Genomic DNA, 55,695 nt, shown 5'->3' with positions numbered 1-55,695 from the left:
TTGGCCGGGATGCCGTAATGCGAGGCCCAGGTATGCGAGCCGATTTCAACCAGCGGGGAGCGGCTGAGCTCGCGCACCATGTCCCATGTCGCGAACCGATCGCGGGGCGTCATCAGACCGCCGAAGTTAACTTTTTGATTTGCCGGCGTATCCACCCAACTGCCCACCGGCGCCCACAGCGCAGGAACGTTCCAGGCCTGAAGCAGGGGCCAGACCCGGGTGTAAAAACTGCTGTAGCCGTCGTCGAAGCTGAGCAAAACGGCTTTCGGCGGCAGCGCTTTTTTTCCTTCATGCGCATCCACAATGTCCTGCACGCTGATGGCGTGATAGCCGTTGTGCAAAAGCCAGCTTATCTGCTCGTTTAACGCGCTGGTGCGAACGGAGAGGTAGCGCTGATCGGCAGCATCATCTTCGACGTCGTGGTAGGCCAGGACCAGAAACTGATTCTCCGGCCAGGGTTTGCTGGCCTCCAGCTGCGGCCTCTCTTCAGGAGCCATAAAGGAGAGCGGCTGCGCGCAGAGACTCGCGCTGAGGCAGAGCCAGCCGATGACGATCAGGCTTACAGAAAAACGTGTATTCAGCATATTCATCCTTAAAAGCGTAAAGTCGCATCTAACGTGACGGAGAGATTGCTCTCGCGTTTGCCGTCGTAAGGGCGTTTATCCCAGTTCAGCATCACGCCAGTATCGACAACGTTGTTCCACTGAATGCGTTGCCCGTAACCCAGCAGGGTAATGGCGCCAGGCGACTGATTTTTCTGCCAGTAGCTGCCGCCGCCTGCCACGAACTGCTGGCTCCAGAGGGTGTCGTAGTGGCGGTACATCTCATGGTCAACGGACAGGGCTGCCGTCACGGACAGATCCCGTGCCGGGTTGTAATAGAGCGTATTCCGCAGGCTGTTTTTACTGGCGGCGATCCCCGGTTCGAGATCCAGCGTCAGGGTCGGGGTCTGCCAGAGACGCTCTTTCCCAGAGAGGGTGTATTCCTGACGGCGGTTGTGGTCTGAGAAGCGGCTGACGGCGGCGTTGAACTGGTATTCACGTCGCTCGTTTTGATACCAGCGCACCCCACCTTCACCCCGGTTGGCGCTGATCCCATTGCGTAATGCCCGTAAGGGTGTCGCGCGTGATGAGCGCTCGAGGCTACCGCTGACCTGCCAGTTATCACTCAGGCTGTAGGTTGTTGAGAGCCGTGCGCCCGGCCTGTTTGTGCCGTGATAGCGGTTGCTGGAGAGCTCGGCTTCGAGCGTGAGGTCACGTGGGCGCCACTCAACGCCGCCCAACAGGTGGCGGCTGATGCCTTTACCTTCGTCGAAATTCCCCTGTGCATAGCGGGCGCCAGCAAATAGCCGCCAGTTATCCGCCACGGGTGGGCCATAGAGCGTGGCGTCCCAGCTCATGTCGTGGCTACCGCTGACGGGGTTATCTGAGTGCAATCCTTTACCCGCGTTCAGACGCAGCTCTGACATATGGTGGACCGCTTTGAGCCTGTCCAGGCGACGGGCGCTGCGATCGGCGGGGGCGCGAGCAATTACGTCATCAGCCAGTAAATCCATCTGGCGCCACTCCTGAAGGTCCATTGCGACGTAAGCCTGCTGTTTTTCAAGCTCCAGATTCGTGGGTTCGAGCGCCTCTGCTCGTTTAAGCTTTTGCTCGGCCGCGCGCGGCAGGCCCCTGGCCTGAAGCAGGGCGGCATAATCAATCTGTAATCCCTGATTTCCCGGCGCCGTTGACGCCAGACGATACGACAGCTTTTCGGCTTCCGGCAGGGCGTTGGTCGCCAGCAAATAGTTAAGTTTGAGTGACTGTCCGGTGAGCCACCGATCGTTCGGCTGAGCGGTCGGGGATCCGAAATCGTAGCGGGTCCAGGGAACGCTGCGGGTCTCGCGCTCAACGTAGCGGCGGGCGGCCTGATACTGCCCCGTATCCAGCCAGGCATAGAAAAGCGCATGCTCCTCATCCTGCGGATCGGAGGCGTAGTGTGGATAGCGTTGTACAAGCGAGAAGGCGGCGACGGTGTTTTTCTCCTGCAAATATGCAGAGATCACCCAGCCGATGGCCCAGTCCGGCACCGGATGCTGTGCGGTCGTCAGCGCCTCATATTCGCTAATAACCTGCCGGTAATCACCCTGCGCATACAGCGCGCCAAGCCGATCGATACGGGCAAGGATGATGTCTTCAGCCGCCTGCGGTTCGTTTTGCCAGCGGGAAAGCAGGACGTGATAGCGATCTAATGCGTTTTGTGCCAGCCGCAGCCGCTCTTTCTCCGTTCTGCCAGGCACATCCGCCAGGCGTACCTTTTCAGCCGCGGCGTTACGCTCAAGGCGGCGACGCTCCGCGGGGGACATCGCTGCGCTTTGCGACAGCCAGAGTGCGGGTGTGCTTACCCGGTTATCCGTTAATGCATCGATCGTCTCGCGAAGAAGGGCGTTATTCCCTGGTGCGGCGTTCAGCGCGCGCATGTCCGCCAGCAGCCGGTCCCCGTTTTTTCCCTGGCGCATCCAGACATAGGAGAGCGTCTCAAGGTGCGCGGGAGAAGGATCGTCCTTAACCAGCTGCCGGGCTTCCGAAAGCGCGAGGCGATCTCTGCGGGCATCGGCCAGGGTCTTAACATAGCCGATGCGGTAATCGTCGTTATCCGGCGCAAGGCTGAGCGCCTCTTTCCACAGCGATAAGGCGGATGGCCAGGCTTTTTGGTTTCTTCTGGACTGGGCGACAGCAGCGATGGCGCGAGCGGGAAGCGGCATATAAATACCATAACGCTGCCAGACTCGAATAACCTCATCATCGCGTCCTGCCCAGGAGGCTACCTGTAACCAGTCCGCAACCTGTCCAGGTGTTAAAGCATGCTGTTGCTCATAGCGCTGTAGGTAATCAAGAAACAGAGCATAATTACCGTTACGTGCCTGTTGTATCTGATGCTCATAAACGGATTCATCAGCCTGAACCAGAACAGGAAAGAGTAAAAGCAGGAGCAATAATATTGTGGTGCGATAAAAGAATAACGTAGTGAAGCTAAGCGATCTTTCCATATCTATTTGCCATTTGTTTATCGTGAATCCATTGCATAACACGGCCGCCTTTTAACTCTGCGTTAAAGGGCATAAAGGAGAACATTAAATCTGAATGATGCTACGTTATGGGGTACTTACTTAAAGGTAATTATGCGCCCTCATCTCAGTGGTCTGATTGGGCTTAATGTACACCCGATGTGTTGGGGGATAAATAAGTTGAAAAGCGGCTGGGAGGTTTTGAGATAATTCTGGAAGAAGTAAGTTTTTTAGATAATTCAGTGCAGGATTGTTCTTTTTAAATGATTGATATTAAATGTTTTTTCTTTTGCTGTTTACAGTTTTTTTATATTTGAAATGAAGTTCTTCTGAGTTAATTAAAGTACTTTCCGGTGCATGTTTGGGAAGTTTCATGACAAAAATTCTTAATGTTCAGAGAAGTGACTTTTCTGAAATTCTTTTTTATTTATAATTAACGCCAGGCATTGAGTGATAGTCTACAAAAAGTCTAGCTCACCAATGTCATATTGAGGGATGATCAAAGCCAGAAAACATTTGCCGTTAATGTAAAGCGCTATAAACGAAAGCGTCCTTGTTTCTTAAGAGGCGGGCTTGCTTTAATCTAAAAGGGATGATTAGTGGCGACTTCAATAGTGTTAGTGACTCAGGATTGTTTCCTTGTCAGGGGGATGCGGCTATTTTTCCCGGATATAATTTGCCTCTGTTCGATAGACAGAAACATATTTGATACCGACGCAAATGAATATACTGTACTGATTGATAGCCGTACGCCGCTCCGTTTATATGATTACCTGATACGCCATCCGGCCAGAACGAGAAAAACCATCTGCTGCGTTATGCTGGATATGCGCCCTCGAGAGGAGGATCTGCACAGTATGAAGCTGTTTATGAACACGTCGCTTACGCCTCCGGATATGGCGTCGTTATTCAATCTGGTGCTTGATATGAAAGGCTGGCGTCTGACAACCAAATGGCTGCTTAACTTACGGCTGAGTAGACATGAAGCGATAATGCTCCGGTTGCTGAAGGCAGGGAGGTCAATGGAAGAGATTGCAGATAAGCTGAATATGTCGGTTAAAAGCCTCTATCGCAAGCGAACGGCGCTATCGGAGCGGTTAGGGGCAGGGAACTTCAACGAGGCGTGTTTGTTTATCTTCAAAAACAAACTGCTGGACGCGGCTGGGAACGATCCCTAGCTTCGTCAGAAGCCAAAAGCACAAACCCGCCACGAGGGCGGGTTCTTTTAATGGAAATAATTCAGAACGACCAGCGCAGATTGGCGTTAACAGAGTTGACGCGGGTATCCGCACCATATTGTCCCTGATAACCCACATCCAGCGTCGCAGCACGCGACAGCTGTACGCTCACGCCGATATCACCCACCATTACGTCCTCATCCACGGCTTGCCCCTGAGTAATGAACGCGTCGCTGCCCGCAAACGCCATGCGCGAAGAGGTATTTTTATCGCCATAAGCGTGCTGCCATCCCAGCGAACCGTAGAGGTTAACGTTCTTCGGCAGCTCGGTCACACCGCGCACCCCGAGTGTGGAATAGAAGGTGTTCATCGTTTCGTTACGGACGCTCAGCGCAGCGGCACCGCCGTCTTCCCTGAAGCTGTCGGTATGCAGCCGGATGTACGATAAATTGACGAACGGCTCAATATTCCTGTCTGGCTGGCCGAAACGGTAGCCCGCTTCGGTAAACGCCAGCAGCGAGTTAGCGTCGTAATCTGACTTCAGCCGATCCGAGAAGCCGCTGAAATCAACATTGCGCTCGCCCTCGATCTTGTGCCAGGTGTAACCCAGCGCGCCGCGAAGGGAGAACGCATCCTGTTGACCCGCCGCATACAGGCCAAGGTGATAGTTGTCGGTATCCGTTGAGGAGCGACGGCTGTCGACGTCGTAATCACCCCGGCTGTAGCCGAAGTAGCCGCCGACACGCACGTTATGGTCCGCCAGCTTGCGATCTGCCCCCAGCAGGAAGCCGGTGGTGTTGCCGTCCAGCTTGCCCACGTTACCGTCGCCGCTGTTTCGGCTCCAGGAGCTGAAGGTCTGGCCCCAGACGCCATTGTTTTGCGGCTCCGACTGCTGCACCAGCGACATGGCTAACGGTGGGATCGGCAGGCTGTCGTTATCAAACGCGCGCTGCATACGCTGGTTTAACACGTTAAACACCTGCGTGCTTCCAGCGATCAGGTTGGACTGCATTGATGGATAAACTTCACCAGACAGCTGGTTGAACGCCTCGCGCGCTTCCGGCGCGCTCAGCAGCAACAGCGAGTTATACAGCGCCAGCGACGGGCCACTTTGCGTCAGAGTGGAGAGCGCGCCAGCGGTATTCCACTGGTTGCTGCTTTGGGCCACGGTCTGGAAAATGCCCGGCTTGCCGCTGCCCGGGTTTTCTCCACCCGGGTTCTCACCACCCGGGTTTTCACCGCCAGGATTCTCACCGCCCGGGTTTTCACCTCCGGGGTTTTCACCGCCCGGGTTCTCGCCTCCGGGATTTTCACCGCCCGGGTTCTCGCCCCCAGGATTTTCACCTCCGGTCTCTTTCTGCGCGATGGTCAGATCGACGGCGTTGGTGCTTTGCTCAAGCGCCACGTCCAGGAAGGCGGATTTGGAAATCGCTCCGGCGAACTCACCGTCAATTCCCCCGTCGGAGGTCAAAATGCGGTAGCTTTGGCCCGTTTTATAGCTGGTTTGCGGATCCAGCGCGGTGACCTGTACCTTAGCCCGATCGCTGATGGTGGTTTTGCCCGATACCAGTAGCTGGTCGCTGCTGCCATCGCCCGCGATATCCACGTCATAGAAGGATTCGCCGATAAAGTTCAGATAGCGTTTCAGCGTCAACGTACCGATATTGCCGTCGCCAGGCGAGATATGCCCGCCAGACAGGATCTCGGTCTGGCCCAGCGTGCCGTTGCCGCCCAGCGTGCCGCCGGACTTGATTGACGCGGCGCTGCTGTAACCGACCCCGTCGCTGACGTCTGAACCCGCCGTCGCGTTGAGGATTAGCGTACCGCCGTTCTCGGCGCTAAGGGTCTGAACATCAAAAATATCGTCTTCTGGCTGGGTATTAATATTGCTGGCAATGATAACTTTACCGCCCCGCGCGGTTACGTTCGCCTTGAGTGCGGAAAGATCGCCGTTCAGCGTCGTTTGCCCGGAGGTGTTGATCACATCACCTTCACCGCTCATCGTGTTGCTGAAGATGTAATTTCCGTCGGTATGGTTGAAGTAGACATAGCTGCCGAACAGTCCGCCACGCAGGCTGATTGCCGTCTTCGCATCGAGGGTACCTGCGCCGCCCGCCGTGCCAGGCGTTGGCTCAGTTAAACCCGTGCCGGTGTCCATATTGCCGCGGCTGCCGATGATGAGCGCACCCCGGTTCGAGCCGGAACCCGATGTCCCCACGATCAGCGCATTGCTGCCAGCGGAAAATGAACCGCCGTCAATCACAGACAGCACGCCATTGCCGTAATCGCCCACGCTCACGCTGCTGCCGCTGGTAAAGCGCGAGTCCTTGCCCGCAATAACCAACTCGGCGGTTTTCCCTGCGCCGGAGACGCCCGCCACCTGCACGCCGCCAACGTTAACCGCTCCGCCGTTCAGTACGTCCAGGTCGCCATAAAGCGTCAACGTACGGCCAACGTTCCACTGTGAGCCACTCCCCGTGACGGTGGCTTTCGGGCTCAGCGTGTCGGTTTCACCCGGCCCGGTACCATTCCCGATGCGTGCATCGTAAGCGGTATTGAGCGCAGCGCCGTCTTCAATCGCAAGCGTGGAGCGTGCGCCCAGATCGGTGCCTACGCTCAGAAAATTACTGGTCACACGAGAGCCAGCACCCGTGGCGATAAGGTGGCTGTCGTAGCCGCGGGTGGTGCCGACAACAATCTCCTTTGCACTCGCCAGCGCGCCCTCTTCGACTCGCAGGGTGCCGAGGCCAAGATTCAGGTCGCCGCGCAGGACGTACCGATCGTTCACCGCGTTAAGCTCAGCGTCTGGCCCACGGACCGTGACCACGCTTTCATAAATTTTGCCGTCGAACAGCCGACCGATATTGATGTTATAGGCGGTGATTTTGCCATTATCGATCAGCAGGTTTCCGCGTTGGTTACGTCCAACATAAACATCTCCGGTGTAACCCAGCGTTTCGGTAATACGCGCGTCGCCATCAAAAAAGGCATCGGCTGCACGCGCGATATCGGCAGGTAAAAACAGTAACAGCGGCGCGGAAAATAGAGCGAGGTAAAGTCTGGAAAGCGGCGTCTTAACCGCTAAAGCATGCGATGTAGAGTTATTCACGGGCTATCTCCGTACTCATTAGCGTGATGTCTGGAAAATCGTTTTTATGAAAACTCAGATACGTCAGAAAATGTAAAAGGCGTTATTTATGTACGCCTTTTGATGCGGCGTTAATTATTTATGTGTGACAACAGGTGTACAGGTTGGCGCGCTTAGCGTCGGTGCGGATCCTAAAATCCCCGGCATCATCATTGATGAACAATCGAAAATACGCCCTTTTTCTGTCGTGGCGCGATAAGACAGTTTTTGTCCTCCCAGTGCGTCCGGCTGGGCGCCATTAACGTTGGTCACGGTTATTTCATCCGATGAGCCCAGTCCCAGCATTTTAGCGGTCTCCGCTTGCAGGAGTGGAATAGCCTGATCGGTTTTCAACGTGGAACAACCGGCTAGCATCAACGTAACGGTTAAAACGATTAGTGGTTTTTTCATAAATTATCCTTGATATCCAACCAGTTAATTTCACTGATTGTATTTATGTTTTCTTTTACCCAAATCAGCGAATAATATATTTCTCTTTCCTAATCGAAAAAACCCTCCTAAAGTAGGGTGGGTAGATAATAATTCATCTGTACTCTAAGATATGCGAAGGTAAAAGGAGGCTCCTTTGGGACAGAATTATGCGTTAGTCGTTGATGACCATCCATTGGTAGCAAGCGGCATCGCCAATTTTCTGATTACACATTGCCAGTTTAAACAGGCGTGTGTGGTGACGAATGAGGATGATTGCTACCGCCAAATTAGGGATCATGGCCCGCCACGTTTGCTGGTAATCGATTTTTGGCTCTCTTCCGGAACGGCCCTGAAATTACTCAAAGAAGTAAAACAACTTTACCCACAGGTACGACTCCTGGTGGTCAGCGGGGATGACAATAATGACATCTGGCGCAAAGTTAATGCCGCCGGGGGACACGGTTTTGTATTGAAAAGCGAGCCACCTGAGATGTTCTCGCGGGCCGTTTTCGCACTCACTGATAATCAGACCTGGTTTCCTGAGGGAAACGAAATTTCCGTTAAGGCAAATAATGAGAAGTTAAGTAAATTTAACTTAACGCCGCGACAAATAGACGTATTAAATATGATTATGCGCGGCCTGCCAAATAAACGAATCGCCGCGCAGCTTTCAATTTCTGAGCCCACGGTCAAAGAACACATCAGCAATATATTGAAAAAGATAGGTGTTAACAGCCGGGTCGAAGCCATCACGCTTCTGCACGGCAAGCAGGAACCGTCGGAATGAGGTTTTTCCAGAGCTTACAAAACGAAGGTATCTCTGCTCCGGCGCAGATCCGTTTGCTAAACAACACCTTTCTGCGGCTGGTATTTAGCTTTAGTGCTGTGCCCTTTGTGGGTATTCCTTTCGCCATCTGGATTTATATGCTTGGGGACGACCTCGGCCCAACGATTATCTGGATAATTATTTATCTGCTATGTGCCGTGGCGATACGACTATTGCACCGACGCTATCAGCGTGAAGCGAAAGAAAACGGTGATAGGGACGTCCTGCGACGCTGGCTTCCGCGTATTAATAATATCGCCTTTATTCACGGGCTGGGCATTTCTTCACTCTATTTAATTACTCCACAGACGCAGAATTTTGACTTTTTCCTGTTACTTAATATCAGCATCGCCGCTATCGTCGCCGCCAATGCGACGCATCTGACGCCGGTCATCAGCACCTTTACGCGCTTTTTCTTCGCCTCCTGGGGGGTGCTGAACCTCGGTATTATCTGGCGGCTGGATGAGTTGATGTTCATCGTGCTCATGCTGAATCTGCTTTACGGCTTCGCAATTTACCGCCATGCGTTAACTTCCCATGCGTTCTTTATTCAGCAGGCACTGCTTGAGGAAAAAAGCTCACGCCTGGCGGAACAGTTTCGTCAGGCCAAAGAGGACGCGGAGCAGGCACTGCTGGATAAAAATCAGTTTCTGACCACCGCCAGCCACGATCTGCGCCAGCCCGTACACGCTATGGGCTTTCTGATCGAAGCCATCCTCCACCGAAACCGGGACGACAGCCTGACGCCACAGCTTCTTGACCTGCAGCAGAGCGTTCGCTCGGTACATTTAATGCTCAACTCTCTGCTCGATCTCAGCAAAATAGAATCCGGGAATGTCCTCTCTGTCCCGACCAAAGTGGATATCGGTGCTCTGCTCGACTCGGTCATCACGCTGTTCCGCGAAGAGGCCAACAGCCGCGCGCTTAGGCTGTGCATCCGGCGGCCTAAACGCCGTATCTACGTGATGGGCGATTCGCTGCTGGTGCGACAGTCCCTGATTAACCTGATTCAAAACGCCCTTCGTTACACGCTCCAGGGCGGGGTGCTGGTCGCCATCCGACCGCGCGGTGACGAGTGTATGGTGGAGGTGTGGGACACGGGAGTCGGTATCGCCGATGAAGAGAAGGGCAAAATCTTCTCACCTTACTACCGCCCCGAGCTGGCATGGAAGATCGACAGCGCCGGACACGGGCTGGGACTGGCCGTAGTGGCCCGTTGTGCCAAGCTGATGAAGGTGAAATACGGGATGCAATCCATTGAAGGTAAAGGCTCACGCTTCTGGATGCGCTTCACCCAATATGCTGGCGAAGACATCGCGCCGGATATCCCGCCCGCCGCTGACAACACCGCCACGCCGGTACGCTATGCGCCCCTGCACGGTTCCTGCCTGGTCGTCGATGACGACCCGCTGGTGACGTCTGCCTGGGAGAGCCTGATGAACATCTGGGGAATCGACGTACGCTGTGCGGCCTCGGCTGAAGAAGCGTTTGCCATAATCGACGACGGCTTTACGCCGTTCGCCGTGCTGTGCGACCAGCGTCTGCGATCCGGCGAAAGCGGCTTCGATATCCTGAAAGCGCTTTTTGACCGTCTGCCGGATATGAGCGGCGCCATAGTCAGCGGCGAATTTAATTCACCGGTTCTGCTGGAGGCGGAGCAGGAAGGGTATCTGGTGCTGCGCAAGCCTCTGGAGCCGGCTAAACTGCATGCGCTGCTGACGCAGTGGTCAGGGTGTCGTGGATATAAATAAGTTGAAGTCCTTTCGGTTCGGTGCCTTTTAAAGCGTTGTAATGACATCTGCGTTACGCGTGTTGTATACTTAATATCCATTGAACAGAGGAGGACAACACCATGCCAGCTGCAAACACTATGGCGGTGAAACGCGAAACCCTTAACCTGCGCATCAGGCCTGCCGAGCGGGATCTTATCGATCGGGCAGCGAAAGCGAGAGGGAAAAACCGTACTGACTTTGTGCTGGAAGCAGCCCGCGCAGCTGCGGAAGAGGCACTGATCGAACAACGCATCATAATGGCCGATCCAGAGGCTTATCAGGAATTTCTGACCCGTCTGGATCAGGCTCCAGCACCTAATGCCGCACTGCGTAAAACTATGCAGACCCTTGCGCCGTGGGAGCAGGAAAAATGATCTCTGCCCCAGTGCCCCTTCGAGCCGGGCATATTCTTACTCCATTTTGCTGTGGGGTAGATTCGATGGATAACTGGCTTAAGCAGCGGGCGATGAAAAATCAGGCCAGTGGTGCATCGCGTACATTTGTCTGTTGTGGCGGAGATTCTAACGTACTGGCTTATTACGCGCTGGCGTCCAGCGCGGTCACAATGAATACGGCACCCGGCCGCTTTCGTCGCAATATGCCCGATCCCATCCCTGTTGTAGTGCTGGGACGCCTGGCGGTAGATCAGTCTCTTCATGGGCAGGGCGTTGGTCGGGCGCTGGTACGCGACGCCGGGCTGCGGGTGATCCAGGTGGCGGAGAGCATCGGCATCCGCGGAATGCTGGTTCATGCCCTGTCGGATGAAGCGCGGGAATTTTATCTGCGGGTGGGGTTTGAGCCATCGCCGATGGATCCGATGATATTGATGGTGACGTTGGGGGATTTGGTGGCGAGTATTTAGCAGAGATATAGAACTCTTTCGTATTGAATGAAGAGCACTTCCAGTTCGTGCAGGCAACACCATGAATCAAAAGGTACTTCAAAAGGGACCAATGGGCTTTAAGATAACGCCCATTGGTGAAGCATGATATAAAACCGAAAAACGTAATTTATCACTCTGTTTTTTTTTGCATGCCATACCAAAGTACAGCGGGTACAGGAGTTCTAAAATGTCTGCAGGCAATAAAATCGAGTATAATTAAACCTGCCTGTGTCGCACTTGACTCTTTAAAAATATTATATCTTTTGTTTTTACGTAGTTCATCCATTCTCTTCTTGTAATCATTCATATTATCCGGAAAAGCTATTGGTGCCTCGGTCTCACCAGTGAAGGATTGAGCTGGATGAAAGTAAAGGTGTCTATAAAGGTCATTCGTTGGGTGCCATAGCTGGGAGCATATATTTTTATATGAATCTTTTATTCCAGTTAATAATGCGGAATATCCTTCTTCTTTTTCCAGTATCACACACCATCCCATTAAAGTGGGGATAATCCAGGACATGTTTGTTGTTTTTTCTTTTAAATATGCATCATCGCTATTGCATTCCATGCTAATAAGATCGTCAATAGAATCTGTTGATATCGGATGTTCTCGTCCAATCCTGAGTACGTAGTCCAACCTCCAAATTAGTTCTCTAAGCCATTTTTCGACAGCATCCTTTCTCCCCATCAGCGAAAGAAATATTAATCCAAGAGCAATTTCAATGGCATTCTCATCAAGACGTGGCGAACCAGATGCGGGATTGTTTATAATTAACGCACACAAGCTATCGGCAACGATATCGGCATTATGAATCTGAAGCGCACCACCATTATTATCTTTCCTATGGGCGAGGAAAAAATTATTTAATCCGAGAGTTGCAAGTATACCAATTTGTTCAAATACAGTTATGTTGACCAGTGAACTTTCAGTTGAATATGAAGAAAGAATATATTTTCCATGGAAATATGGTTGAACTTTGGAAAAATATTCAGCTGAAATGTTAATGTAACTTTGCCATATAACTTCAAACGCAGGGAAGTATTTTTCTGGATCTTTTTCAAGATTGATGCGGTGCCATACCCATAGTAGACATCGTTCAGATACAAACAAAGCTTGCTTAGTGTTGCCATCCTGTATTGCCCAGTAAGCTAATATATTAGCCGCGAGATAGCAGGTGCGGATTGACTTCTCCAGTTCTACTTTATTGATCTCTTTAGTTTTTCTCCCCTCATCATCAAGCATCAGGATTCTTAGTAGTAACCGATGATAATCAATCCGTGAATAATCATTTTCACTAATCAATGATAGCGACTTTCTTAAATCGGTTCTGTCAATATCGTTAAATATATGCTCGTTTAACATGTATTTTTCGATAAAAGTGGAAAGCTTATCTGCTCCCCAGAAATCAAACTCATGGGGTTTATGATCATCAAGATATCCGGCCCAATTTTGATTTATCTCTTCTTTCATATCACCACTGGTGGATAAAATTATTTTCTTGGGCAGTTTTTTGTGTTTTGGTTGTAAATGATTTCTAAGGTAAACATCAAAAACTTCATTTAAACTTTGTCGTATGGACTGTGGCCCGGAATCCCATTCAGATCTACCAAGATCTTTTTGCTTAATTACAAATATAAATAGTTTTTTTTCCCCATCATCAGGATCTTTACCTATTGCAGCAATATCGACACCATATTGTCTTGTTCCCGTTTGTGTAGTAAATAAAGGGACGATACTCATTGATAATAATAAATTAGGCAATAGCCTGTCGAGTTCATTTCTCTCTTTCAATGTTCGAATATATTGAGAAATTAGTACTTTCATATTGTATCCTTTTTTGCTGTCTTGAACATTGCCAAGCGTAATTCATACCCAACATTGTCCATAACGTACCTTCGCGGAAGAGAATAGCTACTCGAAAATGGGTACAGATATGATGGTTCACTATAGCCAGTACCAAAGTTATCATTGTAATAAAAAGAGCCTATTCCTGCTTTTAGTTGTATGCGGGTAGCTATTTTAAATACAAGCGAATCTTCATTTATAGCCTCTTGGTTTTTGGTCATAACTTTATTCCGTTCTTTTTGAAAGGACAGTACATATGCTGAAGGTGGTTCGAATTCTTTTACTCTTGGATATATTTTTAGAGAGTTAAGATAGTCTTCCGTACGAACAAGTATTTCGTCATATATTTTTAATAAGCGATTTCTTTTGTTCCTGATTTTATTTTTGCATTCTCGTATTACATCAATAACATAGTTTGGATAATCAATGGCTATTTCATTTGATATGACAGATATTACAATTTTATCGGTTCTTTTATTTGCGTTATCAATATTCAGTAATGAAAGTATGGAAGACATTAAATGTTTCTCATTAGTAATATAACCCAAAGTTCTACGCACCAAAAAAATGAAATCTCTTTCAGTGAAATTATTAATAATGGGAAGGCTATAACTTAATGAATTACTACTATCATTAACCATTAAATATGTGGATAGTAATTGTGAAAACTCAGAGATTTCTGGAGTGTCATCTATAAGTGCCAATGTGAAAATTTCATTCATTAATTCAGTGGATTTTGTAGCATGATATAAAAAACTCTCTAATTCCTGAGATTTTCTTACTATAGAAGCATTCTTTATCATTACAAAGAGGCAGTTAATCAATAAATGATGTTTGGTTTCATCTTCAGTGAGTGATGATAAAATATGGAGTATTAACCCTCTGAGTTCGATATCATCTCCTGAGTTAATACAGATGATATTTATCCAGTCAGGAAAGTCAGCATGAGATTGTAACTTTTTAGCTGTTGCTATTTTTTGGCAAAGCAACGCTATTGCTTTTATATTTTTATCCTTGAGCAAATTAAGGATGACTTCACAAAATTCAGGTATTTTATCTACCGTATTTACGATTGCTTGTATAGCAGCATTGGAAATATCTGTAACCGGAGAAGCGATTTTTTCTTGGATGATTAATTTTATTTCATTGTTACGATATTCTATATTATTCACCTCAACATATCTGCCAAGTATCCACAAGGCTTGAGGAGACAAGATAACATCATTTTCTTCTATGTCAGCGAGCAAAATATCAATAGCTGATGTATAGTTTTCTTTTCTTAGTGAAAATAAGGCAATATTATAGAGGTGAAGAGTTTCTTTTTTTATATCTGAATGAAATTTATTAATTATCTTATAACATTCTTGAGGGTTATTGGCTAGTCGTTCTCCTAACAATGTAAATACTCCAGGATATTGATTGTATTTATTGTGAATGGTGGAGAAAAAATTAAACAAAGTATTTATATCTAGATGTTTAGAATGTTTTACAAATTGATCGGACAGAGACGTAACTTCATATTGGTTACGTTCAGATGCGAGCAGCATATGCCAAATATTGATTTTATCTTCATATAAACTGAGAAATATACCTGCGGTTGAACGATCATCACGCAAAGTCTTACCCCATATGCAAAAAGCAGTCTGAAGTATGATTTTCTCTGCATCAATGCAATCACTGTCTATTTCTGAGAAATAATGATGGGCAACATAATGATCTCTGTCTTCATAAGATGAAAAGATTAATTTACCGTCCTTTAGACAGTAGCCTTCAGATTTCTCTACGTTTAGAAATGAGAGCTCCTGTTCAGTGAGTTCATACTCCATTTCATCTGAGTTTGACAAAAAGAGTTTATAAGCAATATCTTGAACAAGATTATCCTTCATTATCATACCTCCAATAAAGGCAGGATTATGCCTGTAAAGTTTAACTCTATGCTTTATACCAGAAAAATGGGCTTGACCACCCTCATCAAATCAATGTCCGTGTTTTTTACCGTAAGCATAGTTATGTTTTGTATGCAGTGGAAGAGGAGAGACTTGGTTTAATGAACGGGCTGATACATAGAGAACTTGCTTCACCAGCTGTTTTTTTATTTTCTACGAGCTATCTTCCATAACCTCGCTTGCTGCTATTGGCTAATTACAGTATCTTTTACCCGCACCTGCAAAATCAGGTGTCGGGCTTGACCTCCTGAAAATTGTTACAGGCGACATATGACGCGCCAGCGTCTTTTTTATGTCGTACGCACGGCTATACCTCAATGGCGGGCCGGGCGGGGGCGTCGTAAGGCGCGCCGGTTTCCTGTAACGCCGGTAAGGTCAACCCTGCTCGGTTCCGCCACCCGTGAGATTGACCTCTCCAGTGACGGAAATATAAACGTTACAGGAGGATGCCACTATGGCTACTATCCCAACATCGATTCACCCTTTATTTACCGTTTCCTTCAATCACAAAACCGACTTCACGGAACTCGCGGACAACTGCGAGCGTTTTAGTGAAGCGCTGGTGGAGTGCCATGATCCTGTGCAGAAAATGGCGTTGTGCGGGCGGCTTTGTGCCTGTCTGGCCTTATTACAACCGACGTTGATGGAACCTGTGCCGGAGTTTTTAAAAGAGAGCCTGACGGTGGATGAAATACCATTGCATGTACCTGCTTTTGAAGTGGAAGCGGACCAGGTGGGGCATTACTGCCAGGTACTGACACAATTGATAGTGAGTGGGTCTCTGACGGTGGAAGCCGAAAGAGTCATCAGTGATTTACTGTATGAACTGGTGGGATATTACGCCGAAACGTTAAAAGCGCCGCGTTGGCTAAGAACAAAAGAAGGAAGCATTGAGCTGTTAGACTAGCCCAAAAGCAAAAACCCGCCTTTTGGGCGGGTTCTTTAAATAGTGGTGCCCGGACTCGGAATCGAACCAAGGACACGGGGATTTTCAATCCCCTGCTCTACCGACTGAGCTATCCGGGCAACGGGGCGCATTAAACCCGATCCTCCCTCCGACGTCAACGAAATTTGTTGTTTTCGTTGCAGACTGCACACTCTCTCACCATTTCGTCGCAAACTTAAGCGAAAAAGTGCGTCCAGAGCGCGGAAAGCGGCATCGCGAGCAGCAGGGCAGGGAGCATGTTCACCACTGCAAACATCTTGATGCCACAGATGCGCAGCCCTGTCGCCAGCAGCAGCAGGCCGCCGACGGCGGTAAAGTCCGCCATCATCGCAGGCGTCGTCAGCGGCAGGATCAGCGTGGCGCAGGTGGCCAGCGCCAGCTGTATAAGCAACATCGGTACACAAATCGCCGCCACGGCGATGCCGAGGGTGGTGGCAAAGATGGTGGCAGTAAAGAAATCCAGAAACGCTTTCGCAATCAGTATGCTGGGATCGCCGGTCATCCCTTCCTGCATCGAACCGAATATCCCCGTGCCGCTGGCGCAGAACAGAATAATGATCGCAACGTAGTTCTGAATAAACGACTCGTGCGTGCCGTGCTTTGCCTTGCCCGGTCGGGCAATCAGATTTTTGGCTTTGCCTACCGCGTGATTAATGCCTTTTTCCAGATAGCAAAACTCGCCGATCAGCGCGCCGAGCAGTGTCGCCAGTACCATCACCGGCAGGTTGGCGCATTTCACCACTAAAAGGATACCAATCCCTAACGACGCCAGGCCAAAAATGGAGGGCATGGAGACGCGAATACGCTCCGGCAACCGCTGGCTTAATACTGCCCCAAGTACACCGCCCAGCAATACGGCTCCCGCATTGATAAAGGGTCCAATCACCACGTTTAACTCCTGTTATTTAAGCACTGGCATTGCATGATTATGGCACGTCCGTCCCTGATTATGCTTAGCTTTGGGAGGCGTAACGCATACTGATTCCTTCTTGCACCTGAAAATAAAAGGTGACATGATTGCGCGAATTTTCTCCTTCCTGTCTCACCGTTCGGTGAGGGTATTTGCGCTTATGAAAACCATGAAAATTGCCGTCAGCCGTGAGCTGGTATCCAAAGTTTCTACGCATCGCGAAAAGGTTATGCTGGATAACACCGATTTCACCGATGTGGCGGCAGTCGTCATTACGGTTGTTGAAAGCTACAGCGGCATTCTTGCGTTGCTGAAGCGTACGGGCTTTCAGCTACCGGTATTTATGTTCTCAACAGAGCCAGGAGAGGTGCCAGAGGGTGTCACGGCGATCATCTCGGGTAAAGCACAGGAATTGCTGGAACTGGAATCTGCCGCCTGCCGGTATGAAGAGAACCTGCTGCCACCCTTTTTTGACACCCTGAGCCAGTATGTGGCGATGGGAAACAGCACCTTTGCCTGTCCGGGTCACCAGCACGGCGCCTTTTTTAAAAAACATCCCGCCGGGCGGCAGTTTTACGACTTCTTCGGTGAAAACGTGTTTCGTGCCGATATGTGCAATGCCGACGTGAAGCTCGGTGATTTGCTGATCCACGAAGGTTCTGCCAAGCACGCGCAAAAGTTCGCGGCGAAAGTGTTCAACGCGGATAAAACCTACTTCGTGCTGAACGGCACGTCGGCGGCCAATAAAGTGGTGACCAATGCGCTTCTGACCCGTGGCGATCTGGTGCTGTTCGATCGTAACAACCATAAGTCCAACCATCATGGGGCGCTGATCCAGGCCGGGGCAACGCCTGTCTATCTTGAGGCAGCCCGTAATCCGTTTGGTTTTATCGGCGGGATCGATGAACACTGCTTTGATGAGGCCTGGCTGCGGGAACTGATCCGTGACGTCGCGCCGCAGAAAGCCGCCGAGGCGCGCCCGTTCCGTCTGGCGATCATTCAGCTCGGCACCTACGACGGCACGATCTACAACGCCCGTCAGGTGATCGACAAGATCGGTCACCTTTGCGACTACATCCTCTTTGACTCCGCCTGGGTCGGCTACGAGCAATTTATCCCGATGATGGTGGAAACGTCTCCGCTTCTGCTGGAACTGAACGAGAACGATCCGGGAATTTTCGTGACCCAGTCGGTCCACAAACAGCAGGCCGGGTTCTCGCAAACCTCACAGATCCATAAAAAGGATAACCATATTCGCGGTCAGTCGCGCTTCTGCCCGCACAAGCGGCTGAACAATGCGTTTATGCTGCATGCCTCCACCAGCCCGTTTTACCCGCTGTTTGCGGCGCTGGACGTGAACGCCAAGATCCACGAGGGTGAGAGCGGACGCAGGTTGTGGGCTGAATGCGTCGAGCTGGGCATTGAAGCGCGCAAGGCCATCATCGCCAACTGCAATATGATCAAACCCTTTATCCCACCGGTAGTGGCGGGGCGGCCATGGCAGGATCACCCCACGCAGGCCATCGCCAGCGAGCGTCGCTTCTTTAGTTTTGAACCGGGTGCAAAATGGCACGGTTTTGAAGGCTATGCCCGTGAACAGTATTTCGTCGATCCGTGCAAGCTGCTGCTGACCACGCCGGGCATTGATGCGGAAACAGGGCACTATACCGATTTCGGCATTCCGGCGACCATTCTCGCCCACTACCTCCGCGAAAACGGCATTGTGCCGGAGAAGTGCGATCTCAACTCCATCCTGTTCCTGCTGACGCCAGCCGAGAGCGCGGAGAAGCTAATGCAACTGGTGGCGATGCTGGGGCAGTTTGAACAGCATATTGAAGACGATACGCCGCTCGTGGATGTGCTGCCGACCATCTATCAGAAATACCCGGTGCGTTACCGCGACTATACGATCCGTCAGCTGTGCCAGGAGATGCACGATCTCTACGTCAGCTTTAACGTGAAGGATTTACAGAAGGCGATGTTCCGCCAGGAGAGCCTGCCTGCCGTGGTGATGAACCCGCAGGATGCCAACCAGGAGTACATTCGCGGGAATGTCGAACTGGTGCGTATTCGTGACGCCGAAGGACGCATTGCCGCCGAAGGTGCGCTGCCATACCCGCCGGGCGTGCTGTGCGTGGTACCGGGGGAAGTCTGGGGTGGAGCAGTACAGCGCTACTTCCTGGCGCTGGAAGAGGGCATTAATATGCTGCCGGGTTTCTCGCCAGAGTTGCAGGGCGTTTACAGCGAGAAGGATGCCGACGGGATCAAGCGACTGTATGGGTACGTGTTAAAGTAGGGCCCCTCACCCTAACCCTCTCCCCAAAGGGGAGAGGGGATTGCACGGAGCCCCGTCTTTTCACCCTCGCCCCTTTGGGGAGAGGGCCGGGGTGAGGGGAGTTAAGTCGCACTACGCCTGTACATCCTTCTCGGATGCCCAATCTTCCCGTACAGCATCTCCACCGTCAGAAAACCCACCTCCACGCAGTGTTCCAGATAGCGCCGGGTGGTGGTTTTACTCAGTCCCGTCTCGCTCACCACCTCATCCACCGTAAAGCAGTGCGCCGCCTTGTTGTTAAACAGCGTTTGCACCCGCGCCAGCGTGTTCTCCTCTATCCCTTTGCTGCCGTTGTCCAGTCGATAATTTTTCGCCTGTAGCTGATAGAGTGAATCCACGTTCTGCTGGTCGACAATCTTCCAGACGCGCTGCTGTTCGGCAAACTGCACAAAACGTTCCAGCGACTGGCTCAGGCGTTTCCAGGAAACCGGCTTGAGGATGTAGTCGAACGCGCCGTTACGAATCGCCTGGCTACAGGTATCCATATCGCTGGCGGCGGTGATGAAAATCACCGAGCAGTTGGCGCGGGTGAGCATCGGGTTGCTGATAAGGGTGATGCCTTTGCCGTCCGGCAGATAGTTATCCAGCAGCATCAGCTTCGGCTGTTTGCTCTCCAGTTGTACCTGCGCGTCGGCCAGTGACGCGGCAATCCCCACCAGCCTCAGGCGCGGATGTTTACCGATAAGCTCCGCGTGCAGTTGCGCCAGTTCGTTCTCGTCTTCAACAATCAGTACGTCGATAAGTTCATGTTGCATAGTCGGTATCTTCCAGTTCCTGTACGGGGTGCCGGACCGTTCCCGTGGCGGGAATAAACAGTGAGAAAATGGCACCGCGTGGGGTGTTATCGGCAACTTCAATTGCACCGCCAGCCTGCGTGACGTAGCTTTCAATCAGATACAGGCCAATACCGTGATCGCCGCGCGTTTTGGTAGTGATGCCGCGCTCAAAGATCCGGTCGCGGATCTCCGGTGTGATGCCGACGCCCTGGTCGGCGACTTCAATAATCAGTTCCTGCTCGTTCAACTTTATTAGCACGTCTACCGGGGCATGCGGGAGCGGGGCGCGCTGGGTCGCTTCGATGGCGTTATCCAGCAAGTTCCCGATGATCGAGACTAGTTCCGATTCGAGCAGCGGCAGGAAGGGTTTGTCCACTCGGCAGGCTGGATCGAAGCTCAGCTCAACGCCTTTTTCACGCGCGCGGGCGGCCTTTCCAAGCAGCAAACCGCACAGCGTCGGGGAGCTAAAGCGGGACGAGATAAAGTCCAGCAGCTCCTGAGCGTGTTCCGACTGCGCCTGTATATAGCGAATTGCCTCGTCATAACGGCCCATATGCAGCAGGCCGGACAGCGTGGTCATGCGGTTCAGCTGTTCATGGCGCATAATGCGCAGGTTATCAACATAGCGCTTCACCTGGCTGAGCTGGGCGCTGAGCGAGTCGATCTCGTTGCGATCGCGAAAGGTGATCACCCAGCCCTGCAACGCATCTTCCAGCATGATCCGCACCCGGCTGGCAATGACCGTGAGATCGTTAAAGCGACAGATCTCATCGTGGGTGTCTTTCGCAAGCATGGTTTGCGCGTTAAAGAACGGGACGGGCGCGATCACCTGGCTGATGAGTTGACCCCGCAGTTCGCGGGCGGGCTGGCGTAAGCCTAATAATTTACGCGCCGCCTGGTTAATCACCTCAATGCGGAGATCGTCGTCGATGGCAATCACCCCTTCATAAATGGATTCCATCATCGCCTTTTGCTGACGCACCAGCAGGCCGATTTCGCGCGGCTCCAGAGAGAATATCTGCTTCTTGATGCTGCGGGTGAAGAACCAGGAGAAAATAAACAGGGCGATAAGCAGCAGCACGGCGGCAATCAGGATATTAACCACCTTGCTGACGGTGATGGTGTCCAGATAGCTTGTGAGATAGCCTACCGAAACAATCCCCACCACCTGCCCGGCATCATTAAAAATGGGCGCTTTGCTGCGCAGCGAAATGCCTAACCCGCCCTTGCGGATGGTGATGGTGCTTTTGCCGTGTAATACCTCGTCGTTGTCTCCGCCAACCAGCGTTTTGCCTACCCGGTCGGCAAACACGGAATGGAAAAGATGCAGCCCTTTATTGTCACCAATCACAATAAAACTGGCGTCGCTGCGGGCGGCTATTTTCTGCATAAAGTCATGGATGCCCTGGATATCCTTTTGTTCGACTTCTTTTCGCAGAGAAGGAATAAGCGCAATTTCTTCGGCCTGTATTTTTGCGCGCGCGCTCATTTCCTGATAAAGCTGCCTGCCGACATCGACATAATAATATCCGCCCAGTAATGCGAACAGCACTGAGAAAAAGGCGACCAGCGAAATAAACAGCTTGATCTGAAACGATACTTTCATAACTATCACGCGAGATATCAACAGGTCGGCTGAATATATCATCTTTTAAGGCCAGGATGCCCGCTTTGCCGAAAACTTGTGATCCCTTGCACAGCGCAGCCTGTAAAAGATTTTTCCGAAAGTCTTATCCTCTTAAGGCTAAATGAATAAATGTTATTTCTTTGTTCAGTTAAGAAAAGAAACCATAAAAACCACGGTAATAAATAAGGCATAAATCACATTAAATAAAAGAAACCATTAAAACCATAGCGGCCATTAAAACTTCGCTTTTAATATGCCATTCCTCACATAAAGTAAGCCTTTGTGACTCTAAGCTGGACGCACAAAATAACTAAGGGGCTTATTATGAGCACAACTGACGATTCATTCTCTGTTACCCACGACCCGATTGATATTCAGCGGCCATCGCTCAAAGAGCGCTGGTGGCATATTATGGATACCTGGAAAATCGGCATTATTCCTCTGCCACTGTTCGTTCTGGCGGGCGCGCTGATTGCGATAGATTGCCTGGGCGGAAAACTGCCGAGCGACATCGTGGTCATGGTGGCCACGCTGGCCTTCTTCGGCTTTGCCTGCGGTGAGTTCGGCAAACGCCTGCCGATTGTCGGCAAGCTCGGCGCGGCGGCAATTTGCGCCACCTTTATCCCTTCCGCGTTGGTCTATTACGGCCTGCTGCCGGACGTGGTGGTCGAGTCCACGACCAAATTCTATAAATCCACCAATATTCTCTACCTCTATATCTGCTGCATTATCGTCGGCAGCATCATGAGCATGAACCGCACCGTGCTGATCCAGGGCTTCCTGCGCATCTTCTTCCCGATGCTGTGCGGTGAAATCGTCGGCATGATTGTCGGCATGGGCGTTGGACTGGCGCTGGGCCTCGAGCCGTTCCAGATCTTCTTCTTTATCATTCTGCCGATCATGGCGGGCGGCGTCGGGGAAGGGGCGATCCCGCTCTCTATCGGCTATGCCACCCTGCTGCACATGGATCAGGGCGTGGCGCTCGGCCGCGTGCTGCCGATGGTAATGCTCGGCGGCCTGACGGCGATCATCATCTCCGGTTGCCTCAACCAGCTCGGGAAACGCTACCCGCACCTGACCGGTGAAGGCCAGCTGATGCCTAACCGCGCCAACGCCGATGCCACCGTCTCTCAACCCGCGTTCTCCGGCAAAGCGGATGTGACCACCATCGCCTCCGGCGCGCTGCTGGCGGTGCTGCTGTACATGCTGGGCATGCTCGGTCACAAGCTGATTGGTCTGCCAGCGCCGGTCGGTATGCTGTTTATGGCGGTGCTGGTGAAGCTCTGCAATGGCGCCTCTCCGCGTCTGCTGGAGGGTTCTCAGGTGGTGTACAAATTCTTCCAGACCTCCGTGACCTACCCGATTCTCTTCGCCGTTGGCGTGGCGATTACCCCATGGCATGAACTGGTGGCGGCGTTCACCGTCAGCAACCTGCTGGTGATTATCAGCACCGTTTCCGCGCTGGTGGCAACCGGATTCTTCGTTGGCAAAAAGATTGGTATGCACCCGATTGATGTCGCCATCGTCTCCTGCTGTCAGAGCGGGCAGGGCGGTACCGGTGACGTGGCGATCCTGACCGCAGGCAACCGCATGAGCCTGATGCCATTCGCCCAGATTGCTACCCGTATCGGCGGGGCGATTAACGTCTCTGTCTCACTGCTGATTCTGGGCAACTTCCTCGTTTAAGTTTTCAGGAAAGAACAATGAAACTCGCAAGCTTTTTATACCAGGGTAAACGCAGCTACGGCATCGTTCAGGCCGGGGGCGTGATTGATTTAGGCCGCCGCCTGGGCGACCGCTATGGCGACCTTAAAGCGCTGTTGCAGGGGAACGGGCTGGCGCAGGCCACCCGTTTTCTGAACGACGCGGTGGATGTACCGCTGAACGCCATCACCTTCTTACCGGTGATTGTCCAGCCGGAAAAAATTCTCTGCGTGGGCATGAACTATGCCGACAAGCGCAAGGAGTTTGATCAGCATAACCCGGCCCCGACCCTGTTTGTCCGCTTCCCGGATTCACAGATCGGCCACAACGAGCCGGTGCTGAAGCCGCGCCACTCCAGCGAGTTCGACTACGAAGGCGAGCTGGCGGTGATCATCGGCAAAGGCGGGGAGAACATCAGCCGCGACGACGCCCTGCGCCACGTGGCGGGCTACAGCTGCTACATGGACGGCTCCGCCCGCGACTGGCAGCACACCTGGTTCACCGCCGGGAAAAACTGGCGGCAGACCGGGGCGTTCGGCCCGTGGATGGCGACGGCGGATGAGATCCCGGACCCGCACAGCCTGGCGATCCGCACCTGGCTGAACGGCCGCATGGTGCAGGAGGACAACACCAGCAGCATGATCCACAAGGTGGCGGAGCTGATCGAGTACATCAGCACCTTCACCCGTCTCAGCCCGGGCGACGTGATCATCACCGGCTCGCCTGGCGGGGTGGGTAAAAAGCGCAACCCGCCACTGTTTATGAAGGAGGGGGATCGCATTGAGGTGGAGATCGAACATATCGGTCATCTGAGCAACGTGATCGTGGAAGCGCCAGCCGTCGGGCTCGCGGCAGCGCACTGAGTAAGGCGGCAGCATGCAATCGCAACCCATTGATTTTCGCCACACCGTTGTGGCGAAACACCCGGAACGCTTAAGCCAGATCCGCTACCTGCTGGCAGACAGCGGCCTTGGCCTGGACAACGACATCACGCTGTTTGTTGAAGCCTGGTCCGGCGCGCAGCTGGTGGGTTGCGCCGGGCTTGCTGCCAACGTCATCAAGTGCGTCGCGGTCAACGAGCAGCTTCGTGGGGAAAACCTCAGCGCGCGTCTGCTGGCAGAGGTGGAAAATGCGGCGCTGGAGCGCGGCCATTTTCACCTCTTCCTCTGCACCCGTCCGTGCAATAAGGAACGCTTTGGCCGCAGCGGTTTCTGGCCGGTTGCCCAGAGCGGGAACAGCGCGGTGCTAATGGAGAACACTCCGCAAGGGATCGTGCGCTACTGCCGTACCTTAAGCCGGATGCGAAAGGGCGGGGAAAAAATTGGCGCGATAGTGATGAACGCCAACCCGTTCACCCTCGGTCACCGTCATCTGGTGGAGCAGGCGGCGGCGCAGTGCGATGCTCTACATCTGTTCGTGGTGCGTGAAGACGCCTCGTTCTTCCCGTTCAGCGCGCGCCTTGAGATGGTGCGCGCGGGCGTGGCGCATCTGCCGAACGTGGTGGTGCATGAAGGCTCGCAGTACATCATCTCCCGCGCCACGTTTCCGGCCTACTTCCTGAAGGAGACCGGCAAAGTGCAGCAGGCGTGGAGCGAGATCGACGTGCTGATCTTCCGGGACTTTATCGCCCCGGCGCTGGGCATCACGCACCGCTTCATCGGCTCGGAGCCGTTCTGCGATATCACCCGCCAGTACAACCAGACGCTGCACGACCTGCTGGCCTCGCACATCGACGTGGTGGAGATGCCGCGCATCAAAGCCACCGGCAACGCCATTTCGGCCTCGGAAGTGCGCCGTTTACTCAAGACACAGCAGTTTTCCCGGATCCGGGAGATTGTCCCGGACTCCACCTTCGCGCACCTCGAAGCACATTATCGTGCGAGTGCGGAAGTCGCATAACTATCAGGAATTTATCATGAATATTGTAAGGGAGGCGCTGGCCGGAACGCAGGAGTCCAGCGACCTGATGGTGAAAATCGCCCCCGCTCACGGTGAGCTGGAGATTGTCATCCACAGTGAAGTGATTAAGCAGTTTGGCGAGCAAATACGCCAGGTGGTCAACGACACATTGCGCGCCATGAACGTGCACCAGGGATTAATCATTATTGAAGACAAAGGGGCGCTGGACTGTGTGATCCGCGCCCGCCTGCAAAGCGCGCTTCTGCGTGCCGCCGATGAACAGGCCATCAACTGGGGGGCGCTGAAATGAGCAAACTCCTCCGCAGTATGCTGTTCCTGCCGGGCGCCAATGCCGCCATGCTCTCCACCGCCTTTATCTACCGCCCCGACTCCATCATGTTTGACCTTGAGGACGCCGTGGCCCTGCGTGAGAAAGACACCGCACGCATGCTGGTGTTCCACGCGTTGCAGCACCCGATGTATCAGGATATCGAAACCGTGGTGCGTATTAACCCGCTGAGCACGCCGTTTGGCCTGCTGGATCTGGAGGCCGCCGTACGCGCGGGCGTAGACGTGATTCGCCTGCCAAAAACCGACACCCCGGACGATATCTACGAGCTGGAAGGCCACCTGGAGCGCATTGAGCAGGAGTGCGGGCGCGAAGTGGGTTCCACCCGCGTGATGGCGGCGATTGAATCGGCCATTGGCGTCATCAACGCCGTGGCGATTGCCCGCAGCTCCCCGCGACTTATCGGCATCGCGCTGGCCGCCTTTGACTACGTAATGGACATGCAGACCGAGCGCGGCGACGGCACCGAGCTGTTCTACGCCCGCTGCGCCGTGCTGCACGCCGCCCGCGCGGCAGGCATCGACGCTTTCGACGTGGTGTGGTCAGACGTTAATGACGAAGCCGGGTTCCTGCGCGAGGTCGATCTGATCCGCAAGATGGGCTTTAACGGCAAATCGCTGATTAACCCGCGCCAGATTGACCTGCTGCACAACGCCTACGCCCCGACTCAGGAAGAGGTGGAGCACGCCAAACGGGTGATTGAAGCGGCAGAAGAGGGCGAGCGTAACGGCCTGGGCGTGGTCTCGCTCAACGGCAAAATGGTGGATGCACCGATTATTAACCACGCGCAGGTGGTGCTGGAGCGCGCGGCGGCCTCCGGCGTGCGTCGGTAAGGATGACATAATGAATCAGACAGAACTTCTCCATGTGAATTTCCCCCATCTGCGGGATCTGAAGCCCTTTGATACCGCCCACAGCGCGACGCCGTGGCTGGCGGACAGCGAGGCGAAACACAACCGTAAGCTTTGCGCCTCCCTCGAAGAAGCCGTCATGCGCAGCGGCTTGCAGGACGGGATGACCATCTCTTTCCACCATGCCTTTCGCGAAGGCGACCGGGTGATCAACACCGTTGTGGCGCTGCTGGCGCGGATGGGTTTTAAAAATTTGACCCTGGCCTCCAGCTCGCTGATGACCTGCAACGACGCGCTGATCGAGCATATTCAAAGCGGCGTGATCGCCCGAATTTACACCTCCGGTATGCGCGGCAGGCTGGCGGAGGCCATCTCCCACGGGCTGATGGACGAGCCGGTACAAATTCACTCCCACGGGGGGCGCGTGAAGCTGCTCCAGGATGGCGAGCTGAATATCGACGTGGCATTTCTCGGCGTGCCGTGCAGCGATGAGTTTGGCAACGCCAACGGCACGCAGGGCAAATCGTGCTGCGGTTCGCTGGGCTACGCCATGGTGGACGCACACTTTGCCCGTAAGGTGGTGCTGCTGACCGAAGAACTGGTGCCGTTCCCGAATATGCCCGCCAGCCTGGTGCAGGATCAGGTGGACTACATCGTGCAGGTGGAGAGCGTGGGCGACCCGGCGAAAATCAGCGTCGGTGCGGCGCGCGTCACCAGCAACCCGCGCGAGCTGATGATTGCCCGCTATGCGGCGGACGTGATTGAACACTCTGGTTACTTTAAACCGGGCTTCTCGATGCAGACCGGCTCCGGCGCGGCGGCGACCGCCTGCACCCGCTTTATGGAAGAGAAGATGGAGCGCAGCGGCGTGAAGGCGCGCTTCGCCCTTGGCGGTATCACCGGCAACCTGGTGGATTTGCACGAGAAGGGGCTCATCGAAAAGCTGCTCGACACCCAGTGCTTTGACGGCCAGGCAGCGGCCTCGCTGGCGCGCAACCCGAACCACGTGGAGATCTCCACCAACGTCTACGCCAACCCCGGCAGCAAGGCGGCAAGCTGCGACCAGCTCGACGTGGTGATCCTCAGCGCGCTGGAAATCGACGTCGATTTTAACGTCAACGTCATCACCGGATCCGACGGCGTGATGCGCGGCGCATCCGGCGGGCACTGCGACGTGGCGTCGGCAGCCAACCTGACCATTGTGGTCGCGCCGCTGCTGCGAAGCCGCATCCCGACCGTTGTGAAGCGCGTTACCACGCGCCTCACGCCGGGGGAGAGCATTGACGTGCTGGTCACCGACCACGGTATTGCGGTCAACCCGGCGCGCCCGGAGATCCGCGAACGACTCATGGAAGCAGGCCTGAAGGTTGTAGATATCAACGCGCTCTATGAGCGGGCGATTTCCCTGACCGGCGTACCGAAACCGATTGAGTTCACAGACAAAATTGTCGGGGTGATCCGCTACCGCGACGGCAGCGTGATCGACACCGTTCGACAGGTAAAGGAGTGAATATGACTATTGCGACACCCGTGCGGACGGGTGTCAGCCTGGACGCGCTACTGGCGGCGAAAGAGCGCCGCGCAGCCCGTCAGGCTGACTGGCTTACGCACCATCAACAACCGGTGATCTCCCTAACGCTGGTCACGCCCGGGCAAATCAAAGACAGCCTGCGCTATCGCAACACCATGGGCGTGGCGTTACAGATGTGCGACCAGCTGCTGTGGGAAAACCGCTGGCAGGTGCTGGATCGCCAGGTGCTCTGGCTACCCACCGGACCTGAAGCGCTGTGGTGCGTCGCGCATCCGGCGGCGGAAATTAAAGCGCACTGTGCTGAACTGGAGCAGACGCACCCGCTCGGCAGACTGTGGGATCTGGATGTGATCTGCCCTGAAAACGGCCACGTTGGCCGTCAGTCGTTGGGTTCACACCTCAGGCGCTGTCTGATTTGCGACGAGCCTGCCCACGCTTGTTCCCGTTCTCGGCACCATCCCGTTGAGCAGGTGGTTTCCCGCGTGGAGAAAATGATAGATGACTGGTTTGCTCGCGACTAAACCGCGCCCGGTTGATGTTCCTGCGCTTGCCGCAGAGGCGCTGTGGCAGGAGCTGGAGCTGACCCCCAAACCGGGGCTGGTGGACAGGCTCAATAACGGCTCCCATCGCGATATGGACCATATCTTATTCCTCCGCAGCATTGCGGCGATTACGCCGTGGTTTGCCCGTTTTGCGGAACTGGGTGAAGCACATGCGGAAAAACCTGCTGGAGAGCAGCTACGGATTATCCGCCCGATGGGAATGGCCTGTGAGCAGGCGATGTACGCCGCCACGGGCGGGGTGAACACGCACAAGGGCGGGATTTTTGCCCTTGGTTTGCTCTGCTTCGCCGCCGGACGTGTGAAAAATATCTCTGCGGATAGCCTCTGTTGTGAGGTAAGTAACATCTGTCGTGGGCTCGTGGCGCGGGAACTGGGCGGGCGCAGCGGGCAGGCAACGGCGGGAGAGCGACAGTTTCAGCAGTACGGTTTAACCGGCGCGCGCGGTGAGGCAGAAAGCGGCTTCAGCACGGTGCGTAAGGCTTTGGATGCGTGGAACGGTCAGTCGCTTCACGCCCTGCTGTTGCGCCTGATGGCGGTAAATCAGGACAGCAATCTCGTTTCGCGCGGCGGCATTGAGGGGCTGCGCTACGTTCAGGGCTACGCGCGGGAATTACTGGCTAACGGCTGGGACTGCGAGGCGTTGCTGAAGATGGATAAGGCATTGATTGAACGCAATCTGAGCCCGGGCGGCAGCGCGGATTTGCTGTCGGTGGGGTGGGTGCTTTCTGGAATAAAATAGCCGGGTGGCGGCTACGCCTTACCCGGCCTACGGTCTGGTTTTGTAGGCCCGGTAAGCGCAGCGCCACCGGGCACAACAATCAATGCGCGATCGGCTGCGCACCGTGTGGTTCGCGTACGTGCTTGTACTTGAACAGCACGATGAACGCGAAGAAAAGCACCAGTGAGTACCCGGCGAAGATCAGCCACACTGGCTGCCAGTTGGTGATGCCGTTGGTGGTATACATCTCAACCACTTTGCCGCTCACCACGCCGCCCAGAATACAGCCGAAGCCGTTGGTCATCATCAGGAACATGCCCTGCGCGCTGGCGCGAATTTCAGGTTTCACCTCTTTTTCTACAAACACCGAGCCGGAGATGTTGAAGAAGTCGAAGGCGCAGCCGTAAACAATCATCGACAGAACCAGCAGCACGGTACCGAACGCGCTTGGGTCGCCGTAGGCGAACAGACCGAAGCGCAACATCCAGGCAGCGATACTGATCAGCATGACGTTCTTGATGCCGTAGCGGCTCAGGAAGAACGGGATGGTCAGGATGAACAGCGTCTCAGAGATCTGCGAGATGGACATCATCACCGACGCGTGTTCAACGATAAAGCTCCCGGCAAACAGCGGATCGTTATCGAAGCTGTGCAGGAAGGTATTACCGAACATGTTGGTGATTTGCAGTTCCGCGCCCAGCAGCATGGAGAAAATAAAGAAGATCGCCATGCGCTTGTTTTTGAACAGGGCGAAGGCATCCAGGCCAAGCATGGTGCTCCAGCTCTGGTTTTTCTGCTGGTTAGAAACCGGAATGGTGGGCAGCGTCAGGGTGAACAGCGCCAGCAGCACGGAGAGCGCGGCACCAATATACAGCTGCATGTGGCTCAGCTCGAAGCCCGCGAAGCTCACGCCCCACATTGCCATGATAAAGCCGATGGTGCCCCAGATACGGATTGGCGGGAAGTCGGTGACGATATCCAGACCGGCAGATTTCAGGCGGTAGTAGGAGATGGTGTTGATCAGGCCAAGCGTTGGCATATAGGCCAGCGAGTTAAGCAGGATCACCATGAACATCGCCCCCGGCGTGGTCACTTCGGCCGCCATAAACAGCGTCCCCGCACCCACCAGGTGGCAAAGCATATACAGCCATTTCGCGCTTAGCCATTTATCCGCCACGATACCGAGCAGCGTTGGCATGAAAACAGCCGCAATACCCAGCGAGCTGTAGACGGCACCGATTGACGCGCCATCGAACTTGAGCGTCACAAACATATAGGAGCCGAGTGTAGTCAGCCAGCTACCCCACAGGCAGAACTGCAGAAACGACAAGATTTTAAGCTGCAGCTTAAGGTTCATGTTACTTTCCTCACAAGTGAGCGGGAGATATGTTGTTATAGGAACATTCAGGGTTGTTATTTGATGCAATTCTATCAGTTGGCAACGATATGTTTTGTTACCTCCCGCAAAAAAATGCAATCCACATTAATTTGCAGTTTGGATTGTGATGCAAATAGCATTTTTGTATGGGTGGGATGAGATGGGTGCGGTCTGATGCCCCCTCACCCTAACCCTCTCCCCAAAGGGGAGAGGGAACTTGAACACCCTCTCCCCTTTGGGGAGAGGGCAGGGTGAGGGGTGGTGTTGGTTTCTAGCGGCGACGGTAGTTCTTCTGCGCCGTATTCACCTTATACAGATAGCGGCGGGATTCCGCAGACGGGTGGCGAGTGGTGAGGGTTGAGTAGACATCCCCCGGCGCCATGCTGTTGATGATGTTCGCGGCCTGAACTTTATCGTTCGAGAAGACGCGCAGGACGCTGCCCGCGCCGCCGTTGTAGGCGGTGATCACCGCATAGCGACGTGAAGTCGGGTTATCAATCCCGCCGAGATAAACATTGTTCAGCATCGCCAGATATGCGGTACCGGTATCAATGTTGCTTTGCGGGTCAAACAGGTAGCTGCGGCTCGGCGTACCGGATTTCCCCTGCGCGCGGAACACGTCTTTACCGGCGCTGTGCTGCACAACCTGCATCAGCCCCAGCGCGTCGGAACGGCTCACCGCATACGGGTTGAACGAGGATTCGGTCTGCATAATCGCCAGGATCAGCGACTCATCCACGCCATACTTACGCGACGCCTGACGCACCATGCCCAGATACTTATGCGCACGCTTGTCGAGGTGGTTCGGCACCAGGTTGATCGTAACGCTATAGATCACCTTCAGGCCATTGGTGCGGCTTTTCAGGCGCGTTTGCAGCAAATAGTCTGCGAAGTTCGTCGCGCGCCCTTCCCAGCGAATCGGCTGACCGGTCTGGTCAACGACCTGCCCATACAGGAATGGCTCTTTGGAGATAGTGATGTCATCGGCATCAGAGTAGAGATCGATAGATCCCGGATCGTCGCCCATCAGCAGGGTTTTGATGATGGCCTGACGTAAATGCGCCGCAGGTTCAGTCCCCGCGATGGTTTCAATCGTAATCGTACCGTCATCGAAGTTGATGTGGCTACGGGTCTGATAGGCGTCGGTATACTTAACGTAGTCCTTCGGTCCGGCAATAAGAACTTCGTTAAATCCCCATATGTTCTCGATGTTATGGGCAAACTGCCCCATCAAAATGTCAAAACCGTTGGTGTCCTTAACCCAGGCTTCGTTATAGCTATCGCCCTTTTTGGAAGAACAAGACACAAGCAACGGCGCAACAAGTGCTAGCGCTAATAGTTTTTTCATCATTCCGGGAGTGCGTGTTGTGTTTGCTTTGAGGTTGCTGTTGCCGGGTGGCGCTGCGCTTACCCGGCCTACATAACCGTAGGCCCGTGCAAGCGCAGCGCCGCCGGGCAGCAGCCGCAGAGTATTATTTTTCCGGTGGCGTATAGCCTTCGATGTGGACGTCTTTACCCTCGAACAGGAAGTTCACCATCTCCTGCTCCAGCAGCTTGCGGTGTTCCGGGTTCATCATGCTGAGCTTTTTCTCGTTGATCAGCATGGTCTGTTTTTTCTGCCACTGTCCCCAGGCTTCTTTGGAGATCTCGTTGTAAATGCGTTTACCCAGGTCGCCCGGGTAGAGCTGGAAATCCTGGCCTTCAGCGTCGCGCTGCAGGAAAGTACAAAAAATGGTTCTGGCCATACTCATTCCTCTTTGTCTTGCCGATGCTAAACCATTGCACCGACACGTAATTGCTGTAACAGGCGCTCCACGGGAGCCGCCAGCCCGACTGATGGCGGTTGCGCTAAGTTATACCAGAGAGCGGTGCCTTCATCCATGCAGGAGGTGAATGAGGACACGGGAAGCCACATAGGCACAATATCCAGATGGAAATGGCTGAAGGTATGACGGAACGCGTTGAGTTGCGTCAGGGTATCGGCCGCAATGCCGCGCTGTTCAAGCCATGCCCGAAGCGAAGCTTCATCCTCAAACTGTGGGAAGCAGTATAGACTACCCCACAGGCCACTCGGCGGGCGCTGGGCGAGAAACACCTCGTCGCCATGCTGCATCAGCAGCATGTACCCGGTGCGTTCAGGCAGCGTCTGCTTCGGTTTTTTCCCCGGATACTGCGCCCAGGAGTGGTTCGCATAGGCCACGCAGAGGTTATTTACCGGGCAGAGTTCGCACTTCGGTTTTGAACGGGTGCAGACCATCGCGCCCAGATCCATCATCGCCTGGTTAAAACGTTCCACCCCTTTCGCCGGAGTGACCGCTTCACTGATCTCCCACAGGCGCTTCTCAACCTCTTTCTTGCCCGGCCAGCCTTCTACGGCGTAGCAGCGTGCCAGCACGCGCTTGACGTTGCCGTCGAGAATAGGGAAATGCTTGCCTAAAGACAGGGAAAGGATTGCGCCTGCGGTTGAACGCCCGACGCCGGGCAAATCCGCAACCTCGTCAAAGGTCTCCGGGAATTTACCGTTGTGGCGGGTGGCGACCTGCTGTGCGGCTTTGTGCAGGTTGCGCGCGCGGGCGTAATAGCCGAGGCCTGTCCACAGGTGCAATACCTCGTCTAACGGCGCGTTGGCCAGATCGGTGATTGTCGGGAAGCGCGCCATAAAACGCTCGAAGTAAGGAATGACCGTCGCGACCTGCGTTTGTTGCAACATCACCTCGGAGAGCCATACTTTGTAAGGCGTTTTTTCAATTTGCCAGGGCAGGGTTTTACGCCCGTATTTGTCGTACCAGTCCAGCACCTGGGCTGAAAATTGAGAGGCTTGCATGGTCATCGATTCGCTTAATCAGGGAGGCAGATTGCAGCACAGCGTCAATCTGCTGTAAACCGGATCTTTCCCATGCTTGCATAGAAGCCTTAACTTTGGATAATGCCCGTTTCCCGTACACTCTCACAAGCAGACAACTCTTTTATGAAAAACGACGTCATTTCACCGGAATTTGATGAAAACGGTCGCCCGCTGCGCCGTATTCGCAGCTTTGTCCGCCGTCAGGGCCGCCTGACAAAAGGGCAGCAACACGCGCTGGACAACTACTGGCCGGTGATGGGCGTTGAGTTCAGCGAGCAGCCGCTCGACTTTACCGAGCTGTTTGGCCGCGATGCGCCAGTGACGCTGGAGATCGGTTTTGGCATGGGCACCTCGCTGGTCACTATGGCGAAAGCGCGACCGGAGCAGAACTTCCTCGGTATTGAAGTGCACTCGCCAGGCGTCGGTGCGTGTCTGGCAACGGCCCATGAAGAGGGCGTTGAGAACCTGCGCGTTATGTGTCACGACGCGGTGGAAGTGCTGCACAAAATGATTCCTGACAATTCTTTGAACATGGTTCAGCTCTTTTTCCCTGACCCGTGGCACAAAGCGCGTCATAATAAACGCCGTATCGTTCAGGCGCCGTTTGCCGAGCTGGTGAAAAGTAAGCTTAAGCTGGGCGGCGTCTTCCACATGGCGACCGACTGGGAACCTTATGCGGAACATATGCTGGAAGTGATGTCGTCGCTGGACGGGTATAAAAACCAGTCTGAAAGCAACGACTACGTACCGCGTCCGGATTCACGTCCGGTGACAAAATTTGAACAGCGTGGCCATCGTCTTGGTCACGGCGTATGGGACTTAATGTTCGAGAGGGTGAAATAATGGCAAAGAATCGTAGTCGTCGTCTGCGTAAAAAGATGCACATCGAAGAATTCCAGGAAGTGGGTTTCTCCGTTGCCTGGCGTTTCCCGGAAGGCACCAGCGTTGAGCAGATCGATCAGGACGTTGATGCGTTCATCAACGAGGTGATCGAACCCAACAAGCTGGCCTTCGACGGTAGCGGCTATCTGGCGTGGGAAGGTCTGATTTGCACCCAGGAAGTGGGGAAATGCACCGAAGAACATCAGGCGCTGGTACGCAAATGGCTTGAAGACCACAAACTGGAAGATGTCCGCGTCAGCGAACTTTTCGACGTTTGGTGGGACTAATAAAGCAAGAACGGGGCCAGCATTAGCTGGCCCATTTTGTCTGAGGGAGTGTTGAAGATGCGTAAAACGTTGCTGGCGGTTGCTTTACTGGCAATCGGAACCACCGCCCATGCGGAGTATAAATGTAGCGTCACCCCGCGTGACGACGTGGTATTAAGCCCGCAAACCGTGCAGGTTAAGGGCGAGAATGGCAATCTGGTGATCACGCCGGATGGCAACGTGACGTTTAACGGCAAACAGCAAAACCTGACGGCCGCCCAGCGCGAGCAGGCGATGGACTACCAGGCCGAGTTGCGTACCGCGCTGCCATGGATAAACGATGGCGCGCTGACCCGCGTTGAGAAGGGCCGCGTGGCGCTGGATAAAATCATCACCAAAGAGGTGGGGGAGAGCAGCAATATGCGCACCCGCCTGACGAAGCTGGATAAACAGCTGAAAGAACAGATGAACCGCATTATTGAGACGCGCTCTGATGGCCTGACGTTCCACTATAAGGCGATCGATCAGGTGCGAGCCGACGGTCAGCAGCTGGTGAACCAGGCGATGGGCGGCATTCTCCAGGACAGCATCAACGAGATGGGCGCCAAAGCGGTGCTGAAAGGCGGCGGTAATCCGTTGCAGGGTGTACTGGGTAGCCTGGGCGGACTGCAAACCTCGATTCAGAACGAGTGGAAGAATCAGGAAGCCGATTTCCAGCAGTTCGGCAAAGACGTGTGTAAACGCGTGGTGTCCCTGGAAGACAGCCGGAAGGCGCTGGTGGGGACGCTGAAGTAACGCCTCTGCGCGTAGGGCCCCTCACCCCGGCCCTCTCCCCAGGGGAGAGGGAGTAACCAGTTCCCTCTCCCTGTGGGAGAGGGTTAGGGTGAGGGCATCAGGCATTGCAATCGTTGCAGAATAGCCATCAGCATCTCCTCCTCATTAGCCCTGAATTCATGATTCCAGAACCGTACGACTTCCCAGCAGTTCGCATTCAAAAACTCGGTGCGACGAGAGTCATAGGCCTCTTTATCCTGATGTTGCCCCCCGTCCAGCTCAACAATCAGTTTCGCCTTAAAGCAGGCAAAATCCACGATGTACGGCCCAACCGGCATCTGTCGGCGAAACTTATACCCAAAGAAGCGGCGACCTCTGAGCAGATACCAGAGGCGTAATTCTTCGGGTGTCATTTGTTTGCGGAGTTGTTTTGATTTTTCCATCCCCACACTCTGCCAGCCTTTCCCTCAACCAGCAGAACGGGATGTAAAATCCTGAATCAGCCTTCAGGATTTTCAGCGAGGAACAGCTCAAGAAGGGAGTTTAGGAACAGCTTACCGTGCTCGGTGATCTGCCAGTACTCATTACACTCGGTCAGATACCCCTGCGCCAACGCCTCGTCAATCTGCGGACGAATCACCGACTCTGACAACCCGGTGTAGAGCGCAAACTCCGCGCGCGGTGCGGCTTCCAGCAGACGGAAGCGGTTCATAAAGAACTCAAACGGCTTATCCACCGCCTCGACGTCATGCTGACGCTCCAGGTAGCGGCCTTCCATAAACCCGCGCGGATGACGCGTTTTTGCAGTGCGCAGAATGCGCCCGTCCGGGAAGGTCACTTTGCCGTGTGCCCCGCAGCCAATCCCCAGATAATCACCAAAGCGCCAGTAGTTCAGGTTGTGCTGACACTGATAGCCCGGCTTCGCATACGCCGAGGTTTCGTATTGCTGATACCCCGCCGCGGTCAAAAGCTGGTGGCCCTGCTCGAAGATATCCCACAGCGCGTCATCGTCCGGCAGCACCGGAGGACGGGAACCAAACAGGGTGTTCGGTTCAATGGTCAACTGATACCACGACAGATGCGGCGGGTTCAGTTCAATTGCCTGACGCAAATCGTCCAGCGCTTCTTCCAGCGACTGATCCGGCAGGCCGTGCATCAAATCGAGGTTAAAACTGCGCAGCCCAAGCCCCGTTGCCAGGTTCGCCGCGCGCTTTGCCTCTTCCGGGCCATGAATGCGCCCCAGACGCTTCAGCTTTGGCTCGCTAAAGCTCTGCACGCCGATGGAGATACGGTTCACGCCCGCGCGCTGATACTCGACAAAACGGTCGGCCTCAACGGTGCCCGGGTTGGCTTCCATCGTAATTTCAGCATCCGCTGCCAGGTTCAGGCGTGCGCGCACACCGTCCAGCAGCGTCTGCATCGCCGGGCCTGAAAGCAGGCTCGGCGTACCGCCACCAATAAAAATGGTCTTCACTTCACGTCCCTGTGCGTACGGTACATCGGCATCCAGATCGGCCAGCAGATGCGCGACGTAATCATCGTGCGGCACTTCGCCCTTCAGCGCGTGCGAGTTGAAATCGCAGTACGGGCATTTCTGCACGCACCATGGGATGTGAATATAAAGACTCAGAGGCGGCAAATTAGCCATTACGCAGTGCTTCCAGTAACAGTTTCAGGGCGCGTCCACGGTGGGAGATCGCGCTTTTCTCTTCGCGGGTGAGTTCCGCAGCGGTTTTGCCCTCGGTCGGGACAAAGAAAATCGGGTCGTAACCAAAGCCGCCGTTGCCCGCCGCTTCACGGGTGATCACGCCCGGCCAGCTGCCGTGACAGACAATCGGCGTGGGATCTTCCGCGTGACGCATGTACACCAGCACGCAGTGGAACTGCGCGGTACGCTGTTCGTCAGGGACGTCGTTCAGGGCCACAAGCAGCTTTTCCAGGTTCTGCTGGTCGGTGGCGTCCACCCCGGAATAGCGGGCGGAGTAAATCCCCGGCGCACCGCCCAGAAAATCCACGGCCAGACCGGAGTCATCGGCAATCGCGGGCAGTCCGGTTACCTGCGCCGCATGGCGCGCTTTCAGAATGGCGTTTTCGATAAACGTCAGGCCGGTTTCTTCGGCGGAGTCCACGCCCAGCTCGGTCTGAGCCACCACGTCCAGCCCAAAATCATGTAATAGCGAGGCCAGCTCGCGCACTTTACCGGCGTTACCGGTGGCGAGAACAACTTTCTGCATGGTTTAGTCCTGTTTTGTCAGAGCCGCGACTTCCGTCGGGATAGATTGCGGGTTAAGGATTTTTACCTGTTTATGCCGGCCAAGTTCACCTTTCTCAATGATGACCTGGCTTTTAGCGACGCGAAACTGTTTTGCCAGATATTTAGTCAGATGCGCATTCGCCTGGCCGTCAACGGGCGGGGCAGTGATGGCGACTTTTAGCTCGTCGCCATGCAGCCCAACAATGCTGTCGCGGCTGGCTTTCGGCTGAATGTACAGCCGTAAAACCAGCCCGTCGGCGCAGGGGCTAACTGCACTCATAACGCCATCCACAGCCCCGGCAGCAGCATACTACCCGTCGCCTGTAACAGTTCCGCGATACCCATATTCAGCACGTACAGCAGCAAAACGAGAAGCATCGGGGAGAAGTCGATTCCGCCCATCGCAGGCAGCAGGCTACGGATCGGACGCAGCAATGGTTCAGTCAGCTGAATCAACGCGTACTCCACCGGGCTACGGCCCCGGCTTACCCAGCTCATAATCGCCATCACCAGCAGGACCCAGAAGATCAGCGAGCCGACGGTTTTAACCAGGATCAGAACGGCTGAAATCCAGATAATCGGCTGGAAAGTGATGACCATAAACAGCACGATCGCTTTGATAACGCTCAGAATAAACGCCATCAGCAGAGATGAACTGTCAATCGGCCCCATTGCCGGAATGATGCGGCGAAGCGGCCCCACAATGGGCTGCGTGATTTTCACGATAAATTGTGAGAATGGATTGTAAAAATCACAACGGGCCCACTGCATCCAGACGCGCAGTAGCAGCGCCATCGTATACAGTTCAATGACCGTTGAAAGCAGGAAAGTCAACGTCTTCATGGCGTTCCTCAGGTTTCCTTATTATTGGGTGTAATCGCGCGCACCGAAAATTGCTGTGCCGATGCGCACCATGGTGCTGCCTGCCGCGATGGCGGCTTCCATATCGTCCGACATGCCCAGAGAAAGCGTGTCTACCGTGTCATAGCGCGCTTTAAGCGCCTCAAATGCTACAGCCATTTGCTGTGCTACGGCAAACTGCCTTTCATAACTTGACTCTGGTGCCGGAATGGTCATCAGTCCGCGCAGGGTTAAGCGCGGCAGCGCCGCCACGTCCGTCGCCAGCGCATCCAGTTCGCTCAGCGTAATGCCGGACTTGCTGTTTTCATCACTGATGTTGATTTGAATCAGCACGTTAAGCGCTGGCATCTCCATAGGGCGCTGGTCGCTCAAACGGGTAGCGATACGCAGACGATCGATGGTGTGACACCAGTCGAAGTGCTCTGCTACCAGACGGCTTTTGTTCGACTGTAGCGGACCGATAAAGTGCCACTGCAGGTCTGTATTTCCCCGCTCCCGGAAAGCGCGAATCTTATCTACGCCTTCCTGCACATAGTTTTCACCAAAGGCACGATGACCGGCGGCTATCGCTTCTGCGATGGCGCTCGCAGGCTTGGTCTTGCTGACTGCAAGCAACGTAATTTCTTCTGAAGCACGGCCGCAACGCGTTGCCGCGGCTGAGATTTTGTCCCGGACCTGTGCCAGGTTATGCGCAATGTCGTTCATTTTCCGAGGAGTTGTCTATGGATGTGGAAGAAATTGTGGCCCTTAGTGTAAAGCATAACGTCTCCGATCTACACCTGTGCAGTGATTCACCACCGCGCTGGCGCAGGTCAGGCCGTCTTGAACCTGCGCCGTTTCCGCCCCCCGATGTGGAGGCGTTATTAAAAGCGTGGCTCAACGACGAGCAGCAGGGTGCCTGGTGGGCAAACGGGCAGGTAGATTTTGCCGTTACCCTCACAGGCGGTCAGCGGCTGCGCGGCAGTGCGTTTAAGCATATGCACGGCGTTTCGATCGCGCTACGCCTGTTGCCGCTGACGTGTCCGCAGCTCTCTGCGCTAGGCGTGCCGCGCGCGATCCCGGAGCTTTTGTCCAATGACAATGGCCTGATTCTGGTCACCGGCGCCACCGGCAGCGGGAAATCGACCACCCTGGCCGCGATGGTCGATTTTCTCAATCACCATACGGACGGGCACATTCTGACCCTGGAAGATCCGGTGGAGTTTATGTACCAGAGTGAACGTTGCCTCATCCGGCAGCGGGAGATAGGCCAGCATAGCCCGTCCTTTGCCGAGGCCCTGCGCAGTGCGCTGCGTGAAGATCCGGATGTGATTCTGCTTGGTGAGCTGCGCGACAGCGAGACGATACGCCTGGCGCTGACGGCGGCTGAGACTGGCCATCTGGTGTTGGCCACGCTGCACACGCGCGGCGCGGCGCAGGCGATCGAGCGCCTGGTCGATACCTTCCCGGCGCAGGAGAAAGATCCGGTTCGTAATCAGCTGGCGGGAAGCCTGCGTGCGGTACTGGCGCAGAAGCTGCGTCAGGATGTCCAGGGCGGGCGCGTGGCGCTGTATGAGCTACTGGTGAATACGTCGGCGGCGGCAAACCTGATCCGCGAAGGCAAAACCTGGCAACTGCCGGGCATTATTCAAACGGGGCAGCAGGCGGGGATGCAGAACTTTGAGCAGAGTCTGGCGGAGCGACGGGCGCAGGGGCGGCTGTAGGCCCCGGCGCTCAGTAACCCTGTTCGAAATAGCTTTCGAGGATAATGACGGCTGAAGCTGAATCCACGCTGCCTTTGTTCAACGCCCGGAAGCCACCGTGCTCGAACAGGCCAGCGCGTGCCTCGACGGTGCTCAAACGTTCATCGTGCAGCTTAACGGAGACACCAAAGCGGCCATGAATTTTGTTCGCGAACTTGCGCGCGCGGGCGGTAAGCGGCTGCTCGGTGCCGTCCATGTTCAACGGCAGACCGACAATCACGTCGTCCGGCTGCCACTCTTTGAGCAAGCGCTCAATAAGGTTCCAGTCCGGCGTGCCGTCGTTAGCTTTCAGCGCTGTGAGCGGGCGGGCGGTGCCGGTGATCCGTTGACCCACAGCGACGCCGATGCTTTTGGTGCCGAAGTCAAAGGCGAGAAGGGTGCCGCTCATTACGCGTGCCCCGCAACGCCAGGCATGGTCAGAATATCAATGCCAATCAGTTTTGCCGCGTCACGCCAGCGATCGGCGATAGGGGTTTTAAACAGGATATTCATATCCGCAGGGGCCGTCAGCCAGGCGTTGTCCAGAATTTCTTGTTCCAGCTGCCCTTTTTCCCAGGAAGCGTAGCCGAGCGCAACCAGCACCTCAGAAGGCTGATTTGCCGTGCCCAGTGTTTCGAGCACATCGCGAGAGGTGGTGACGACGGTGTTATCGGAGATACGAATGCTGGACGAGAAAACCGGCGGGGTATGCAGGATAAAGCCACGATCTTCTGCAAGCGGTCCGCCGAGCATCACAGGTTTATCAAGACGGATTTCCGGCAGCCGCGCTTCAGCAGGGATTTTCAGCTTGTCCAGAATGCCTTCAACCTGAAGGTTTTCCAGCGGCTTATTGATGATAATCCCCATTGCGCCGTCTTCGTTGTATTCGCAAATATAGACCACGGCGCGGCGGAAAATCGGATCCTGGAGAGCAGGCATGGCAATAAGAAAGTGATGCTGTAAATTCATTGTCAGAGGTACTGTTTCCTGGTTTAAAAAGCGACAGCGCCCAGTATGGGGATAAACACAGGCGCTGTCACAGGTTATTTCTGTAAACGTTTTTCGATAGCGTCCATCAGCATTCCGGTGATCGAGATCGGGAATTCCGCTTCGATCTCACGAATGCAGGTCGGGCTGGTGACGTTCACTTCGGTCAGACGATCGCCGATGATATCGAGGCCAACGAAGATCAGGCCTTTGGCTTTCAGCGTAGGGCCGACGCGGCGGGCAATTTCCCAGTCGCTTTCGCTTAACGGACGCGGTTCGCCACGGCCTCCGGCCGCCAGGTTGCCACGGGTTTCACCACCCTGCGGGATACGCGCCAGGCAGTAAGGCACCGGCTCGCCGTCTACAACCAGCACACGCTTGTCGCCGTCTTTAATGGCCGGCAGATAGTTTTGCGCCATGCAGTAGCGGGTCCCCAGCTCGGTCAGCGTTTCGGCAATCACGCCAATGTTCGGGTCGCCCTCTTTCACGCGGAAGATCGATGCGCCGCCCATGCCGTCCAGCGGCTTCATGATGATGTCGCCGTGCTTCTGCCAGAATTCTTTCAGCTGCGTTTTGCTGCGGGTCACCAGCGTTTCCGGCGTCAGGTCAGAGAACCATGCGGTATAGAGCTTCTCGTTGCAGTCGCGCAGGCTCTGCGGCTTGTTGACGATCAGCGTGCCTTTCTCTTCGGCACGCTCAAGGATATAGGTGGAGTAAATGTATTCGGTGTCGAACGGCGGATCTTTACGCATCAGGATGACGTTAAGGTCGGCCAGGGCAATATCCTGCTCGGTGCCGAATTCGTACCATTTTTCGTAGTTCTGCTCGACGTTAACGATGCGGGTACGTGCGCGGGCTTCACCGTTGATCAGGTACAGATCGTTCATCTCCATATAGTGGAGTTCATAGCCGCGACGCTGCGCTTCCAGCAGCATAGCGAAGCTGGAATCTTTCTTAATGTTAATGTTTGCGATGGGGTCCATCACGATGCCGAGCTTAATCATGTTCTTCTCCGGTTATGGGTCAGGCTTTGCTTCAACCCAGATCGCCAAATCGCACCTGTAGGGCGGTAATGGCGGTGAGTGCCGTTGTCTCAGTGCGCAGAACGCGAGGTCCCAACAGAATATCAGTAAACTGGTAACGCGCCGTCATGGCGATTTCGTCAGCCGACAGGCCGCCTTCCGGGCCAATCAGCAGGCGTACGCGCTCAACGGGCAGCGGCAGCGTATTGATGCTGGCGCTGGCGCGCGGATGAAGATTAAGCTTAAGCCCGCTTTCCTCTTCTGCACACCAGTCCTCCAGATCCATCGCCGGGCGGATCTCCGGGATGCGGTTGCGGCCACTCTGTTCACAGGCTGCAATGGCAATTTTCTGCCACTGCTGGATCTTTTTGTTCAGACGTTCCGCATCCAGTTTAACGCCGCAGCGCTCAGAAAAAAGTGGCGTAATGAGGCTTACACCCAGTTCAATGGATTTCTGAATGGTGAACTCCATCTTTTCCCCGCGCGACATCACCTGGCCAAGGTGAATGTGCAGCGGGGATTCCCGGTCGTCCACGTCGCCACGCAGCACCTTCACGTGCACGCTTTTTTTATCGGCGCGCGTAATTTCAGCGTCAAAAATCTGATTAGAGCCGTCAAAGAGCTGAATCGCCTGGCCTGCGCCCATGCGCAGCACGCGGCCTACGTGGTTTGCGGCATCATCAGACAGGGCGATTTCGCCGCCTGGGGTAATCAGTTCAGGGTGATAGATGCGAGGGATGCGCATAGTCAGAAATTCCATGTGTCATGCGATATAAGCGAATTGCCGTAGTGTAGGTTAGCTCTTTTGCGCCTGGCAAGCCCGCTGGACGTAAGGGTTGTGATTCCCCTGGACTTTGGCGATACGTTCGTCGCGCTGGCATTCCCAGTCCGTCACCGGGTAGAGCTTGTCCCAGGCATTGAAGAGCTGCGTCTGCTGGCGGGAAAGGTTGAGATCGTAGCGGTCGCGCATATAGAAGTAAGTGCGGGCGATGCTGCCGCGCGCGCGGGCAGGCGGTTCGGCGAGTTTCTCTTTGAAATCGACCTTCATGGCGCACTGACCGTACTGGCCTTCGCCACCGTTCCACTGGCTGTACATGAAGTTTCCGCGGTCGCCATTGACTTCACCCACGGCGGGTTGCAGGTTGTGCATATCGCTTTCCATCTGGCGGTAGACCGGATCTTTTGCGCAATTTTTACGTCCACCGTCCTGCCAGCACTGGCGCTGGTGGCCAAACTGCCAGGCCGGAACAACGTGTTCCCATTCGATTCGGCTGGCGCGGTTCTCGTTCTTGCGCACCTTATAGCCGCAGGATCCCAGATCCACGACCCCTTTCTTACCCTGCCAGTTAATTTTACAGCCGCAGTAGAAATCACCCGGTACGTCGGCGTTAATCTTTACGCCTGCGGTTTTTGCCTGTGAGAAACTGTGAATACCGTCGGCCAGAGCATGGCCGGAGAGCGCCGCCGCCAGAAAAGCGACTGCGAGAGAAACATTACGGGACATCTTACACTCCGTGTCAAAACGAGCCCGCAACGTAACGAATGTTGTTCCCGTATGCAATCAGTCAGATCAGGAAAGTTCCTGAAAGTTCGAGTGATTATTCCGCCACCAGTGGTTCGCCGCACTTTACGCAGCGATAGGTCGCCTCGCCGCGCACCACGCGGTTGTGACGGCGCACGGTAAGCTGGTGCTGCTGGCACTGGCAGCGGTAGGGAAACGTATTGCGGCGTACCGATTCCAGCTCGAACTGGTGGGTGCGGCGAGCCGGAACGCCGAGCACCGCCTCCATCATCCATTTCCACTCTTTGCCGTGCGGCGCGACGCGGCCAAAGTGTTTCCACACCAGAAGGTGGGCCAGCTCGTGCGGCACCACTTCTTCGATAAACGCCTGCTGATTTTCCATCATCAACACCGGATTCAGGCGGATCTCATACGATTCCAGCCAGGCGGTGCCTGCCGCGGTGCCACGCTGCTGATAGACCAGCTTCGGTTCAGGATAATTGCGGCCGAGCTTCAGGTTGGCCTGGGCGAGTTTTTCCCGCAGGCTGCGCATGACGGCTTGCTGAATGGCGATGGGGAGACGGGGAGCTTTCATAGGGGCAGAGCATAAAGCGGGAAGCGGGGAGGCGCAAGAGGCGCCTCCCGCAGGAGGATCAGTCGTGTGCGCCGATTTCGCGCAGAGGACGACCTTTCATCAGGTTACGTTCAATGTGTTCCAGTGAAACATGTTTGGTTTCAGGAACCAGCCAGATAGTGAGAACGATAAAGAACAGGTTCAGACCGGCGTAGACCCAGAAGGTATTGGCGTTACCCAGGGTATTGAGCATGGTCAGGAACGTTGCGCCGACGATCATGTTGGCAATCCAGTTGGTTGCGGTAGAACAGGTGATACCAAAATCACGCCCTTTCAGCGGCTGGATCTCAGAGCACAGCACCCAAATCAGCGGACCGGCGCTCATCGCAAACCCAATAATAAACATCAGCAGCATCGCCACGGCGAAGTACTGTGCCGTTGGGGAGTGAATGCCCATGTGCATCATGGTACCCAGCACGCCCATCCCGATGGCCATCACCAGGAAGCCCAGCGTCAGGGTTGGTTTACGCCCCCAGCGGTCCACCAGACCGATAGCGATAAAGGTCGCCAGCACGTTGGTCAGGCCGACGATCACGGTGCCCCACATCTGTTCGGTGGTGTTGGTGTAGCCCGCCAGTTCGAAGATTTTCGGCGCGTAATACATGATGACGTTCATCCCGGTGAACTGTTGCATGATCTGTAACAGCACACCGAGGAACACCGCGCGGCGGAAGTTGCTGTTCTCTTTGAACAGCGCCCAGCCGGACTGTTTGACCTTCAGGCTTTCGCGGATCTCTTCCAGCTCGTTTTTGGCTTCGGCGCTGGTATCACGCAGGCGTAAGAGCACGCGTTCGGCATCGTGGAAGCGGCGTTTGGCGGCGAACCAGCGCGGGCTGTCCGGCAGGAAGAAGACACCAATCAGCAGCAGAATGGCCGGAATGATGATGACGCCCAGCATCCAGCGCCATGCGCCGCTGTAGCTGAAGGCGGTATCGGAAAGATAAGCCCCCAGAATACCGATGGTGATCATCAGCTGGTACATGGAAATCATGCTGCCGCGGATTTTTTCCGGTGCGATTTCAGACAGGTACAGCGGGGCAGTATAAGACGCCACGCCCACTGCCAGACCGAGCAGCACGCGGGAGAGGATCAGCACTTCAACGTTAGGCGCAGCGGCAGAGAACAGTGAGCCGGCAACGAACAGGATCGCGCCGATCATCAGGCTCTTTTTACGCCCGAGCTTAAAGGAGAGCCAGCCGCTGCCGACCGCGCCGACGGCGGCACCGAACATCATGGAGCTGACCACCCATTCCTGAGTGTGTGCGCTAATCTGGAACTCATCGGTGATGAAAGGTAATGCACCGGCAATTACGCCAATATCCAGGCCAAAGAGTAATCCTGCCAGAGCGGCGAGGAAGCAGACGAAGAACGTCATTGCCTTATTGGACGTACGCCCCTGTTTATTATTGTCAGGCATTATGCCCTCCAGTTGGGTTATCAGTTTTTACGATATTAAGAGTAGGTGAGCGGCTCATAAAAATATGTGAGTCAAATCACAACGGTGTAATCGGTTACACTAGTTTGTAACCGTAAAAATAATTAAAGCTTTGAAAATATAGAGGTAAATTAATTGATATGCATCGCGTTTGCACAAATTTCAGACTTAACTGAAAGGGAATGTAACAGCAGAAGAAATGCGATCATGCAAAGAGAATATTCTGAAAGCGGGGTATAGAGAGTGAGGTGTAAACGGTTCCAAACATTGCCGGGTGGCGGCTGCGCCTTACCCGGCCTACAAAAATTCACTACCCGTAGGTCGGGTAAGGCATAGCCGCCACCCGACATAAAAAAGGCCAGCACAAAGGCTGGCCTGTTTAAGCTGCTGGCAGTCGTTTATTTCAGACCGGCAGCATCACGCAGCAGGGCGGCTTTGTCGGTTTTTTCCCAAGGGAAATGTTCGCGACCAAAGTGACCGTACGCTGCGGTTTCCTGGTAGATTGGGTGCAGCAGATCCAGCATCTGAATCAGACCGTATGGACGCAGGTCGAAGAACTCACGCACCAGCAGGGTCAGCTGTTCAGAAGGCACTTTTTCAGTACCGAAGGTTTCCACCATGATGGAGGTTGGCTCAGCCACGCCGATGGCGTAGGAAACCTGAATTTCACAGCGGTCAGCCAGGCCCGCAGCAACGATGTTTTTCGCCACATAACGTGCAGCGTACGCCGCAGAACGGTCCACCTTAGACGGGTCTTTACCGGAGAACGCGCCGCCACCGTGGCGCGCCATGCCGCCGTAGGTATCTACGATGATTTTACGACCGGTCAGACCGCAGTCACCCATTGGGCCGCCGATAACGAAGCGTCCGGTTGGGTTGATGAAGAATTTGGTCGCAGAGCTCAGCCATTCAGTTGGCAGAACCGGCTTGATGATCTCTTCCATCACCGCTTCCTGCAGGGATTTCTGGTCAATATCTTCAGCATGCTGCGTGGAAAGAACCACGGCATCAATGCCGACGATTTTCCCGTCGTCATACTGGAAGGTCACCTGGCTTTTCGCATCCGGACGCAGCCACGGCAGGGTGCCGTTTTTACGCACTTCAGCCTGACGCTGCACCAGACGGTGTGCGTAAGTCACCGGCGCTGGCATCAGCACGTCGGTTTCGTTGGTCGCGTAGCCGAACATCAGGCCCTGGTCGCCCGCGCCCTGTTCCAGCGGATCGGCACGGTCAACGCCCTGGTTGATGTCCGGGGACTGTTTGCCGATAGCGCTCAGTACGGCGCAGGAGTTGGCATCAAAGCCCATATCAGAATGTACATAACCGATCTCACGCACCGTGTTACGGGTGATCTCTTCGATATCAACCCATGCGCTGGTGGTGATCTCACCGCCAACCAGAACCATGCCGGTTTTGACATAGGTTTCACACGCTACGCGCGCCTTTGGATCCTGCGCGAGGATCGCATCCAGCACCGCATCGGAGATTTGGTCAGCAATTTTATCAGGATGTCCTTCTGATACGGACTCGGACGTAAACAGGTGTTTTGCCATGTTTTATTTCACCTAAAAGGAATTTGGTTAGCTCGAACTGCTGTGTGGAATAGCCAAAGGAGATAATTCTACCAAGGCCTGCAGGATTTTGACACTGGCAGTCTGAGTGTTAATCGGTATGGATGGATTAACATCTGGACGTCTATTTTAGGTCACTTCTTCACCCGATTTCCAGTTTTTTTTGACTCACCTCTCACTGCGTTGAAAACACGGCTGGAAATTTTTCCTGACGGCGCTGGCAACCTGCGCATTTTTGTTTTGCTTTTTAGCGACCTTCTCGGTATAAAACGCGGCGCGCGGCTCATATAAAATAAGCGCTCGATGAACACATCGTGTCGCCACTTCCAGCCGGGTTAAGCAGTGAACTTTTAGCTTTGGCTTGTGGTCCGTTTCAGCAGAGGCGGCCGTGGAGGTGATACGAGATAATGAACCATTGTTTTCCGCTCATTCAGCGCAGTCGTTCTGGCGCGCATTTGATTCCCACCCGCACTTCTGGTCTAAACACCTGCCGATGTTATACCCATCTCGGTGCTTCTCAGGATTCCAGAGCCGGTCACGCTTTGTGAAAACTGAACAAGGGCGCTCTTGTTAATACAGGAGTTTTCTCGTGGTTTCGCCGAACCTTGTCATACAGAGTTCGGATACGTGTTTTACAATGATATGAATAAGAAACCGGTCGCACGGTCTGGATTTCAGCATACTCTGCTGGGAAATGGAGCCGTTAATGGGTTGTTATCGCCGTATAACGCTGCGATAGTAGTCAACTGTTTTACACTTAATACAAAGAGTTGAGGTTCGCTATGTCTGACGACATGTCTTCGCTTTCGCCTTCGTCAGCAGGCGAACAGGGTGTACTACGTTCTATGCAGGAGGTTGCGATGAGCTCCCAGGAAGCCAGCAAGATGCTGCGCACTTACAATATTGCCTGGTGGGGCAATAACTACTACGACGTTAACGAGCTGGGCCACATCAGTGTCTGCCCGGATCCGGACGTCCCGGAAGCGCGCGTGGATCTCGCTAAGCTGGTGAAAGCCCGTGAAGCCCAGGGTCAGCGCTTGCCTGCACTGTTCTGCTTCCCGCAGATCCTGCAACATCGCCTGCGTTCTATTAACGCCGCGTTCAAACGCGCGCGGGAATCGTATGGTTATAACGGCGACTATTTCCTTGTTTACCCGATCAAGGTAAACCAGCACCGTCGCGTGATTGAGTCCCTGATCCACTCCGGCGAACCGCTGGGCCTGGAAGCTGGCTCCAAAGCGGAGCTGATGGCGGTTCTGGCGCACGCGGGCATGACCCGGTCGGTGATCGTCTGTAACGGCTATAAAGACCGCGAATACATTCGTCTGGCGTTGATTGGCGAGAAGATGGGCCACAAGGTCTATCTGGTGATCGAGAAGATGACCGAAATCGCGATCGTGCTGGAAGAGGCCGAGCGTCTGAACGTGATCCCACGCCTTGGTGTGCGTGCGCGACTGGCGTCGCAGGGTTCCGGTAAATGGCAGTCTTCCGGCGGTGAAAAATCCAAGTTCGGCCTCGCGGCGAACCAGGTGCTTCAGCTGGTGGAAATTCTGCGCGAGCGCGGTCGTCTGGACAGCATTCAGCTGCTGCACTTCCACCTTGGCTCGCAGATGGCCAACATTCGCGACATTGCCACCGGCGTGCGTGAATCGGCACGTTTCTACGTTGAGCTGCACAAGCTTGGCGTAAATATTCAGTGCTTTGACGTGGGCGGTGGCCTGGGCGTGGATTACGAAGGGACACGCTCGCAGTCTGACTGCTCGGTCAACTACGGCCTGAACGAATACGCCAACAACATTATCTGGGCGATTGGCGATGCCTGCGAAGAGCACGGCCTGCCGCACCCGACGGTGATCACCGAATCCGGCCGCGCGGTCACTGCGCACCATACGGTGCTGGTCTCTAACATCATCGGTGTTGAGCGCAGCGAAATCACTGAAGCCACGCCTCCGGCAGACGATGCTCCACGTTCCCTGCAAAGCATGTGGGAAACCTGGCAGGAGATGCACGAGCCGGGCACGCGTCGTTCTCTGCGCGAATGGCTGCACGACAGCCAGATGGATCTGCACGACATTCACGTCGGTTATTCTTCAGGCACCTTTAGCCTGCAGGAACGCGCGTGGGCGGAGCAGCTCTATCTGAACATGTGCCATGAAGTGCAGAAGCAGCTCGATCCGAGCAACCGCGCACACCGTCCGATTATCGACGAGTTGCAGGAACGTATGGCGGACAAAATGTACGTCAACTTCTCCCTGTTCCAGTCGATGCCGGATGCCTGGGGTATCGACCAGCTGTTCCCGGTTCTGCCGCTGGAAGGGTTGAATCATGCGCCGGAACGCCGCGCGGTGCTGCTGGACATTACCTGTGACTCAGACGGCGCGATTGACCACTACGTCGACGGTGACGGTATCGCAACGACCATGCCAATGCCGGAGTACGATCCGGAGAACCCGCCAATGCTGGGCTTCTTTATGGTGGGTGCGTATCAGGAGATCCTCGGCAACATGCACAACCTGTTCGGTGATACCGAAGCGGTTGACGTGTTTGTCTTCCCTGACGGCAGCGTGGAGGTTGAGCTGTCCGACGAAGGGGACACCGTGGCGGATATGCTCGAATACGTTCAGCTGGATCCGAAAAAACTGCTCACCCAGTTCCGCGATCAGGTCAAAAACACCGGTCTGGACGATGCCTTGCAGCAGCAGTTCCTGGAAGAGTTTGAAGCGGGTCTGTACGGGTATACGTATCTGGAAGACGAGTAGTAAAACCTCCCTCTCCCGGTGGGAGAGGGTTGGGGTGAGGGCATCAGACCGCACGATGCCCTATACTCACTTGAACCCGTATGAATTAACGGCGATAATTCGCCCCACTATGCGATTTACGAATCAATCCCTTCCTCGTCGGGTTTAACGACGCGGAGGGGATTTTTTTTCATCTGTTTTTAATGTATCGACTTTATAAGAGGTCAGGACATGAGCACTTTAGGTCATCAGTACGATAACTCTCTGGTATCTAACGCGTTTGGTTTTTTACGCCTTCCGATGAACTTCCAGCCTTACGACAGCGATGCTGACTGGGTGATCACCGGCGTACCGTTCGACATGGCAACGTCCGGTCGTGCGGGTGGACGTCATGGCCCGGCGGCAATTCGTCAGGTTTCCACCAACCTGGCCTGGGAGCACAACCGCTTCCCGTGGAACTTCGACATGCGCGAGCGCCTGAACGTGGTGGACTGCGGTGATCTGGTGTACGCCTTCGGTGACGCGCGCGAAATGAGCGAAAAATTGCAGGCGCACGCCGAGAAGCTGCTGGCGGCCGGTAAACGCATGCTCTCCTTCGGCGGTGACCACTTCGTGACCCTGCCGCTGCTGCGCGCCCACGCGAAGCACTTCGGTAAAATGGCGCTGGTGCACTTTGACGCGCATACCGACACCTACGCGAACGGCTGCGAATTCGACCACGGCACCATGTTCTACACCGCGCCGAAAGAAGGCCTGATCGATCCGAACCACTCCGTGCAGATCGGCATCCGCACCGAGTTCGACAAAGACAACGGCTTCACCGTACTCGACGCGGGCCAGGTGAACGATCGCGGCGTGGACGATATTCTGGCTCAGGTTAAGCAGATCGTCGGCGATATGCCTGTCTACCTGACCTTCGACATTGACTGCCTGGATCCGGCATTCGCACCGGGTACCGGTACGCCGGTGATCGGCGGCCTGACGTCAGACCGCGCCATCAAGCTGGTGCGCGGCCTGAAGGATCTTAACATTGTCGGGATGGACGTGGTGGAAGTGGCTCCGGCCTATGACCAGTCCGAGATCACCGCGCTGGCCGCGGCGACCCTGGCGCTGGAAATGCTCTACATCCAGGCAGCGAAAAAAGGCGAATAAGCCTTACGCGCTGATTGCTGCTGCGCGCCGCATGCGCAGCAGCAACATTCCCCAGGCCAGCGTGAAGGTGTGGACAAACCCCGGTTATTTCGCGGGCGATGACCATTCCCGTCAGCGAGCCTAACAAAGGCGAAACCGCGCAGACCGCGGCCCAAATCGCAATGCTGCTTAATAATCCCTGCCGATAATGAAGTTTGCTTTCAATAACCGGCGTTAATAATAGAGCGGAAAAACCATAACCCAGAAGAAAACAGTCATGAGTAGGCCCTGTAACATTCTTTTTTCATTTAACTGAAAATGTTCGGCAAATTCCGGGTTTAAAATCATTACCGAGATAATTATCCGATCGACGTACGAAATAATAATGAGTAATAAAAGCGCAATCGTGCCTTGCCATCTTGCCGTCATCATGTCCGCCTTACGTTTTTTGTAACTTATATTTTTCATCAATGTGATTGTCACGGAGCTAAAATGGTTCACCTGTGAAACTCATTGTTTATTAAAGATAAATTAAAAATGAGTTTCACCGGTGAAACGCGAAAGAGGTGACGTTAATTTATTTTTAAAGAGTAAAAAGAAAGGAAGTCAATATCTTTTATTCAAAATAAGAGACCATTAAAAAAACGTATTTCTCACGCTGTAATAATGAAAATTTCATATCGCTGCATTTTTTCGTGATCCCTTGCACACTTAGTTAATTAATTGCCGATCGATTAACAAATTCGTCACATTGTCGCTTGACGAAACATTCATCGCTTTTATATTGACCGTATTAAATAAGAAACAGAGTTTCATATATGAAACAAAAGCCTGGAGGATCGTGATGAGCTGGATAGGCGTATGTGACGCAGAACAAGTACAGGAAGATTTCCCTTTTAGCGGCAACGTCGACGGGAAAGAGATCGGCGTTTACCTGATCGACGGTGAATATTACGCGCTGGAAGACGTATGCCCCCACGCCTATGCCCTGCTGAGTCAGGGCTTCGTAGAAGACGGCAAGGTGGAATGCCCGCTGCACGAGGCGGTGTTCGACGTCAAAACCGGCCAGTGTCTGCACGGCCCCGGAGGACGCAACCTCAACCGTTACCCGGTTCGGGTCTTTGAAAATCAGATTCAGATTACCTTTGTTGAGGAGACCGTGGCATGAGCGACACGCTGAACTACAACCCGGCGCTGCCGGAAAGCCGCCAGTTTACCCCGCCGGCAGAGGGCGGTAATGGCGCCATTCACAAGCCGGGCGAGTACCAGAACCTGATCTGGCAGACCCGCAGCCGTGAGCCGGAAAGCTGGGAGGTGAAGCTGATTGCGACGCTGGAAGAGCTCTTCGAACAGGGCGTTGAAACCCTGCCGGAGCTGGTAAACGGGCTGAACGCGGTGCGCATGCACGACCAGCAGGGCGAGCCGTGGAGCGACGCCAGCTTCCAGGCATTCTTACAGGTTAACGGCTACTGAGGGCAACGCGATGACGACGACCGTACAACACTATCTGGATACAGGCCTGCGCGGCCTCTGGTATCCGGTGCTGGCGAGCTGGGAAGTGCAGTCTGCGCCGGTGGGCATCACCCGCCTGGGCGAGCAGATTGTGGTCTGGCGCAACAAAGACGGCCAGGTGCAGGCGCTGGAGGACCGCTGTCCGCACCGCGGCGCGCGCCTGTCGATGGGCTGGAACCTCGGCGACCGCATCGCCTGCTGGTATCACGGCGTAGAGGTGGCGGGCAACGGCGAGGTGAAAGACGTGCCCGCTGTGGATAAATGTCCGCTGGTCGGCCAGCAGTGCGTGCGCAGCTATAACGTGCAGGAGGCGCACGGCGCCATCTTCCTCTGGTTTGGCGTCACCGCGGATCAGCAGCCGGACGAACTGACCTTCCCGGATGAACTCGCCGACACGGACAGCTTCAGCAACTTCCTCTGCACCGCCGCGTGGAAATGCAATTACCAGTACGCGCTGGAAAACGTGATGGACCCGATGCACGGCACCTATCTGCACTCCTCCTCGCACTCGATGGCGGAAGGGGATCGCAAGGCCGACATGGTGCTCCAGCCGACCAAAACCGGCTTTATCTTTGAGAAGAAAGGGCAGAGCGGCGTCAACTTCGACTGGGTGGAGCTGGGCAACAGCGGCACCTGCTGGATGCGTCTCTCCATTCCGTACAAGAAGCGTTTCGGGCCGGGCGGCCACTTCTTTATCGTCGGCATGGTGGTGCCGGAAGATAACGACAACTGCCGCGTCTTCTTCTGGCGCATTCGCCGGGTGCAGGGCTGGCAGCGCGATATGTGGCGCTTCATGTACCGCAACCGTCTGGAAAAACTGCACTGGGAAGTGCTGGAGCAGGACCGCGTGGTGCTGGAGAGCCTGGCGCCAAACGCCCGCGATCATGAATACCTGTATCAGCACGACGTTGGCCTCTCGCGCCTGCGTCGCATGATGCAAAAGGCCGCCAAAGAGCAGCTGGCGATGCGTGAAGCACAGCAGGGGGCCGCCTGATGAACGGGCTGCTGAGCGGTAAGCGCATCGTCATAACCGGCGCCGCGCGCGGGCTGGGCTACCACTTTTCCCAGGCCTGCGCGGAGCAGGGCGCGGCGGTGGTGATGTGCGACATCCTCAAAGGCGAGCTGGCCGAGAGCGCCCACCGGCTGAGCGAGCGGGGATATGCGATCGAATCGCACGTTATCGATCTGGCCGATCCGCAGTCCATTGAGCAGGTGTTCAGCGCGATTGGCGAAGCAGGGCTGATTGACGGCCTGGTAAACAACGCGGCGATGGCGACGGGCGTCGGCGGCAAAAATATGCTCGATTACGATCCGGATCTCTGGGATCGGGTGATGAGCGTCAATGTCAAAGGCACCTGGCTGGTAACGCGCGCCGCGGTGCCGCTGCTGCGCGAGGGGGGGGCGGGCATCGTGAACGTCGCGTCCGACACCGCGCTGTGGGGCGCGCCGCGCCTGATGGCCTACGTCGCCAGCAAGGGCGCCGTGATTGCCATGACCCGGTCAATGGCGCGCGAACTGGGTGAAAAGCGTATACGCATTAACGCCATCGCGCCGGGGCTAACCCGCGTCGAGGCGACGGAATATGTCCCCGCCGAACGGCATCAGCTCTACGAAAACGGCCGCGCGTTAACCGGGGCACAGCAGCCGGAAGACGTCACCGGCAGCGTGGTCTGGCTGTTAAGCGATCTGTCGCGGTTCATCACCGGACAGCTGATCCCGGTCAACGGCGGTTTTGTATTTAACTAAGGTAGGGCGATGATGGCAAACGATCAGGAAGTGAAGTATCTGGTGCCGGGGCTGGAGCGCGGTTTACAGCTGCTGTTGGCCTTTGGCGAGCAGCATCGCGATCTGACCTTTGCCGAACTGCATCGGCTGGTGGATATGCCGAAGGCCACCGCCTATCGCGTGGTACAGACGCTGGAGTACATGGGATTTCTGGAGCGCAACACGCGCACCAATACCTTTTCGCTGGGCATGAACGTGCTGCGTCTTGGCTTTGAGTACATCGCCTCGCTGGACGTGGCGCAGGTCGGCCAGCCGGTGATCGAGCAATTGCGCGACGTGAGCCAGTGCAGCAGCCATCTGGCGATCCGCGACGGGCGCGACATTATCTATATCGCCCGCGTCAGCGCCGCCGGGTCGCGTATCAACCAGGTCAGCATTGGTACCCGTCTGCCGGTGCACTGCACCTCGCTGGGCCGCATGCTGTTGACCGATATTTCCCGCGCTGATTTCGAACAGCTGTTCCCGCATGAGCGCCTGCCGGGCAACACGCCGGGGCAGCTTCACGACCGCGAAGCCCTGTGGCAGATGGTGCAGCAGGACAAAGCCCGCGGGTATGTCATCGGCGAATCCTTCTTCCGCCACGGCATCTCTTCCATCGTCTACCCGGTGTATGACCGAAGCGGCCGCGTGGCGGCGGTGGTCAGCATTCTGGTGCCGTCGGAGGAGATCCCACTGAGCGACCGCGAGCGCCTGCAAAACGAGGTTCGCCTTGCGGCGGATAAAATTTCTGGCTTCTTAGGGTATCTGTCACAGGCCAGTTAAATCAGTGAGTTAACGTCAGGCGCTTGACTGCGTCGGGCATGTTTTACGCCCAATCTGGGCCAGATGAGGCAACGAACGATGAGTATAACCGGAATTGAAAAGCTGGAATTTGGTGTGGAAGACCTGACGCACTGCGCCAAATTTATGCGTGATTTTGGCCTGACGGGCGATGCCAGCGGCCAGCGTTTCACCACCCTGAGCGGCGCGCGCGTGGAGCTTAACCCGATCGACAGCCCCGACCTGCCGCCCGCGTTTGAAGCGGGCAACACTCTGCGCCGCATGACCTGGGCGGTTGCCAGCCAGTCTGAGCTGGATGCGCTGCGCCCGAAGCTGGCGCAACAGCCAGGTTTTCGTGAAGTGGGCGACGC

Annotated in this window: 56 protein-coding genes, 1 tRNA gene and 1 pseudogene (2 of these 58 cut by a window edge); 29 read left to right on the top strand and 29 right to left on the bottom strand. The window is 54.8% G+C overall.

Annotation, left to right across the window (positions count from 1 at the left end; genetic code table 11):
* Positions 1-584, bottom strand: the beginning of a protein-coding gene (gene pgaB / locus ACQG0S_RS18470; RefSeq protein ID WP_063137643.1) for a poly-beta-1,6-N-acetyl-D-glucosamine N-deacetylase PgaB. It extends 1,354 nt beyond the left edge of the window; 584 of the gene's 1,938 nt are visible here — the first part of the coding sequence; its start codon is at positions 582-584; its stop codon lies beyond the left edge, outside the window.
* An 8-nt stretch (positions 585-592) separates the two neighbouring features.
* Entirely contained in the window at positions 593-3,031 is a 2,439-nt protein-coding gene (gene pgaA, locus ACQG0S_RS18465; protein WP_063137642.1) for a poly-beta-1,6 N-acetyl-D-glucosamine export porin PgaA, read from the bottom strand.
* A gap of 668 nt (positions 3,032-3,699) precedes the next feature.
* Between pgaA and ACQG0S_RS18460 the strand changes: the two genes are divergently transcribed.
* Positions 3,700-4,227, top strand: coding sequence for a helix-turn-helix transcriptional regulator (locus ACQG0S_RS18460; RefSeq protein WP_045308383.1), 528 nt, complete (start codon positions 3,700-3,702; stop codon positions 4,225-4,227).
* A gap of 61 nt (positions 4,228-4,288) precedes the next feature.
* Here ACQG0S_RS18460 and ACQG0S_RS18455 read toward each other — a convergent pair whose 3' ends face one another.
* Positions 4,289-7,336, bottom strand: a complete 3,048-nt coding sequence (locus ACQG0S_RS18455) for an autotransporter outer membrane beta-barrel domain-containing protein (RefSeq protein WP_063137641.1) — start codon at positions 7,334-7,336, stop codon at positions 4,289-4,291.
* 114 nt (positions 7,337-7,450) lie between these two features.
* The gene (locus ACQG0S_RS18450; protein WP_003862457.1) at positions 7,451-7,765 is read right to left on the bottom strand and encodes a lipoprotein; all 315 of its coding nucleotides are present in this window, start codon (positions 7,763-7,765) and stop codon (positions 7,451-7,453) included.
* A 175-nt stretch (positions 7,766-7,940) separates the two neighbouring features.
* Between ACQG0S_RS18450 and ACQG0S_RS18445 the strand changes: the two genes are divergently transcribed.
* The 4 genes from ACQG0S_RS18445 (at position 7,941) to ACQG0S_RS18430 (ending at position 11,246) form a co-directional block, all read left to right on the top strand.
* On the top strand, positions 7,941-8,573 hold the full coding sequence (locus tag ACQG0S_RS18445) for a response regulator transcription factor (RefSeq protein ID WP_003862456.1): 633 nt from the start codon (positions 7,941-7,943) through the stop codon (positions 8,571-8,573).
* A complete protein-coding gene (locus ACQG0S_RS18440) occupies positions 8,570-10,363 on the top strand; it encodes a hybrid sensor histidine kinase/response regulator (RefSeq protein ID WP_063137639.1) in 1,794 nt (597 codons plus the stop codon). Before ACQG0S_RS18445 ends, ACQG0S_RS18440 begins: the two co-directional genes overlap by 4 nt.
* A gap of 101 nt (positions 10,364-10,464) precedes the next feature.
* Entirely contained in the window at positions 10,465-10,758 is a 294-nt protein-coding gene (locus ACQG0S_RS18435) for a DUF1778 domain-containing protein (protein ID WP_022649379.1), read from the top strand.
* The gene (locus tag ACQG0S_RS18430; protein WP_048966570.1) at positions 10,755-11,246 is read left to right on the top strand and encodes a GNAT family N-acetyltransferase; all 492 of its coding nucleotides are present in this window, start codon (positions 10,755-10,757) and stop codon (positions 11,244-11,246) included. Before ACQG0S_RS18435 ends, ACQG0S_RS18430 begins: the two co-directional genes overlap by 4 nt.
* 151 nt (positions 11,247-11,397) lie before the next feature.
* Here the strand turns inward: ACQG0S_RS18430 and ACQG0S_RS18425 are convergent, their stop codons facing one another.
* A complete protein-coding gene (locus tag ACQG0S_RS18425; protein ID WP_048966569.1) occupies positions 11,398-13,092 on the bottom strand; it encodes a hypothetical protein in 1,695 nt (564 codons plus the stop codon).
* Entirely contained in the window at positions 13,089-14,999 is a 1,911-nt protein-coding gene (locus ACQG0S_RS18420; protein ID WP_022649376.1) for a hypothetical protein, read from the bottom strand. Before ACQG0S_RS18420 ends, ACQG0S_RS18425 begins: the two co-directional genes overlap by 4 nt.
* A gap of 514 nt (positions 15,000-15,513) precedes the next feature.
* On the opposite strand from ACQG0S_RS18420, the gene ACQG0S_RS18415 reads away from it, so the two are divergent.
* The gene (locus tag ACQG0S_RS18415; RefSeq protein WP_022649375.1) at positions 15,514-15,966 is read left to right on the top strand and encodes a hypothetical protein; all 453 of its coding nucleotides are present in this window, start codon (positions 15,514-15,516) and stop codon (positions 15,964-15,966) included.
* A gap of 43 nt (positions 15,967-16,009) precedes the next feature.
* Here the strand turns inward: ACQG0S_RS18415 and ACQG0S_RS18410 are convergent.
* Positions 16,010-16,085 (bottom strand) — tRNA-Phe (locus tag ACQG0S_RS18410).
* A gap of 95 nt (positions 16,086-16,180) precedes the next feature.
* Entirely contained in the window at positions 16,181-16,894 is a 714-nt protein-coding gene (locus tag ACQG0S_RS18405; protein WP_003862452.1) for a DUF554 domain-containing protein, read from the bottom strand.
* Positions 16,895-17,075: 181 nt separating this feature from the next.
* Between ACQG0S_RS18405 and ACQG0S_RS18400 the strand changes: the two genes are divergently transcribed.
* On the top strand, positions 17,076-19,211 hold the full coding sequence (locus ACQG0S_RS18400) for an ornithine decarboxylase (protein ID WP_023298579.1): 2,136 nt from the start codon (positions 17,076-17,078) through the stop codon (positions 19,209-19,211).
* Between the two features lie 101 nt (positions 19,212-19,312).
* Here ACQG0S_RS18400 and ACQG0S_RS18395 read toward each other — a convergent pair whose 3' ends face one another.
* Both ACQG0S_RS18395 and ACQG0S_RS18390 read right to left on the bottom strand, forming a co-directional pair.
* A complete protein-coding gene (locus ACQG0S_RS18395; RefSeq protein ID WP_022649373.1) occupies positions 19,313-20,005 on the bottom strand; it encodes a response regulator in 693 nt (230 codons plus the stop codon).
* A complete protein-coding gene (locus tag ACQG0S_RS18390; RefSeq protein WP_022649372.1) occupies positions 19,995-21,632 on the bottom strand; it encodes an ATP-binding protein in 1,638 nt (545 codons plus the stop codon). The genes ACQG0S_RS18395 and ACQG0S_RS18390 overlap by 11 nt, the downstream gene beginning before the upstream one ends.
* A gap of 345 nt (positions 21,633-21,977) precedes the next feature.
* Here ACQG0S_RS18390 and ACQG0S_RS18385 point away from each other — a divergent pair, with 345 nt between their 5' ends.
* From ACQG0S_RS18385 to citG, 8 genes are read left to right on the top strand one after another with little or no spacing between them, the layout of a single operon-like run.
* Positions 21,978-23,339 (top strand): 2-hydroxycarboxylate transporter family protein, encoded by a 1,362-nt coding sequence (locus tag ACQG0S_RS18385; protein ID WP_022649371.1) that lies wholly within the window; start codon positions 21,978-21,980, stop codon positions 23,337-23,339.
* A 17-nt stretch (positions 23,340-23,356) separates the two neighbouring features.
* The gene (locus tag ACQG0S_RS18380) at positions 23,357-24,220 is read left to right on the top strand and encodes a fumarylacetoacetate hydrolase family protein (RefSeq protein ID WP_063137637.1); all 864 of its coding nucleotides are present in this window, start codon (positions 23,357-23,359) and stop codon (positions 24,218-24,220) included.
* A 13-nt stretch (positions 24,221-24,233) separates the two neighbouring features.
* Complete coding sequence (gene citC, locus ACQG0S_RS18375) at positions 24,234-25,256, top strand: [citrate (pro-3S)-lyase] ligase (protein WP_155019371.1); 1,023 nt, start codon at positions 24,234-24,236, stop codon at positions 25,254-25,256.
* Between the two features lie 16 nt (positions 25,257-25,272).
* Complete coding sequence (gene citD / locus ACQG0S_RS18370) at positions 25,273-25,566, top strand: citrate lyase acyl carrier protein (protein ID WP_017382935.1); 294 nt, start codon at positions 25,273-25,275, stop codon at positions 25,564-25,566.
* On the top strand, positions 25,563-26,438 hold the full coding sequence (gene citE / locus ACQG0S_RS18365) for a citrate (pro-3S)-lyase subunit beta (protein ID WP_426750673.1): 876 nt from the start codon (positions 25,563-25,565) through the stop codon (positions 26,436-26,438). The genes citD and citE overlap by 4 nt, the downstream gene beginning before the upstream one ends.
* A gap of 10 nt (positions 26,439-26,448) precedes the next feature.
* Positions 26,449-27,966, top strand: a complete 1,518-nt coding sequence (citF, locus tag ACQG0S_RS18360; RefSeq protein WP_169441302.1) for a citrate lyase subunit alpha — start codon at positions 26,449-26,451, stop codon at positions 27,964-27,966.
* A 2-nt stretch (positions 27,967-27,968) separates the two neighbouring features.
* Positions 27,969-28,508, top strand: coding sequence for a citrate lyase holo-[acyl-carrier protein] synthase (gene citX / locus ACQG0S_RS18355; protein ID WP_022649366.1), 540 nt, complete (start codon positions 27,969-27,971; stop codon positions 28,506-28,508).
* A complete protein-coding gene (gene citG / locus ACQG0S_RS18350) occupies positions 28,486-29,289 on the top strand; it encodes a triphosphoribosyl-dephospho-CoA synthase CitG (RefSeq protein ID WP_063137634.1) in 804 nt (267 codons plus the stop codon). Before citX ends, citG begins: the two co-directional genes overlap by 23 nt.
* 79 nt (positions 29,290-29,368) lie before the next feature.
* Here the strand turns inward: citG and ACQG0S_RS18345 are convergent, their stop codons facing one another.
* From ACQG0S_RS18345 to mutY, 4 genes are all read right to left on the bottom strand, one after another.
* Positions 29,369-30,625: a nucleoside permease gene (locus ACQG0S_RS18345; protein ID WP_022649364.1), complete on the bottom strand. Its 1,257-nt coding sequence runs from the start codon at positions 30,623-30,625 to the stop codon at positions 29,369-29,371.
* A gap of 292 nt (positions 30,626-30,917) precedes the next feature.
* Positions 30,918-31,994 (bottom strand): membrane-bound lytic murein transglycosylase MltC, encoded by a 1,077-nt coding sequence (gene mltC, locus ACQG0S_RS18340; RefSeq protein WP_032621902.1) that lies wholly within the window; start codon positions 31,992-31,994, stop codon positions 30,918-30,920.
* Positions 31,995-32,118: 124 nt separating this feature from the next.
* Complete coding sequence (locus tag ACQG0S_RS18335) at positions 32,119-32,391, bottom strand: oxidative damage protection protein (RefSeq protein WP_003862425.1); 273 nt, start codon at positions 32,389-32,391, stop codon at positions 32,119-32,121.
* Between the two features lie 26 nt (positions 32,392-32,417).
* On the bottom strand, positions 32,418-33,470 hold the full coding sequence (mutY, locus tag ACQG0S_RS18330) for an A/G-specific adenine glycosylase (RefSeq protein ID WP_169441300.1): 1,053 nt from the start codon (positions 33,468-33,470) through the stop codon (positions 32,418-32,420).
* 144 nt (positions 33,471-33,614) lie between these two features.
* On the opposite strand from mutY, the gene trmB reads away from it, so the two are divergent.
* Genes trmB through ACQG0S_RS18315 form a run of 3 tightly spaced genes read left to right on the top strand, consistent with a single transcriptional unit; the run spans position 33,615 to position 35,434 of the window.
* Entirely contained in the window at positions 33,615-34,334 is a 720-nt protein-coding gene (trmB, locus tag ACQG0S_RS18325) for a tRNA (guanosine(46)-N7)-methyltransferase TrmB (protein WP_022649361.1), read from the top strand.
* Positions 34,334-34,660 (top strand): YggL family protein, encoded by a 327-nt coding sequence (locus ACQG0S_RS18320; RefSeq protein ID WP_003862421.1) that lies wholly within the window; start codon positions 34,334-34,336, stop codon positions 34,658-34,660. Before trmB ends, ACQG0S_RS18320 begins: the two co-directional genes overlap by 1 nt.
* Positions 34,661-34,717: 57 nt before the next feature.
* A complete protein-coding gene (locus ACQG0S_RS18315) occupies positions 34,718-35,434 on the top strand; it encodes a DUF2884 domain-containing protein (protein ID WP_022649360.1) in 717 nt (238 codons plus the stop codon).
* Between the two features lie 83 nt (positions 35,435-35,517).
* Here the strand turns inward: ACQG0S_RS18315 and ACQG0S_RS18310 are convergent, their stop codons facing one another.
* The 6 genes from ACQG0S_RS18310 to ACQG0S_RS18285 are packed head-to-tail and all read right to left on the bottom strand — an operon-like array spanning position 35,518 to position 39,233.
* Entirely contained in the window at positions 35,518-35,856 is a 339-nt protein-coding gene (locus tag ACQG0S_RS18310) for an endonuclease domain-containing protein (RefSeq protein WP_063137633.1), read from the bottom strand.
* Between the two features lie 56 nt (positions 35,857-35,912).
* Positions 35,913-37,061, bottom strand: a complete 1,149-nt coding sequence (gene hemW / locus ACQG0S_RS18305; RefSeq protein ID WP_038416710.1) for a radical SAM family heme chaperone HemW — start codon at positions 37,059-37,061, stop codon at positions 35,913-35,915.
* Entirely contained in the window at positions 37,054-37,647 is a 594-nt protein-coding gene (locus ACQG0S_RS18300; protein ID WP_045308344.1) for an XTP/dITP diphosphatase, read from the bottom strand. Before ACQG0S_RS18300 ends, hemW begins: the two co-directional genes overlap by 8 nt.
* Positions 37,648-37,650: 3 nt before the next feature.
* A complete protein-coding gene (gene yggU / locus ACQG0S_RS18295; protein WP_022649356.1) occupies positions 37,651-37,947 on the bottom strand; it encodes a DUF167 family protein YggU in 297 nt (98 codons plus the stop codon).
* A complete protein-coding gene (locus ACQG0S_RS18290) occupies positions 37,944-38,510 on the bottom strand; it encodes a YggT family protein (RefSeq protein WP_063137632.1) in 567 nt (188 codons plus the stop codon). The genes yggU and ACQG0S_RS18290 overlap by 4 nt, the downstream gene beginning before the upstream one ends.
* A gap of 21 nt (positions 38,511-38,531) precedes the next feature.
* Positions 38,532-39,233, bottom strand: a complete 702-nt coding sequence (locus ACQG0S_RS18285; RefSeq protein ID WP_063137631.1) for a YggS family pyridoxal phosphate-dependent enzyme — start codon at positions 39,231-39,233, stop codon at positions 38,532-38,534.
* Between the two features lie 17 nt (positions 39,234-39,250).
* Between ACQG0S_RS18285 and ACQG0S_RS18280 the strand changes: the two genes are divergently transcribed.
* A complete protein-coding gene (locus tag ACQG0S_RS18280) occupies positions 39,251-40,231 on the top strand; it encodes a type IV pilus twitching motility protein PilT (protein WP_022649354.1) in 981 nt (326 codons plus the stop codon).
* Positions 40,232-40,241: 10 nt separating this feature from the next.
* On the opposite strand, the gene ruvX is transcribed toward ACQG0S_RS18280, so the two are convergent.
* From ruvX to metK, 8 genes are all read right to left on the bottom strand, one after another.
* Positions 40,242-40,658, bottom strand: a complete 417-nt coding sequence (gene ruvX, locus ACQG0S_RS18275) for a Holliday junction resolvase RuvX (protein WP_006811925.1) — start codon at positions 40,656-40,658, stop codon at positions 40,242-40,244.
* Complete coding sequence (locus ACQG0S_RS18270; protein WP_022649353.1) at positions 40,658-41,218, bottom strand: YqgE/AlgH family protein; 561 nt, start codon at positions 41,216-41,218, stop codon at positions 40,658-40,660. The genes ruvX and ACQG0S_RS18270 overlap by 1 nt, the downstream gene beginning before the upstream one ends.
* Before the next feature lie 74 nt (positions 41,219-41,292).
* Positions 41,293-42,240: a glutathione synthase gene (gene gshB, locus ACQG0S_RS18265; RefSeq protein WP_003860032.1), complete on the bottom strand. Its 948-nt coding sequence runs from the start codon at positions 42,238-42,240 to the stop codon at positions 41,293-41,295.
* A 31-nt stretch (positions 42,241-42,271) separates the two neighbouring features.
* Positions 42,272-43,003 (bottom strand): 16S rRNA (uracil(1498)-N(3))-methyltransferase, encoded by a 732-nt coding sequence (rsmE, locus tag ACQG0S_RS18260; protein WP_003860033.1) that lies wholly within the window; start codon positions 43,001-43,003, stop codon positions 42,272-42,274.
* 51 nt (positions 43,004-43,054) lie between these two features.
* Positions 43,055-43,762, bottom strand: a complete 708-nt coding sequence (endA, locus tag ACQG0S_RS18255) for a deoxyribonuclease I (protein ID WP_023306912.1) — start codon at positions 43,760-43,762, stop codon at positions 43,055-43,057.
* Between the two features lie 94 nt (positions 43,763-43,856).
* Positions 43,857-44,354 (bottom strand): SprT family zinc-dependent metalloprotease, encoded by a 498-nt coding sequence (locus ACQG0S_RS18250; RefSeq protein WP_003860035.1) that lies wholly within the window; start codon positions 44,352-44,354, stop codon positions 43,857-43,859.
* 58 nt (positions 44,355-44,412) lie between these two features.
* Complete coding sequence (gene galP / locus ACQG0S_RS18245) at positions 44,413-45,810, bottom strand: galactose/proton symporter (RefSeq protein ID WP_023306911.1); 1,398 nt, start codon at positions 45,808-45,810, stop codon at positions 44,413-44,415.
* 416 nt (positions 45,811-46,226) lie between these two features.
* Positions 46,227-47,381 (bottom strand): methionine adenosyltransferase, encoded by a 1,155-nt coding sequence (metK, locus tag ACQG0S_RS18240; protein WP_022649349.1) that lies wholly within the window; start codon positions 47,379-47,381, stop codon positions 46,227-46,229.
* Between the two features lie 425 nt (positions 47,382-47,806).
* Here metK and ACQG0S_RS18235 point away from each other — a divergent pair, with 425 nt between their 5' ends.
* The 4 genes from ACQG0S_RS18235 (at position 47,807) to speB (ending at position 51,289) form a co-directional block, all read left to right on the top strand.
* The gene (locus ACQG0S_RS18235) at positions 47,807-47,947 is read left to right on the top strand and encodes a hypothetical protein (protein WP_418251239.1); all 141 of its coding nucleotides are present in this window, start codon (positions 47,807-47,809) and stop codon (positions 47,945-47,947) included.
* Positions 47,948-48,041: 94 nt separating this feature from the next.
* Positions 48,042-48,173, top strand: a complete 132-nt coding sequence (gene yqgB, locus ACQG0S_RS18230; protein WP_057979949.1) for an acid stress response protein YqgB — start codon at positions 48,042-48,044, stop codon at positions 48,171-48,173.
* A gap of 8 nt (positions 48,174-48,181) precedes the next feature.
* Positions 48,182-50,158: a biosynthetic arginine decarboxylase gene (gene speA / locus ACQG0S_RS18225; protein ID WP_022649348.1), complete on the top strand. Its 1,977-nt coding sequence runs from the start codon at positions 48,182-48,184 to the stop codon at positions 50,156-50,158.
* 210 nt (positions 50,159-50,368) lie between these two features.
* Positions 50,369-51,289 carry an agmatinase gene (gene speB, locus ACQG0S_RS18220; RefSeq protein WP_017382921.1) on the top strand — a complete coding sequence of 307 codons (921 nt, stop codon included), beginning with the start codon at positions 50,369-50,371 and terminating at the stop codon, positions 51,287-51,289.
* 76 nt (positions 51,290-51,365) lie between these two features.
* Here speB and ACQG0S_RS18215 read toward each other — a convergent pair.
* Positions 51,366-51,697, bottom strand: a pseudogene (locus ACQG0S_RS18215) (MFS transporter); the annotation flags it as partial.
* A gap of 415 nt (positions 51,698-52,112) precedes the next feature.
* On the opposite strand from ACQG0S_RS18215, the gene ACQG0S_RS18210 reads away from it, so the two are divergent.
* The 6 genes from ACQG0S_RS18210 to ACQG0S_RS18185 all read left to right on the top strand — a co-directional run.
* Entirely contained in the window at positions 52,113-52,436 is a 324-nt protein-coding gene (locus ACQG0S_RS18210) for a Rieske (2Fe-2S) protein (RefSeq protein ID WP_003860044.1), read from the top strand.
* Positions 52,433-52,741 (top strand): recombinase-like helix-turn-helix domain-containing protein, encoded by a 309-nt coding sequence (locus tag ACQG0S_RS18205; protein WP_022649346.1) that lies wholly within the window; start codon positions 52,433-52,435, stop codon positions 52,739-52,741. Before ACQG0S_RS18210 ends, ACQG0S_RS18205 begins: the two co-directional genes overlap by 4 nt.
* Positions 52,742-52,751: 10 nt before the next feature.
* Entirely contained in the window at positions 52,752-53,774 is a 1,023-nt protein-coding gene (locus tag ACQG0S_RS18200) for an aromatic ring-hydroxylating oxygenase subunit alpha (RefSeq protein WP_048966718.1), read from the top strand.
* Entirely contained in the window at positions 53,774-54,526 is a 753-nt protein-coding gene (locus tag ACQG0S_RS18195; protein ID WP_048966717.1) for an SDR family oxidoreductase, read from the top strand. Before ACQG0S_RS18200 ends, ACQG0S_RS18195 begins: the two co-directional genes overlap by 1 nt.
* A gap of 12 nt (positions 54,527-54,538) precedes the next feature.
* Positions 54,539-55,327 (top strand): IclR family transcriptional regulator, encoded by a 789-nt coding sequence (locus tag ACQG0S_RS18190; RefSeq protein WP_032671673.1) that lies wholly within the window; start codon positions 54,539-54,541, stop codon positions 55,325-55,327.
* Between the two features lie 78 nt (positions 55,328-55,405).
* A protein-coding gene (locus ACQG0S_RS18185) for a VOC family protein (protein WP_048966716.1) crosses the window boundary here: on the top strand, positions 55,406-55,695 show its start. The gene runs 637 nt beyond the window's last position; 290 of the gene's 927 nt are visible here — the first part of the coding sequence; its start codon is at positions 55,406-55,408; the stop codon falls past the right edge of the window.

It is taken from the genome of Enterobacter cloacae complex sp. 418I7, from assembly GCF_050030705.1.
Taxonomy (GTDB): domain Bacteria; phylum Pseudomonadota; class Gammaproteobacteria; order Enterobacterales; family Enterobacteriaceae; genus Enterobacter; species Enterobacter intestinihominis.
The sequence above is the reverse complement of the archived record's forward strand: the minus strand, read 5'-3'. Positions and strand labels throughout refer to the sequence as shown.

What these genes read in the sequence shown, in the direction of transcription:
- pgaA (WP_063137642.1), bottom strand. Translation starts at nt 3,031, where the DNA reads ATGGAAAGATCGCTTAGCTTCACTACGTTATTCTTTTATCGCACCACA.
- ACQG0S_RS18460 (WP_045308383.1), top strand. Translation starts at nt 3,700, where the DNA reads ATGCGGCTATTTTTCCCGGATATAATTTGCCTCTGTTCGATAGACAGA.
- ACQG0S_RS18450 (WP_003862457.1), bottom strand. Translation starts at nt 7,765, where the DNA reads ATGAAAAAACCACTAATCGTTTTAACCGTTACGTTGATGCTAGCCGGT.
- ACQG0S_RS18440 (WP_063137639.1), top strand. Translation starts at nt 8,570, where the DNA reads ATGAGGTTTTTCCAGAGCTTACAAAACGAAGGTATCTCTGCTCCGGCG.
- ACQG0S_RS18435 (WP_022649379.1), top strand. Translation starts at nt 10,465, where the DNA reads ATGCCAGCTGCAAACACTATGGCGGTGAAACGCGAAACCCTTAACCTG.
- ACQG0S_RS18430 (WP_048966570.1), top strand. Translation starts at nt 10,755, where the DNA reads ATGATCTCTGCCCCAGTGCCCCTTCGAGCCGGGCATATTCTTACTCCA.
- ACQG0S_RS18425 (WP_048966569.1), bottom strand. Translation starts at nt 13,092, where the DNA reads ATGAAAGTACTAATTTCTCAATATATTCGAACATTGAAAGAGAGAAAT.
- ACQG0S_RS18420 (WP_022649376.1), bottom strand. Translation starts at nt 14,999, where the DNA reads ATGAAGGATAATCTTGTTCAAGATATTGCTTATAAACTCTTTTTGTCA.
- ACQG0S_RS18415 (WP_022649375.1), top strand. Translation starts at nt 15,514, where the DNA reads ATGGCTACTATCCCAACATCGATTCACCCTTTATTTACCGTTTCCTTC.
- ACQG0S_RS18400 (WP_023298579.1), top strand. Translation starts at nt 17,076, where the DNA reads ATGAAAACCATGAAAATTGCCGTCAGCCGTGAGCTGGTATCCAAAGTT.
- ACQG0S_RS18395 (WP_022649373.1), bottom strand. Translation starts at nt 20,005, where the DNA reads ATGCAACATGAACTTATCGACGTACTGATTGTTGAAGACGAGAACGAA.
- ACQG0S_RS18390 (WP_022649372.1), bottom strand. Translation starts at nt 21,632, where the DNA reads ATGAAAGTATCGTTTCAGATCAAGCTGTTTATTTCGCTGGTCGCCTTT.
- ACQG0S_RS18385 (WP_022649371.1), top strand. Translation starts at nt 21,978, where the DNA reads ATGAGCACAACTGACGATTCATTCTCTGTTACCCACGACCCGATTGAT.
- ACQG0S_RS18380 (WP_063137637.1), top strand. Translation starts at nt 23,357, where the DNA reads ATGAAACTCGCAAGCTTTTTATACCAGGGTAAACGCAGCTACGGCATC.
- citC (WP_155019371.1), top strand. Translation starts at nt 24,234, where the DNA reads ATGCAATCGCAACCCATTGATTTTCGCCACACCGTTGTGGCGAAACAC.
- citD (WP_017382935.1), top strand. Translation starts at nt 25,273, where the DNA reads ATGAATATTGTAAGGGAGGCGCTGGCCGGAACGCAGGAGTCCAGCGAC.
- citE (WP_426750673.1), top strand. Translation starts at nt 25,563, where the DNA reads ATGAGCAAACTCCTCCGCAGTATGCTGTTCCTGCCGGGCGCCAATGCC.
- citF (WP_169441302.1), top strand. Translation starts at nt 26,449, where the DNA reads ATGAATCAGACAGAACTTCTCCATGTGAATTTCCCCCATCTGCGGGAT.
- citX (WP_022649366.1), top strand. Translation starts at nt 27,969, where the DNA reads ATGACTATTGCGACACCCGTGCGGACGGGTGTCAGCCTGGACGCGCTA.
- citG (WP_063137634.1), top strand. Translation starts at nt 28,486, where the DNA reads ATGACTGGTTTGCTCGCGACTAAACCGCGCCCGGTTGATGTTCCTGCG.
- ACQG0S_RS18345 (WP_022649364.1), bottom strand. Translation starts at nt 30,625, where the DNA reads ATGAACCTTAAGCTGCAGCTTAAAATCTTGTCGTTTCTGCAGTTCTGC.
- mltC (WP_032621902.1), bottom strand. Translation starts at nt 31,994, where the DNA reads ATGAAAAAACTATTAGCGCTAGCACTTGTTGCGCCGTTGCTTGTGTCT.
- ACQG0S_RS18335 (WP_003862425.1), bottom strand. Translation starts at nt 32,391, where the DNA reads ATGGCCAGAACCATTTTTTGTACTTTCCTGCAGCGCGACGCTGAAGGC.
- mutY (WP_169441300.1), bottom strand. Translation starts at nt 33,470, where the DNA reads ATGCAAGCCTCTCAATTTTCAGCCCAGGTGCTGGACTGGTACGACAAA.
- trmB (WP_022649361.1), top strand. Translation starts at nt 33,615, where the DNA reads ATGAAAAACGACGTCATTTCACCGGAATTTGATGAAAACGGTCGCCCG.
- ACQG0S_RS18320 (WP_003862421.1), top strand. Translation starts at nt 34,334, where the DNA reads ATGGCAAAGAATCGTAGTCGTCGTCTGCGTAAAAAGATGCACATCGAA.
- ACQG0S_RS18315 (WP_022649360.1), top strand. Translation starts at nt 34,718, where the DNA reads ATGCGTAAAACGTTGCTGGCGGTTGCTTTACTGGCAATCGGAACCACC.
- ACQG0S_RS18310 (WP_063137633.1), bottom strand. Translation starts at nt 35,856, where the DNA reads ATGGAAAAATCAAAACAACTCCGCAAACAAATGACACCCGAAGAATTA.
- hemW (WP_038416710.1), bottom strand. Translation starts at nt 37,061, where the DNA reads ATGGCTAATTTGCCGCCTCTGAGTCTTTATATTCACATCCCATGGTGC.
- ACQG0S_RS18300 (WP_045308344.1), bottom strand. Translation starts at nt 37,647, where the DNA reads ATGCAGAAAGTTGTTCTCGCCACCGGTAACGCCGGTAAAGTGCGCGAG.
- yggU (WP_022649356.1), bottom strand. Translation starts at nt 37,947, where the DNA reads ATGAGTGCAGTTAGCCCCTGCGCCGACGGGCTGGTTTTACGGCTGTAC.
- ACQG0S_RS18290 (WP_063137632.1), bottom strand. Translation starts at nt 38,510, where the DNA reads ATGAAGACGTTGACTTTCCTGCTTTCAACGGTCATTGAACTGTATACG.
- ACQG0S_RS18285 (WP_063137631.1), bottom strand. Translation starts at nt 39,233, where the DNA reads ATGAACGACATTGCGCATAACCTGGCACAGGTCCGGGACAAAATCTCA.
- ACQG0S_RS18280 (WP_022649354.1), top strand. Translation starts at nt 39,251, where the DNA reads ATGGATGTGGAAGAAATTGTGGCCCTTAGTGTAAAGCATAACGTCTCC.
- ruvX (WP_006811925.1), bottom strand. Translation starts at nt 40,658, where the DNA reads ATGAGCGGCACCCTTCTCGCCTTTGACTTCGGCACCAAAAGCATCGGC.
- ACQG0S_RS18270 (WP_022649353.1), bottom strand. Translation starts at nt 41,218, where the DNA reads ATGAATTTACAGCATCACTTTCTTATTGCCATGCCTGCTCTCCAGGAT.
- gshB (WP_003860032.1), bottom strand. Translation starts at nt 42,240, where the DNA reads ATGATTAAGCTCGGCATCGTGATGGACCCCATCGCAAACATTAACATT.
- rsmE (WP_003860033.1), bottom strand. Translation starts at nt 43,003, where the DNA reads ATGCGCATCCCTCGCATCTATCACCCTGAACTGATTACCCCAGGCGGC.
- endA (WP_023306912.1), bottom strand. Translation starts at nt 43,762, where the DNA reads ATGTCCCGTAATGTTTCTCTCGCAGTCGCTTTTCTGGCGGCGGCGCTC.
- ACQG0S_RS18250 (WP_003860035.1), bottom strand. Translation starts at nt 44,354, where the DNA reads ATGAAAGCTCCCCGTCTCCCCATCGCCATTCAGCAAGCCGTCATGCGC.
- galP (WP_023306911.1), bottom strand. Translation starts at nt 45,810, where the DNA reads ATGCCTGACAATAATAAACAGGGGCGTACGTCCAATAAGGCAATGACG.
- metK (WP_022649349.1), bottom strand. Translation starts at nt 47,381, where the DNA reads ATGGCAAAACACCTGTTTACGTCCGAGTCCGTATCAGAAGGACATCCT.
- ACQG0S_RS18235 (WP_418251239.1), top strand. Translation starts at nt 47,807, where the DNA reads ATGAACCATTGTTTTCCGCTCATTCAGCGCAGTCGTTCTGGCGCGCAT.
- yqgB (WP_057979949.1), top strand. Translation starts at nt 48,042, where the DNA reads ATGAATAAGAAACCGGTCGCACGGTCTGGATTTCAGCATACTCTGCTG.
- speA (WP_022649348.1), top strand. Translation starts at nt 48,182, where the DNA reads ATGTCTGACGACATGTCTTCGCTTTCGCCTTCGTCAGCAGGCGAACAG.
- speB (WP_017382921.1), top strand. Translation starts at nt 50,369, where the DNA reads ATGAGCACTTTAGGTCATCAGTACGATAACTCTCTGGTATCTAACGCG.
- ACQG0S_RS18210 (WP_003860044.1), top strand. Translation starts at nt 52,113, where the DNA reads ATGAGCTGGATAGGCGTATGTGACGCAGAACAAGTACAGGAAGATTTC.
- ACQG0S_RS18205 (WP_022649346.1), top strand. Translation starts at nt 52,433, where the DNA reads ATGAGCGACACGCTGAACTACAACCCGGCGCTGCCGGAAAGCCGCCAG.
- ACQG0S_RS18200 (WP_048966718.1), top strand. Translation starts at nt 52,752, where the DNA reads ATGACGACGACCGTACAACACTATCTGGATACAGGCCTGCGCGGCCTC.
- ACQG0S_RS18195 (WP_048966717.1), top strand. Translation starts at nt 53,774, where the DNA reads ATGAACGGGCTGCTGAGCGGTAAGCGCATCGTCATAACCGGCGCCGCG.
- ACQG0S_RS18190 (WP_032671673.1), top strand. Translation starts at nt 54,539, where the DNA reads ATGGCAAACGATCAGGAAGTGAAGTATCTGGTGCCGGGGCTGGAGCGC.